Annotated in this window: 33 protein-coding genes; 22 read left to right on the forward strand and 11 right to left on the reverse strand. The window is 72.2% G+C overall.

What is annotated here, in order from left to right:
- Positions 1 to 27: 27 nt before the first annotated feature.
- Positions 28 to 1,209: a THUMP-like domain-containing protein gene (locus VT50_RS11595; protein ID WP_046090877.1), complete on the reverse strand. Its 1,182-nt coding sequence runs from the start codon at positions 1,207 to 1,209 to the stop codon at positions 28 to 30.
- Between the two features lie 44 nt (positions 1,210 to 1,253).
- Here VT50_RS11595 and VT50_RS11600 point away from each other — a divergent pair, with 44 nt between their 5' ends.
- From VT50_RS11600 to groL, 3 genes are all read left to right on the forward strand, one after another.
- Positions 1,254 to 2,336, forward strand: coding sequence for a polysaccharide deacetylase family protein (locus tag VT50_RS11600; RefSeq protein ID WP_046090878.1), 1,083 nt, complete (start codon positions 1,254 to 1,256; stop codon positions 2,334 to 2,336).
- A gap of 268 nt (positions 2,337 to 2,604) precedes the next feature.
- Entirely contained in the window at positions 2,605 to 2,913 is a 309-nt protein-coding gene (gene groES / locus VT50_RS11605; protein WP_014054228.1) for a co-chaperone GroES, read from the forward strand.
- Between the two features lie 94 nt (positions 2,914 to 3,007).
- Complete coding sequence (gene groL, locus VT50_RS11610) at positions 3,008 to 4,633, forward strand: chaperonin GroEL (protein ID WP_046090879.1); 1,626 nt, start codon at positions 3,008 to 3,010, stop codon at positions 4,631 to 4,633.
- Between the two features lie 96 nt (positions 4,634 to 4,729).
- On the opposite strand, the gene VT50_RS11615 is transcribed toward groL, so the two are convergent.
- Both VT50_RS11615 and VT50_RS11620 read right to left on the reverse strand, forming a co-directional pair.
- The gene (locus tag VT50_RS11615; protein ID WP_046090880.1) at positions 4,730 to 5,503 is read right to left on the reverse strand and encodes an SDR family NAD(P)-dependent oxidoreductase; all 774 of its coding nucleotides are present in this window, start codon (positions 5,501 to 5,503) and stop codon (positions 4,730 to 4,732) included.
- Positions 5,504 to 5,667: 164 nt separating this feature from the next.
- Positions 5,668 to 6,381 carry an MOSC domain-containing protein gene (locus tag VT50_RS11620; protein ID WP_046090881.1) on the reverse strand — a complete coding sequence of 238 codons (714 nt, stop codon included), beginning with the start codon at positions 6,379 to 6,381 and terminating at the stop codon, positions 5,668 to 5,670.
- A gap of 79 nt (positions 6,382 to 6,460) precedes the next feature.
- Here VT50_RS11620 and VT50_RS11625 point away from each other — a divergent pair, with 79 nt between their 5' ends.
- Entirely contained in the window at positions 6,461 to 7,399 is a 939-nt protein-coding gene (locus VT50_RS11625) for a LysR family transcriptional regulator (RefSeq protein WP_046090882.1), read from the forward strand.
- Positions 7,400 to 7,541: 142 nt separating this feature from the next.
- On the opposite strand, the gene VT50_RS11630 is transcribed toward VT50_RS11625, so the two are convergent.
- Positions 7,542 to 7,856, reverse strand: a complete 315-nt coding sequence (locus VT50_RS11630) for a WhiB family transcriptional regulator (RefSeq protein ID WP_037952995.1) — start codon at positions 7,854 to 7,856, stop codon at positions 7,542 to 7,544.
- Positions 7,857 to 8,264: 408 nt separating this feature from the next.
- On the opposite strand from VT50_RS11630, the gene VT50_RS11635 reads away from it, so the two are divergent.
- From VT50_RS11635 to VT50_RS11650, 4 genes are all read left to right on the forward strand, one after another.
- The gene (locus VT50_RS11635) at positions 8,265 to 8,876 is read left to right on the forward strand and encodes a response regulator transcription factor (protein ID WP_003948568.1); all 612 of its coding nucleotides are present in this window, start codon (positions 8,265 to 8,267) and stop codon (positions 8,874 to 8,876) included.
- Positions 8,877 to 9,166: 290 nt separating this feature from the next.
- Positions 9,167 to 9,778, forward strand: coding sequence for a sigma-70 family RNA polymerase sigma factor (locus VT50_RS11640; protein ID WP_240529131.1), 612 nt, complete (start codon positions 9,167 to 9,169; stop codon positions 9,776 to 9,778).
- Between the two features lie 205 nt (positions 9,779 to 9,983).
- Positions 9,984 to 11,486, forward strand: a complete 1,503-nt coding sequence (gene guaB / locus VT50_RS11645; protein WP_046090883.1) for an IMP dehydrogenase — start codon at positions 9,984 to 9,986, stop codon at positions 11,484 to 11,486.
- Positions 11,487 to 11,606: 120 nt separating this feature from the next.
- A complete protein-coding gene (locus VT50_RS11650; RefSeq protein WP_046090884.1) occupies positions 11,607 to 12,734 on the forward strand; it encodes a GuaB3 family IMP dehydrogenase-related protein in 1,128 nt (375 codons plus the stop codon).
- 81 nt (positions 12,735 to 12,815) lie between these two features.
- On the opposite strand, the gene VT50_RS11655 is transcribed toward VT50_RS11650, so the two are convergent.
- A complete protein-coding gene (locus tag VT50_RS11655; protein WP_046088063.1) occupies positions 12,816 to 13,505 on the reverse strand; it encodes a hypothetical protein in 690 nt (229 codons plus the stop codon).
- 209 nt (positions 13,506 to 13,714) lie between these two features.
- The gene (locus VT50_RS11660; RefSeq protein WP_046088064.1) at positions 13,715 to 14,158 is read right to left on the reverse strand and encodes a hypothetical protein; all 444 of its coding nucleotides are present in this window, start codon (positions 14,156 to 14,158) and stop codon (positions 13,715 to 13,717) included.
- A gap of 89 nt (positions 14,159 to 14,247) precedes the next feature.
- Between VT50_RS11660 and VT50_RS11665 the strand changes: the two genes are divergently transcribed.
- The 3 genes from VT50_RS11665 to VT50_RS11670 all read left to right on the forward strand — a co-directional run bounded on the left by VT50_RS11665 (position 14,248) and on the right by VT50_RS11670 (position 17,957).
- Positions 14,248 to 15,405 carry a rod shape-determining protein gene (locus VT50_RS11665; RefSeq protein WP_046088065.1) on the forward strand — a complete coding sequence of 386 codons (1,158 nt, stop codon included), beginning with the start codon at positions 14,248 to 14,250 and terminating at the stop codon, positions 15,403 to 15,405.
- A 95-nt stretch (positions 15,406 to 15,500) separates the two neighbouring features.
- Positions 15,501 to 15,650 carry a hypothetical protein gene (locus VT50_RS39280; protein ID WP_158083200.1) on the forward strand — a complete coding sequence of 50 codons (150 nt, stop codon included), beginning with the start codon at positions 15,501 to 15,503 and terminating at the stop codon, positions 15,648 to 15,650.
- Positions 15,651 to 15,665: 15 nt separating this feature from the next.
- Positions 15,666 to 17,957 carry a DUF6049 family protein gene (locus VT50_RS11670; RefSeq protein WP_240529132.1) on the forward strand — a complete coding sequence of 764 codons (2,292 nt, stop codon included), beginning with the start codon at positions 15,666 to 15,668 and terminating at the stop codon, positions 17,955 to 17,957.
- A 91-nt stretch (positions 17,958 to 18,048) separates the two neighbouring features.
- On the opposite strand, the gene VT50_RS11675 is transcribed toward VT50_RS11670, so the two are convergent.
- Positions 18,049 to 19,320: a nucleotide sugar dehydrogenase gene (locus VT50_RS11675; RefSeq protein ID WP_046088066.1), complete on the reverse strand. Its 1,272-nt coding sequence runs from the start codon at positions 19,318 to 19,320 to the stop codon at positions 18,049 to 18,051.
- Positions 19,321 to 19,550: 230 nt separating this feature from the next.
- Here VT50_RS11675 and VT50_RS11680 point away from each other — a divergent pair, with 230 nt between their 5' ends.
- Entirely contained in the window at positions 19,551 to 21,257 is a 1,707-nt protein-coding gene (locus tag VT50_RS11680) for a glycerol-3-phosphate dehydrogenase/oxidase (RefSeq protein ID WP_046088067.1), read from the forward strand.
- A gap of 67 nt (positions 21,258 to 21,324) precedes the next feature.
- On the opposite strand, the gene VT50_RS11685 is transcribed toward VT50_RS11680, so the two are convergent.
- Positions 21,325 to 22,494: a serine hydrolase domain-containing protein gene (locus tag VT50_RS11685; protein ID WP_240529133.1), complete on the reverse strand. Its 1,170-nt coding sequence runs from the start codon at positions 22,492 to 22,494 to the stop codon at positions 21,325 to 21,327.
- 200 nt (positions 22,495 to 22,694) lie between these two features.
- Between VT50_RS11685 and VT50_RS11690 the strand changes: the two genes are divergently transcribed.
- Positions 22,695 to 24,680 (forward strand): serine/threonine-protein kinase, encoded by a 1,986-nt coding sequence (locus tag VT50_RS11690; RefSeq protein ID WP_046088069.1) that lies wholly within the window; start codon positions 22,695 to 22,697, stop codon positions 24,678 to 24,680.
- A 157-nt stretch (positions 24,681 to 24,837) separates the two neighbouring features.
- On the forward strand, positions 24,838 to 27,876 hold the full coding sequence (locus tag VT50_RS11695) for a protein kinase domain-containing protein (protein ID WP_046088070.1): 3,039 nt from the start codon (positions 24,838 to 24,840) through the stop codon (positions 27,874 to 27,876).
- Between the two features lie 9 nt (positions 27,877 to 27,885).
- Here VT50_RS11695 and VT50_RS11700 read toward each other — a convergent pair whose 3' ends face one another.
- Positions 27,886 to 29,430 (reverse strand): AMP-binding protein, encoded by a 1,545-nt coding sequence (locus VT50_RS11700; protein ID WP_079343820.1) that lies wholly within the window; start codon positions 29,428 to 29,430, stop codon positions 27,886 to 27,888.
- 149 nt (positions 29,431 to 29,579) lie between these two features.
- On the opposite strand from VT50_RS11700, the gene VT50_RS11705 reads away from it, so the two are divergent.
- From VT50_RS11705 to VT50_RS11715, 3 genes are all read left to right on the forward strand, one after another.
- Complete coding sequence (locus VT50_RS11705; protein ID WP_046090790.1) at positions 29,580 to 30,743, forward strand: acyl-CoA dehydrogenase family protein; 1,164 nt, start codon at positions 29,580 to 29,582, stop codon at positions 30,741 to 30,743.
- 7 nt (positions 30,744 to 30,750) lie between these two features.
- Positions 30,751 to 31,812 carry an acyl-CoA dehydrogenase family protein gene (locus VT50_RS11710; RefSeq protein ID WP_079343821.1) on the forward strand — a complete coding sequence of 354 codons (1,062 nt, stop codon included), beginning with the start codon at positions 30,751 to 30,753 and terminating at the stop codon, positions 31,810 to 31,812.
- Positions 31,813 to 32,283: 471 nt separating this feature from the next.
- A complete protein-coding gene (locus VT50_RS11715; RefSeq protein ID WP_046086280.1) occupies positions 32,284 to 32,841 on the forward strand; it encodes an ATP-binding protein in 558 nt (185 codons plus the stop codon).
- A gap of 272 nt (positions 32,842 to 33,113) precedes the next feature.
- On the opposite strand, the gene VT50_RS11720 is transcribed toward VT50_RS11715, so the two are convergent.
- Positions 33,114 to 34,040, reverse strand: coding sequence for a cyclase family protein (locus VT50_RS11720; protein WP_046086281.1), 927 nt, complete (start codon positions 34,038 to 34,040; stop codon positions 33,114 to 33,116).
- Between the two features lie 110 nt (positions 34,041 to 34,150).
- Between VT50_RS11720 and VT50_RS11725 the strand changes: the two genes are divergently transcribed.
- From VT50_RS11725 to VT50_RS11740, 4 genes are read left to right on the forward strand one after another with little or no spacing between them, the layout of a single operon-like run.
- A complete protein-coding gene (locus VT50_RS11725; protein WP_046086282.1) occupies positions 34,151 to 35,062 on the forward strand; it encodes an SDR family oxidoreductase in 912 nt (303 codons plus the stop codon).
- Positions 35,063 to 35,120: 58 nt separating this feature from the next.
- Positions 35,121 to 36,545: an acyl-CoA dehydrogenase family protein gene (locus VT50_RS11730; RefSeq protein ID WP_046086283.1), complete on the forward strand. Its 1,425-nt coding sequence runs from the start codon at positions 35,121 to 35,123 to the stop codon at positions 36,543 to 36,545.
- Positions 36,542 to 38,008 (forward strand): aldehyde dehydrogenase family protein, encoded by a 1,467-nt coding sequence (locus tag VT50_RS11735; RefSeq protein WP_046086284.1) that lies wholly within the window; start codon positions 36,542 to 36,544, stop codon positions 38,006 to 38,008. The genes VT50_RS11730 and VT50_RS11735 overlap by 4 nt, the downstream gene beginning before the upstream one ends.
- 21 nt (positions 38,009 to 38,029) lie before the next feature.
- Entirely contained in the window at positions 38,030 to 39,079 is a 1,050-nt protein-coding gene (locus VT50_RS11740; protein ID WP_046086289.1) for a Zn-dependent alcohol dehydrogenase, read from the forward strand.
- 27 nt (positions 39,080 to 39,106) lie between these two features.
- On the opposite strand, the gene VT50_RS11745 is transcribed toward VT50_RS11740, so the two are convergent.
- Positions 39,107 to 40,072: a GlxA family transcriptional regulator gene (locus VT50_RS11745; RefSeq protein ID WP_046086285.1), complete on the reverse strand. Its 966-nt coding sequence runs from the start codon at positions 40,070 to 40,072 to the stop codon at positions 39,107 to 39,109.
- Positions 40,073 to 40,296: 224 nt separating this feature from the next.
- Between VT50_RS11745 and VT50_RS11750 the strand changes: the two genes are divergently transcribed.
- On the forward strand, positions 40,297 to 41,652 hold the full coding sequence (locus tag VT50_RS11750) for an MFS transporter (protein ID WP_046086290.1): 1,356 nt from the start codon (positions 40,297 to 40,299) through the stop codon (positions 41,650 to 41,652).
- Positions 41,653 to 41,681 lie beyond the last annotated feature (29 nt).

The following is a 41,681-nucleotide window of genomic DNA, read 5'->3' on the forward strand; positions in this document are numbered from 1 at the left end:
ACCACTGAGGACATCAGACTCACTCATCTAGGCCGGGTGCCCCAGCAGCATCGTGGGGGAGCCCGCCGAACGCGTCAGCACGATCGTGCAGGCATTCTCCCCTTCCAGCCGCAGCTTCTTGCGAAGCTGCTCCGGCTCGACCGCCGACCCCCGCTTCTTGATGGTCGCGACACCGACCTCCCGCTCCCGCAGCAGCGCCTTGAGCTTCTTCAGGTTGAACGGCAGCACATCGGTGATCTCGTACGCGGTGGCGTACGGCGTCGGGCGCAGCTCGTCCGTCGTGATGTAGGCGATCGTCGGGTCGATCAGGCGCCCGCCGACGCGGGCCGCCACATCGGCCACGAGATGGGCGCGGATGACGGCGCCGTCCGGCTCGTAGAGCCAGCGGCCGACCGGGCCGGGCTCGGGGTCGGGGAGGAGCGGGGTGCCGATGAGCGAGTGGCCGCTCGGCAGCAGGGTGGCGCGGCGCAGCCCGGGGCGGTCGGTGCCGAACCACAGGACGGCCTCCTTCACATGGCCGTGGTCCGAGATCCACTCGGCCTCCGCGTCCTCGGGAACCGCCTCGTGCGGCACCCCGGGGGCGATCTTGAGGGCGGCGCGCGGCGTGGTGCGGGCGGCCCCGATGGCCCAGGAGAGGGGCGGGGAGTAGGCCTCGGGGTCGAAGACGCGGCCCCGGCCGCCGCGCCGGGCCGGATCGACGAAGACCGCGTCGACGTCCCGGGTGGCGACGTCGGTGACATCGGCGCAGCGCACCTCGATGAGCTCGGCCAGTCCGAGCGCATCGGCGTTGGCGCGGGCGACGGCGCAGGTCAGCGGGTCGCGGTCGACGGCGAGTACGGAGATCCCGGTGCGGGCGAGCGCGATCGCGTCGCCGCCGACGCCGCAGCACAGGTCGGCCATGCGGCGGACGCCGAACCCGGCGAAGCGGGAGGCGCGGTACGCGGCCACGGAGGTGCGGGTGGACTGTTCGACGCCGTTCGGCGTGAAGTACATGCGCTGCGCGTCCTCGGGGCCGAATTTGGCCACCGCCCGCTGCCGCAGCGCGGCCTGGGTCAGGGCCGCCGAGACCAGCGCCGGGGGATGGTCGCGGCGCAGCCGCGTCGCGGTGGCGAGCTCCTTCGCCGGGTCGTAGTCGCGGAGCGCGGCGAGCAGCGCCTGCCCCTCGTCGCCGAGCAGTGCATCGAAGGCGTCAACGTCCACATGGCCCATTCTCCCCGCTCCCGCGAGCGCATCCGCCCCCGTACGGCGCGCATATGCACGCCCTCGGACCGAAGATCACTTATGTGATGATGATCAAGACTGGTTTTCCTCGCTGTCTGGTTTTCGTCGGCGCGGCGGCCGTGCTCACGGCCTGCGGATCCCTCGCCGCCGCCCCCGAGCCGCACACCGGCTCCCGCCACGGCGCTCCCATGCCCCCGGCCTCCCTCACCGCGCGGCTGGACGACCCGCCCTCGGTGTCCCGGTCGCCGTCCGGGCGGGAGCCAGGGCAGCGGCCACCGTCGTCCACCGGGCCGGAGGGCGACGGGTACGGCGGGGGCGCGGGAGGGGCCGGGGACGGCCGGGTCCAGGGCACGCCGCCCTCCGGCGACCCCTCCGCGTCCGCCCCGGCCGCCGGGCCGCCCGGCCCGGCCCCGGCGGGTGCGGACGACGCCTACCGCCGCTGGGGGCTGGACCGGCCGCTGGCGCGGCCCCCGGCCCCGCCCGGCGCCAAACCCGCGCTCGGACGGTCCAGCGCGCAGCAGTGGGGGCTGCCGCCGACCGTAAGGCGGGTGCCGACCGACCAGCGGGTGGTCTTCGTGACGATCGACGACGGGATCGAGAAGGACCCGCGCTTCGTGGAGCAGGCCCGCGAACTCGGACTGCCGTTCACCGGTTTCCTGACCGACAACGTGATCGGGACCCACTACGACTACTTCGACCAGTTGCGCCGGCTCGGCAACCCGATGGAGAACCACACCCTGACCCACCCCAGCCTGGCCGGTATGGCCTATGACGACCAGGTGCGGGAGATCTGCGGCCAGCGCGACAACCTGTGGAAGAACTTCGGTCAACAGCCGAGGCTCTTCCGTCCCCCGTACGGGGAGTACGACGACGCGACCCTGCGGGCGGCCGCCTTCTGCGGGGTGCGGACGGTGGTGCTGTGGCGCGCCGAGATGGAGACCCACGGTCTGGCGTACCGCTCCGGTGACCATCTGCTGCCGGGGGACATCGTGCTCGCGCACTTCCGGGGGCCGGAGCAGCTGGAGGGCCAGTCGATGACCGAGTGGATCGCGGCACTGGTGCGGTCGATCCAGGCCCAGGGCTTCACGATCGGGCGGCTGGAGGACTACGTATGAGGGCCCTCCGCCCGGAACGGCTCCGGAGCGCCACTCCGGGGCCGTTCCGGAGCGCCGCCCCGGACCGCCGCCCGGAGGCCGTCACCGCGTCGCTTGGCACTCTAGTTGACTGAGTGCTAACCGCGTCATAATGTCGAGGCTGGCACTCGGGACCGATGAGTGCCAGGAATACAGCGACGGGCAGGTCCGGCACCCGCGACGACGGATCCACCTGGTCGCCACCTCAGACAGTTGACCCCGTGAGATCTCCGAAGGGGGAGGTCGGATCGTGACGACCACCAGCTCCAAGGTTGCCATCAAGCCGCTCGAGGACCGCATCGTGGTCCAGCCGCTCGACGCCGAGCAGACCACGGCTTCGGGCCTGGTCATTCCGGACACCGCCAAGGAAAAGCCCCAGGAGGGCGTTGTCCTGGCCGTGGGCCCGGGCCGCTTCGAGGACGGCAAGCGCCTTCCGCTCGACGTCTCCGTCGGTGACGTCGTGCTCTACAGCAAGTATGGCGGCACCGAGGTGAAGTACAGCGGCGAGGAGTACCTCGTCCTCTCGGCTCGCGACGTTCTCGCGATCGTCGAGAAGTAATCACCGAAGTTTTGCCTATGAGCCGTGCCCCGGTGCCCGTGTCATCTGAAACCGGGGTCGGGGCACGGCTTGTTTGAGAGGACATACGCAACTCATGGCGAAGATCCTGAAGTTCGACGAGGACGCCCGTCGCGCCCTCGAGCGCGGCGTCAACAAGCTCGCGGACACCGTCAAGGTGACCATCGGCCCCCGTGGCCGCAATGTCGTCATCGACAAGAAGTTCGGTGCCCCCACCATCACCAACGACGGTGTCACGATCGCCCGTGAGGTCGAGGTCGAGGACCCGTACGAGAACCTTGGCGCCCAGCTCGTCAAGGAGGTGGCGACCAAGACCAACGACATCGCGGGTGACGGCACCACCACCGCCACCGTGCTGGCCCAGGCGCTGGTCCGCGAGGGCCTGAAGAACGTGGCCGCCGGTGCCTCCCCGGCCGCCCTGAAGAAGGGCATCGACGCGGCGGTCAAGGCCGTCTCGGACGACCTGCTGGCCACCGCACGCCCGATCGACGAGAAGTCCGACATCGCCGCCGTGGCCGGGCTGTCCGCCCAGGACAAGCAGGTCGGCGAGCTGATCGCCGAGGCGATGGACAAGGTCGGCAAGGACGGTGTCATCACCGTCGAGGAGTCCAACACCTTCGGTCTGGAGCTCGACTTCACCGAGGGCATGGCCTTCGACAAGGGCTACCTCTCGCCGTACATGGTCACCGACCAGGAGCGGATGGAGGCCGTCCTCGACGACCCGTACATCCTGATCCACCAGGGCAAGATCTCCTCCATCCAGGACCTGCTGCCGCTCCTGGAGAAGATCATCCAGGCCAACGCCAGCAAGCCGCTGCTGATCATCGCCGAGGACGTGGAGGGCGAGGCCCTTTCCACCCTCGTCGTCAACAAGATCCGCGGCACCTTCAACGCCGTCGCGGTGAAGGCCCCGGGCTTCGGTGACCGCCGTAAGGCCATGCTCGGCGACATCGCCACCCTTACGGGCGGCACCGTCATCGCCGAGGAGGTCGGCCTCAAGCTCGACCAGGTCGGCCTGGACGTGCTGGGCACCGCCCGCCGCGTGACCGTCACCAAGGACGACACCACGATCGTCGACGGCGGCGGCAAGGCGGACGAGGTCTCCGGCCGCATCGCCCAGATCAAGGCCGAGATCGAGTCCACGGACTCCGACTGGGACCGCGAGAAGCTGCAGGAGCGGCTTGCGAAGCTGGCCGGCGGCGTGTGCGTGATCCGCGTGGGCGCGGCCACCGAGGTCGAGCTCAAGGAGAAGAAGCACCGCCTGGAGGACGCCATCTCCGCGACCCGCGCCGCGGTCGAGGAGGGCATCGTCTCCGGTGGTGGCTCCGCGCTGGTCCACTCCGCCAAGGTGCTGGAGAACAGCCTGGGCCTGCAGGGCGACGAGGCCACCGGTGTCGCCGTGGTCCGCCGCGCCGCGGTCGAGCCGCTGCGCTGGATCGCCGAGAACGCCGGTCTCGAGGGCTACGTGATCACCTCGAAGGTCGCCGAGCTCGAGAAGGGCCACGGCTACAACGCGGCCACCGAGGAGTACGGCGACCTGGTGAAGGCCGGGGTCATCGACCCGGTCAAGGTCACCCGCTCCGCGTTGGAGAACGCGGCGTCGATCGCCTCGCTGCTGCTCACCACCGAGACCCTGGTGGTCGAGAAGCCCGCCGAGGAAGAGGCCGAGGCCGCGGGCCACGGCCACGGTCACGCGCACTGACGCACTGACCCCCGGCGCTCCGCCACAAGCAGCGCGAAGGCGCGGCCGTCCAACGGACGGCCGCGCCTTGGTGTGTTCCAGCACGCTCCCGTACGGCTACGCCTTGGCCGGGGGGCGACCGACCTTGGAGGAGAGGGAGGAGAGGGCCGAGCGCGGAGCCAGTTTCGCCAGGCTCGACATCGCCTTGTAGCGCGGATCCGGGATGGACAGCGACTTGCCCCGGGCGAAGTCCTTCAGCGCCGCCGTGACCAGCCGGTCCGGGTCCAGCCACATCCAGCCCGGCACGCTGTCGTCTTTGATCCCCGCCCGCGCGTGGAACTCCGTACGGACGAACCCCGGGCACAGCGCCATCAGCCGCACCCCCGAGCTGGCCAGGTCCTTCGCCGCGCCCTGGGTGAACTGCACGACCCACGCCTTGCTCGCCCCGTACGTCCCGCGCGGGAAGAAGGCCGCGATCGACGCCACATTGATCACCCCGCCGCGCCCCCGGTCGCGCATCGTTCCGACCCCCGCGCTGGTCAGCCGCAGCACCGCCTCGCAGTGCAGCTTCAGCATCCGCAGCTCATCGGTGATCGGCACCTCCAGATAGCGGGCGCGGTTGCCGAAACCGGCGTTGTTGACGAGCAGATCGACCGGGTGGGTACGGTCCTTCAGCCGGGCCTCGACCGCAGCGATCCCGTCGTCCTCGGACAGGTCCGCCACCAGCACGTCCGCCTCCACGCCGTGCCGGTCGTGCAGATCCGCCGCCTGCTCCCGCAGCCGCTTCTCATCGCGTGCGACGAGCACGAGATTGTGCCCGTCGGCGGCGAGCCGGCCCGCGAAGGCGGCGCCGATGCCCGCGGTGGTTCCGGTAATCAATGCAGTCGTCATACGCGCACGCTATCGGCCCCGGCGGGCCCCGGCGGACCGCCGAGCGGCAGCGCGAGCGATCTGCGCCGGAATGAGCGCTTCCGGCGCCACCGTCAGTCCGCTTCCTGGGTTCTGGCAGTCCACTTCCGGACTTCCGTCGGTCCGCTTCCCTCGGTCCGCTTCCGTCAGATCGCCTTCGCGGACCGGTACTTCAGGGCGGCATCCCGCGCCTCCGGATGCAGCGCGTCACCGGCCACCAGCACCCTCGGCAGCAGCTCCCGCTCCGTGGTCTCGGCGCGGAACAGGAACGCGACCGTCACCTCGTGGTCCGGCCGGTGCACGATCTCGACGTGGTCGCCCGAGCGGATCTCGCCGGGCTCGAGCACCCGCAGATACGCCCCGGGGACGGCGGCCTGGGTGAACCGCTTGACCCAGCCCCGCTCGCCCAGCCACCCGGCGAACGTGCGGCAGGGGATCCGCGGTGAGGAGACCTCGAGCAGCGGCCCGCTCCCCACCCGCCAGCGCTCGCCGACGAGCGCGCCGCTGACGTCGATACCGCTGGTGGTGAGGTTCTCGCCGAAGGCGCCGTTGGCCAGCTCACGGCCCAGCTCCCGCTCCCAGACGTCGAGGTCCTCCCGGGCGTAGGCGTAGACGGCCTGGTCGTTGCCGCCGTGGTGGCGTAGGTCGCAGACCGAGTCACCGGCCAGACCGCTTCCGGCCCGGCCCTTCGGCCCGGGTGCCGCGACCCTCACCGGGCGGTCGACGGGCTGCTTGTCGATACCGGTGCCGCCGGGCCAGTCGGTGTGGGCGCTCGGCATCGCGCGGCCGACGTTCACGGTGAGGACGGTTGAGGCGGTGGAGGGGACGTAAGGGGTGGAGGGACGTGGAGTATGCGGCATATCGGCACCGTAAGGCAGTGCCATCAAAGCGTCGACGTAATATCCCGGCCCGTACCCAAGGGCCCCTTATGCTCAAGGCATGATCGAGGCCCGCCATCTCAGGGTGCTGCGCGCGGTGGCCGCCACCGGCTCCTTCTCCGCCGCCGCCCGTGAGCTCGGCTGCACCCAGCCCGCCGTCAGCCAGCAGATGAGGGCCCTGGAGGGGGCCGCGGGCACCCCGCTGCTGATCCGCAGCGGACGGGAGATGCGGCTGACCGAGGCGGGCCGGGCGCTGGTGCGGCACGCCGGCGGGATCCTGGCCGGGCTGACCGCCGCCGAGGAGGAGGTCGCGGCGATCGCCGGGCTGCGCGCGGGCCGGGTGCGGCTGGTGTCCTTCCCCAGCGGCAGCTCGACCCTGGTGCCCATGGCGCTCGCCGAGATGCGCGCGGCGCACCCCGGGACGCGGGTCTCGCTCGTGGAGGCCGAGCCGCCGGGCTCGGTGGAGATGCTGCGCTCGGGCGACTGCGAGATCGCGCTGGCCTTCCGGTATCCGCAGGTGGCCGCGGAGACGGAGACGGAGACAGAAGCGGCGGCGGCTTCGGCGGGCGGCGGCGAGTGGGACGACCTGGTCCTGCGGCCGCTGCTGAGCGATCGGCTGGTGGGCGTGGTGCCGGAGGGGCACAAGCTGGCGGGCGCCGGGGCGGTGGGGATCGCCGAGCTGGCCGGGGAGCCGTGGATCGCGGGCTGTCCGCGCTGCCGGGGGCATCTGGTGGAGGTGTGCGAGTCCGAGGGCTTCACCCCGCGCATCGACTTCGCGACGGACGACTATCCGACGGTCATCGGCCTGGTCGGGGCCGGACTGGGGGTCGCGGTGCTGCCCGAGCTGGCGCTGGAGTCGGTGCGGACCAAGGGCGCCACGACGCTGGAGGTGGAACCGGCGGTGCGCCGGGAAGTGGTGGCGCTGACCCTGCCCGACCTCGCCCGCGTCCCGGCGGTGGCGGCAACGCTGGACCGGCTGGAGCGGGCGGCCCGCAGATGAGCGGCGCACGCACCATCCCACGGGCGTCCGCGCGGGCGCCGGGTGATGAGCGGTGAGCGGTGTGTAGCGGTGAGCGGTGAGTGGTGAGCGGTGAGTGGTGGCAGGAGGAACGTTTCTTCTCTTGGCCGGGGTCAGGCCGTGATCACGATCCCGGAGCCCCGGTGCTGGCGACCGCGCGGTGTCGCGCCCGCCCCATGAGTTCCTCGCGCTCGTCCTCGGTCAGCCCGCCCCACACTCCGTAGGGCTCGCGCACGGCAAGGGCGTGGGCCGCGCACTGCGCCCGTACCGGGCAGCGCATGCACACCTCTTTCGCCGACATCTCGCGTGCGCTGCGGGCAGCGCCGCGCTCCCCTTCCGGATGGAAGAAGAGCGAGCTGTCGACCCCGCGACACGCGGCCAGGAGCTGCCAGTCCCACAGGTCGGCATTCGGGCCGGGAAGACGGGAGAAATCTGCCATTGCCTTATCTCCTCGAAGCGATCGGCTGCGGACGCTGTGTCCTGGGTCGTACACCTACGGTGTAAGTAGATGTAAATATGACTCATTGCGAATCTAGCCACACAGACCGGCAAATTGGAAGCAAGGTCGCCAAATGCCACCGAAGGGACTGCCTCGGGGGGTGCCCTATGGGGGAGGCGCGAGGGACGCGACCGGTGCGACGAAGCTGCTCCGTATCCACGCCCTCACGTAGAGTGTCGAAGGTGGCCGCCGAACCCCGTAACTCTTTCGGGTGACCGTCGTTGAGAGTGCGGAGGCGGTTGATGGGTAAAGCTCTCGGACAGACATCCGGGGCTGTCAATCGCTCAGGTGACGATATGTACCAGCCTGGAGGCTCAAGGTGACGCGCATCAGCTGCGGAGGGCGGCCATGACATCCGTCCTCGTCTGCGACGACTCCCCGCTTGCCCGAGAGGCGCTGCGCCGCGCGGTGGCGACCGTGCCCGGCGTCGAGCGTGTGACGACGGCGGCCAACGGCGAGGAAGTCCTCCGCCGCTGGGGTGCCGACCGCTCGGATCTAATTCTGATGGACGTACGGATGCCCGGCCTCGGCGGGGTCGAGACCGTGCGGCGGCTGCTCTCCGCCGACCCCGGCGCCCGGATCATCATGCTCACGGTCGCCGAGGACCTGGACGGAGTGGCGCTGGCCGTGGCCGCGGGCGCCCGTGGCTATCTGCACAAGGACGCCTCGCGCGCCGAGCTGCGCGCCACCGTGACCCAGGCGCTCGCCGACCCCACCTGGCGGCTGGCCCCGCGCCGGCTGCGCTCGGCCGAGATGGGCGCCGCGCCCACGCTCACCGCGCGTGAGATCCAGGTGCTCGAGGGCATGAGCCACGGCCGGTCCAACGCGGAGATCGGCCGCGAGCTGTTCCTGTCCGAGGACACCGTCAAGACCCACGCACGCCGGTTGTTCAAGAAGCTCGGCGCGTCCGACCGGGCGCATGCGGTGGCTCTCGGGTTCCGCTGGGGTCTGGTCCGCTGATCCGGCCACGACCGTTCTGACGTGCTGCGCAGCGGGGGCGCTACGGTCCCCGCCCGTCGGGTGGCGGGCGGGGCGAAAGCGTGCGCCGCGAGCGCTGTGGTGGTGGCCTGTACCAGTTCCCCGCGCTATGCCGCATCCTTGAAGGCGTGGAGTTCCTCGGGGACGAGTCGGTCGGGCGTGAGGGGAGAGCGCAGGACGTGACGACAGCCGGCGCACCTGCTCATAACGGATCAGCGCATAACTATGGACGCGGTGCCACGGAGCCTCCGGGCCCGAGGCACCATGGATGGATGGTGCGCGACGACGAGAGCCCAGGAGCCCCCAAGGGAGCTCCCGGGAGCACGGGGACGATCGGTGCCCTCGTCGGGCGCGCAGCCGAGGGGGACGAGCGGGCCACCCACGATCTGCTGGCCCTGGTCCATCCGCTGGCCCTGCGCTACTGCCGTACGAGGCTGTCCCGACTTCCGGGCGATGCCCGCCACTTCGTGGACGACCTGGCGCAGGAGGTCTGTCTCGCGGTGCTGTGCGCGCTGCCGCGCTACCGCGACACCGGAAAGCCCTTCGAGGCGTTCGTCGTGGCCATCGCCTCGCACAAGGTCGCCGATCTGCAGCGGGCCGCCATGCGCCATCCGGGCTCCACGGCCGTCCCCTCGGACGAGATGCCGGAGCAGCCGGACGATTCGCTGGGGCCCGAGGAGCGGGCGCTGCTCAGCAGCGACGCGGAGTGGGCCAAGAAGCTGCTGGCCAACCTGCCGGAGAACCAGCGCGAGCTGGTGCTGCTGAGGGTCGCGGTCGGGCTGACGGCGGAGGAGACCGGGCAGATGCTCGGGATGTCGCCCGGGGCGGTGCGGGTCGCCCAGCACCGGGCGCTGAGCAGGCTGCGCGCGCTCGCCGAGCAGTGAGGCCCGCTGAGCGTGCGGCTCGCCGGACGGGAGGCCCGCCGGGTGGTGAGTCCGGGACCCGCCGGAGTTCGGACCGGCTCGTTACCTTGTTGTGCCTTCCGCATTTAGCAGCTCGCTGAGAAGTTATCCACAGGGCGGAATGAGGCACTCGGGGAGCCCGTTAGCATGGGAGTCCGCGCTGGGGCAAGACCATTGGAAGGGTGTCATGACTGACAACGTCGACGGAGTGCCTGAGAAGTTCGCCATGCTCGGGCTGACGTACGACGACGTGCTGCTGCTGCCGGGCGCCTCCGAGGTGCTGCCGAACGCGGTCGACACCTCGTCCAGGGTCTCCCGGAACGTCAGGGTGAACGTGCCGCTGCTGTCCGCCGCCATGGACAAGGTCACCGAGTCCCGGATGGCCATCGCCATGGCCCGGCAGGGCGGCGCGGGCGTGCTGCACCGCAATCTGTCCATCGAGGACCAGGCCAACCAGGTCGACCTGGTCAAGCGGTCGGAGTCCGGCATGGTCACCGACCCGATCACCGTCCGGCCGGACGCCACGCTGCACGAGGCGGACGCGCTGTGTGCGAAGTTCCGCATCAGCGGTGTGCCGGTCACGGACGCGGTGGGCAAGCTGCTCGGCATCGTCACCAACCGTGATATGGCCTTCGAGGTCGACCGGGGCCGTCAGGTCCGCGAGGTCATGACCCCGATGCCGCTGGTCACCGGCAAGGTCGGGATCTCCGGTGAGGACGCGATGCAGCTGCTGCGCCGCCACAAGATCGAGAAGCTGCCGCTGGTCGATGACGGGGGCGTGCTCAAGGGCCTGATCACGGTCAAGGACTTCGTGAAGGCCGAGCAGTATCCCCACGCGGCGAAGGACGCGGGCGGGCGGCTGGTCGTCGGTGCCGCCGTCGGCGTCGGCGAGGAGTCGTACGAGCGGGCGCAGGCGCTGGTCGAGGCCGGGGCCGACTTCCTGGTCGTCGACAGCGCGCACGGCCACAGCCGGGGCATCCTCGACATGATCGCCAAGGTCAAGTCCAATATCGCGGTCGATGTGGTGGGTGGCAACGTCGCCACCAGGGACGGCGCCCAGGCGCTGATCGACGCGGGGGTGGACGGGGTCAAGGTCGGCGTCGGCCCGGGCTCGATCTGTACCACGCGCGTGGTCGCGGGCATCGGCGTGCCGCAGGTGACGGCGATCTACGAGGCCGCCCGCGCCTGCCACGCCGCCGGGGTGCCGCTGATCGGCGACGGCGGTCTGCAGTACTCGGGCGATATCGCCAAGGCGATCGCCGCCGGTGCGGACACGGTGATGCTGGGCAGCCTGCTGGCCGGCTGCGAGGAGTCGCCGGGCGAGATGGTCTTCATCAACGGCAAGCAGTTCAAGTCCTACCGGGGCATGGGCTCCCTGGCCGCGATGCAGACGCGTGGCCAGGCCCGTTCGTACTCCAAGGACCGCTACTTCCAGGACAATGTGCTGTCCGAGGACAAGCTGGTCCCCGAGGGCATCGAGGGCCAGGTGCCCTACCGCGGCCCGCTGGCCTCGGTCGCGCACCAGCTGGTGGGCGGTCTGCGGGCGTCGATGGGCTATGTCGGCTCGGCCAATGTGACGGAGCTGAAGGAGAAGGGCCGCTTTGTGCGGATCACCGCGGCGGGCCTCAAGGAGAGCCACCCGCATGACATCCAGATGACCACCGAGGCGCCGAACTACTCCGGCCGTTGATCCGCGCCGTCCGCTGATCCGTGCCGTTCGCGCCGTTCGCGCCGATTCACCCGGGCGATCTCGCGACGGCGCGGGCAGGGATACTGGGACGGCTGTTCGTGAACAGGGAAAGGCACCCACGTGACTGAGATCGAGATCGGGCGCGGCAAGCGCGGCCGCAGGGCGTACGCGTTGGACGACATCGCCGTTGTGCCGAGTCGTCGCACCCGGGACCCGAAGGAGGTCTCGATCGCCTGGCAGATCGACGCCTACCGCTTCGAGCTGCCCTTCCTGGCCGCGCCGATGGACTCGGTGGTCTCGCCCCGCACCGCGATCCGCATCGGTGAGCTCGGCGGCCTCGGGGTGCTCAACCTCGAGGGGCTCTGGACCCGTTATGAGGACCCGGAGCCGCTGCTGGCGGAGATCGCCGAGCTGGACGAGCAGACCGCGACCACCCGGATGCAGGAGATCTACGCCGAGCCGATCAAGGAGGAGCTGATCGGCCAGCGCCTGAAGGAGGTGCGGGACACGGGCGTGGTGACCGCTGCCGCCCTGTCCCCGCAGCGCACGGCGCAGTTCTCCAAGGCCGTGGTGGACGCGGGGGTCGACATCTTCGTGATCCGCGGCACCACGGTCTCCGCCGAGCATGTCTCCGGCGCCGCCGAGCCGCTCAACCTCAAGCAGTTCATCTATGAGCTGGACGTCCCGGTGATCGTGGGCGGCTGCGCCACCTACACGGCCGCGCTGCACCTGATGCGCACCGGTGCGGCCGGTGTGCTGGTGGGCTTCGGCGGTGGCGCCGCTCACACCACCCGCAATGTGCTGGGCATCCAGGTGCCGATGGCCACGGCGGTCGCCGATGTCGCCGCCGCCCGCCGGGACTACATGGACGAGTCCGGCGGCCGCTATGTGCATGTGATCGCCGACGGCGGCGTCGGCTGGAGCGGCGATCTGCCGAAGGCCGTCGCCTGCGGCGCGGACGCGGTGATGATGGGTTCCCCGCTGGCCCGGGCCACGGATGCGCCGGGCCGCGGTCACCACTGGGGCATGGAGGCGGTGCACGACGAGGTGCCGCGCGGCAAGCGGATGAACCTGGGCACGGTGGGCTCCACCGAGGAGATCCTTCTCGGCCCCTCACACACCACCGACGGTTCGATGAACTTCTTCGGTGCGCTGCGCCGTGCCATGGCCACGACGGGCTACTCGGAGTTGAAGGAGTTCCAGCGGGTCGAGGTCACGGTCGCGCCGTCGGCCCGCGACAAGCGCTGACCGCGTCTCAGCAGTTCGGCGAGGGGAAGGCCCCGACCGCGATGCGGTCGGGGCCTTCCCCTCGCCGTATTGCCCGTGGGCTCAGCGGTTGCTGATCCGGTAGGCCGTGCTGACCGCGGCGATCGGTGCGAGCGCTATGAAGATGTAGGTCAGCGCGTCGGAGTCTTCCTTCCACGCGTCCCAAAGATCGCTGAAGTGGTCGAAGAAGATCTCGTTCGTGGAGAGCACCTGGCTGCTGGCGCCGCCGCCCAACTTTTCGGCCGCGTTGCTCACCACATCGTGGAGGATCATGGCGTAGCCGTAGAGCTCGCCGAGGAACACCGCGGCCAGGGCCAGTATCGCGCCGACCACCCACAGCCCCGTGTTGCGACCGCCCAGCTTGGCGATCGCCAGGCCGATGAGCGCGCCGACGAGCACACCGGCGTACGCGAACTGCGTGACCTCCGGCGGGGTCTTGTCGGTGTCCGCCAACGCGCTCAGCAGGAACGCGTAGAGGAACGCGCCGACGATCGTGGCCACGAGGGCGGCGCCCACGGCCAGCAGCGGGTTGCCCTGGCGTCCGGCCGGCGGCGCGGGCGGCGGGAAGCCGCCGCCGTACTGCTGCTGGGGCTGCTGGGGCTGCTGCGGCTGGCCCTGCGGGTAGCCGTAGCCGGGCTGCTGCGGGGAGCCGTACCCACCTGCCTGCTGGGGAGGGCCGGGCTGCTGCGGATAGCCGCCAGGCTGTTGCGGGTACCCGCCTGGCTGCTGTGGCTGCTGCCAGTTCTGGCTCATGGAAATTCCCCCGGGGATGAAGGTGTTGACACCGCGCTCCGGGGGCAGCTCGGCTGATGAGCGGCTGCGGGCTGGGAACGCGGAAGGAAACTTTCGAGCCACAAAACTAACAGGCAGGGGCGACAATCAGACAAGTCGTGTCTGAGGTCCGTGACATGGCTGGGACCGGACGGAGACACGTTGGCCCGGCATATGGGGATTCGTCGGCGCTATTCGGCGATGCGCTTCGCGACGAGGTAGCTCTCCGCTCCCGCCACGGCGTAGAAGGTGATGTCGTTGCGCCCCAGGACGCGATCGCGCCAGTAGTCCGTCACCGGCCCGAAGTGCCCGATCAGGGTGTCCGTGGTGGGCCATGAGCTCTCGTCCCCCATCAGCACCGCGACGCCGATCAGTTGCGCCAGCGAGACGCTGACCACGGCCAGCGGTATGGCGATGAGCGCCAGCAGCGGTGCCCGGCCACCCAGCTTGCCGAGCGCGGCGCCGGTCAACAGCCCGATGCACAGCGCCCAGTAGCCGACCTCCTGGCCGCGGTGGCCAATTTTGCCCTGGATGAATCCGAAGACCAGGGCTCCGAGCAGGGCCGCCGCGATGCCCGCCGCGAGCCCACGGGCCGGTCGTGGGGCCTGAGCTGCGGAGAAAGCGTACGCGATCATGTCCGCAAGGTAGCAGTGGCATGGCCGCACGGTGGTGCGAATGACATCAGTGCCGGGACAGAATCCGGCATAAGCAATAATGTCAACTTATGGCGCAGAACAAGTCGTTCAATGGGCGTGACATGGGTATCGACCTCGGCACCGCCAACACACTGGTGTACGTACGGGGCAGGGGCATCGTGCTCAACGAGCCGTCGGTTGTGGCCGTGAACACGGTCGACGGCAGCGTGCTGTCGGTGGGAGCGGCGGCCAAGGAGACCATGGGGCGGACGCCGACGAACATCGTCGCCGTGCGGCCGCTGCGCGATGGCGTGATCGCCGATTTCGAGATCGCCGAGCGCATGCTGCGGTACTTCATCAAGAAGGTCATGGGCAGTCGTCGGCTCGGCCGCCCCCGGGTGGTGGTCTGTGTGCCCTCCGGGATCACCGGCGTCGAGCGGCGCGCGGTGATGGAGGCCGCCACCCAGGCCGGGGCGCGTCAGGTGCATCTGGTCGAGGAGCCCATCGCGGCGGCGATCGGCGCGGGGCTGCCGGTGAGCGAGCCCACCGGCTGCATGGTCGTCGACATCGGCGGCGGTACGACGGAGGTCGCCGTGGTCTCGCTGGGCGGCATCGTCACCGCGCGGTCGGTGCGCACCGCGGGCGATGCGATGGACGTCGCGATCACCTCCTATGTGAAGAAGCAGTACGCGCTGGCGATCGGGGAGCGGACCGCCGAGGAGATCAAGGTCTCCATCGGGTCCGCCTCGCCCACCGGGCCGCTGTCCCTGCCGCGGGTCTCGGAGTCCGTCCGGCGGCCCGAGCGGAATGTCGAGGTGTTCATCCCGGGCCAGAGCGAGGACAACGAGGACACCCAGGCGCTGCTGCCGCCGGACCGCTGCACCATCCGCGGCCGGGACCAGGCGACCGGGCTGCCCAGGGTGCTCGAACTGACCTCGGACGAGGTGCGGCACGCCCTCTCCGAGCCGGTGGACAGCATCGTCGCGGCGGTGCGGGCCACGCTCGACGAGACCCCGCCGGAACTGGCGGGCGACATCATGGACCGCGGCATCGTGCTGACCGGCGGCGGAGCCCTGCTGCGCGGCCTGGACGTACGGCTGGGGCGCGAGCTGAACATCCCGGTGCTGGTGGCCGACGACCCGCTGGACTGCGTGGCCATCGGCACCGGCCGCTGTGTGGAGGACTTCGCCTCGCTCCGCACCGCGATGGACGCACGGCCCCGTCGGCCGGAGGCCGTACGGGTGTGACAGCCGAGCGCTCCGCCGGGAGTGGTGCCCTGATCCGTCGTCGATCGTCCTGCGGCGCCGTCGTGGCTGGTCGCGCCCATGCGGCGGAGCCGTACATGGACACCGACCCGCGCCCCTCGGGGCACCGTTCGCAGCGCGGCCGCATTTCCGCGATCTGCTGGGGACGTCTCGGGGCGGTCCGGCGGGTCTCACCGGGGCGGCGGCCCTGGGCGTGCGGCATCGCCCCCGGCGTGGTGGGCTGGTGACACCGCGTCGGTCCCGTGCGGCGCGGGCGGACGGCAGGCGCGGGCGTCGAGGTGGTGGTCGTGGGGCGCGGCAGGACGTACCGGCGGGCGGTCGTCGCGACCGTCACCACGGTCCTGGTCGCGATCGCTTCCCTCCTGCCGACGCCCGTCGTCGCGGCGCACGGCCGCCGGGCCGACGGCGCCGTCGCGGCGGAGGGCCGCGGGGCTCACGGCGGCACCACGGAGAAGGGCCGTGGGGCTGATGGCGTCCCCACGTCCCGCGCCCCCTCCCGGCGGTACCCCGTGTCCGTCGAGCTGACCTCCCTCGCTCCCGCCGTGATCCGGCAGGGCGGGGAGTTGAGGATCAGTGGGCGGATCACCAATGCCTCCGGGCGGCGGATGGGGGCCGCGCGGGTCGGGGTGCGGATCGGGGCCGCCGGGGCGATCGACACCCGGGGCGGGCTCGCCACGGTGGCCCGTCGTACGCCCCTGACCCGGGCCGACGGCCCCGAGGTGGCCGGCCGCACGGCGCGTCTCGCCGCGCTTCCGGCAGGCGCCGAGCGCGGCTTCCGGCTCAGCGTGCCCGTTCCCGACCTGAAGCTGGACGGCGCCGGGACGTACGCGCTCACCGTGCACGTCGTACGCGCGGACGGCGCCCGCGCGGGGACCGTGCTCGGGCTGACCCGCACCCATTTGTCCGCGTATCCCGACGCCACGCGGCTGGAGCCGCTGCGCACCACCGCGCTGTGGCCGGTCCTGGACATCCCGCGGATGGAGGCGCTGACCCTGCGCACCCAGGACAGCGTGCTGCCGGTCTTCCGTGACGACCAGCTGGCCGCCGCCCTCGGGCCGGGCGGGCGGCTGCGGCGGCTGGTGGAGATGGGCAAGGGGCAGCCGGTCACCTGGGTGCTCGATCCGGATCTGATCGTCCAGGCGCGGGCCATGGCCGCCGGTTACCGGGTGGCCCGTACACCGGGCGACACCGATCCGCGGCACGCGACCGAGGGGAAGGGCGGCGGGGCGGCGGCGGGCTGGCTGGCCGCGCTCCGGGCGGCGGTCCGGGGCCGGGAGGTGATCGCGCTGCCGTACGCCGACCCGGATCTGGCCTCGCTCGCCCGCGGCGGCGGCACCCCGCTCACCGGGCTGCTGCGCCGGGCCTCGCGCACCGGCCGGAGCGAGGTGGACCGGGCATTGGGCGTCCACGCGCGCGCCGGTGTGGGCTGGCCCGCGGGCGGCGAGCTGGACGACGGGATCGCCCGGTACGCCAAGGGGCTGGGCCTGGACACCGTGCTCGCCTCGGGCGCCGCGGTGGCCTCCGCCGGTGAGCTGGTCTCCGAAGGGGCCACCGACGACGGCGCCGTCTCGCTCGAAGGCGGCACGACGGCGCTGCGCTATGACGCGGCGATCGCGTCCCAGCTCTTCGCGGGCCCCCCGGCCGCGGGCGCCGCCGGTGCGCCCGCCCGGCTGCTGCTGCGCCAGCGGCTGCTCGCCGAGACCCTTACGGCCGCGCGGGAGCTGCCGTCAGCCCGCCGCGAGCTGGTGGTGGTGCCGCCGCGCCGGATGCCGCTCGCGGTCGGCCGGGTGCTGCTCACGGTGGTGGCCGAGGGCCGTAAGGCGGGCTGGCTGGAGCCGGTCGGGTTCGCCGCCGCGCTGCACAAGCCCACGGCGGGGCGGCTGCGGGGCTTCGACGGCTATCCGCCCGCACGCCACGCCTCAGAGCTGCCGCCGTCCCGGCTCGCGGCGGTGGTCCGGGACCGGCGGCGGATGCGCGCCCTGGCCAAGGTGCTGTCGGAGCCGCGGGCCACCGCCGCGTCCGTACAGGCCGCACTGGCCCGCTCCGTGGCGACCGCCTGGCGCGCCGACCCGGCGGGCGCGGCGTCGTACCAGCGCGGGGTGTCCCGCTATCTGACCGCCTCGATCGCATCGGTGAGGCTGGTGCCGAAGTCCACGGTGGTGGTGACCGGGGGCTCGGCCACCATCCCGGTCACCGTGGCCAACGGCCTCCAGCAGGACCTCACCGGGGTGGAGCTCAGGGTCCTCTCCGGCCGCCCCGAGCGGCTGAAGGCCCGGGACCGCGCGATGCGGGTCCAGGCGTCGCGGGCGGTGAGCCGTACGGTGCGGATTCGGGTGGAGGCGTACGCGAACGGTCCGGTGTCGCTGACCGCCCAGCTCTACACCACCGCCGACGGCAGGCCCTGGGGCGCGCCGATGACGTTCACGGCCGATGTGCGGTCGGTGCCGTCCGGAGCGGTGATCTTCGTGCTGGGCGGGACGGCGCTGATCGTGCTGGCGGTCGCGTTCCGGCTGCGGCGCACGCGGAGCCGGTGACGGCGGGGTGCCGGGCGATGGCGGCACCAAGCGGTGGTGGGGCGAGGCGCTGAGCGGTGGCGGCCCGGCCCGGACCCGGGCCGGGCGGCTCTCACAGCCGGTGCGCGGTCCCCGCCGGTCCCGCGCCCCGGGTGTCCAGCAGCAGCTGGGCCTTCACCGAGAGCCCCTGGAGGTCATAGGTGCGGTGCGGCTGCAGCAGCACGGTCAGATCGGCGTCGGCCGCCGCCTCGTACACCGAATCGGCGCGCTCCACCTCGCGCCCCAGCACCCGCCAGCGCGTGACGTACGGATCGTGGTAGCTGAGCCGGGCGCCCAGCTCGATCAGCCGGGAGGCGATCTCCCGCGCGGGCGAGCCCACCGCGTCGGCGACGTCGGCCTTATAGCCGACGCCGAGCAGCAGGACGTGCGCCCCGCGCGCCGACTTCCCGTACTCGTTGAGCAGGGCCGTGCAGCGGCGGGTGACATAGCCCGGCATCCGCCCGTTGACCTGCTGCGCGAGCTCCACCATGCGCAGCGGGATGCCGAGTCCGCGCTGTGGGTCGGCCATGCGGCCGTGGTCGACCGGCACGCCGTGGCCGCCGACACCGGGGCCGGGGCGGAAGGACTGGAAGCCGAACGGCTTGGTCTCGGCGCAGCGCACCACGTCCCACACGTCGACGCCGAGGTCATGGCAGTACACCGCCATCTCGTTGACCAGGGCGATGTTGACGTGCCGGTAGTTGGTCTCCAGGACCTTGACCGTCTCGGCCTCGCGCGTGCCCCGGGCCCGGACGACCTTCTCGGTGAAGCGCCCGTAGAAGGCGGCGGCGGCCTCGGTGCAGGCGGGGGTGAGGCCGCCGATCACCTTGGGGGTGTTGGCGGGGCCGTGGGCCCGGTTGCCCGGGTCGTGGCGGCAGGGGGAGTAGGCGAGGTGGAAGTCGCGCCCGGCCCGCAGCCCGGATCCCTCCTCCAGGAGCGGCCGGAGGAATTCCTCGGTGGTGCCGGGGTACACGGTCGATTCCAGCAGAACGGTGGTGTGCGGGCGCAGCCTCGCCGCGAGCGTGCGGGCCGCCTCGCCGACCGCCGACAGATCCAGTCTGCGGTCGTCCCCGAGCGGGGTCGGGGCGCAGATCACAGCGGTGCGGACGCGGCCGAGCTCGGCGGGGTCGGTGGTGATCCGGAAGCCCTGGGAGGCCATCCGGCGCAGTTCGGCGGCGGAGAGCAGGCCCTCGCCCGAGCCGGCGGGCGGCCGTCCGGCCCGGAGGTCGTGGGCCACGCGCGGATCGGGGTCGTAGCCGACGGTGCGGACGCCGGCGGCGGTGGCCGCCCGGGCGAGAGGAATACCGAGATGACCGAGTCCGATGACGGCGAGATCTGCGGGCATGACGTCGTGTCGTCCTTCCCGGGACGATGTCGGATGGCGCAAACCCCCCACATACAGACTAAGCGGAAATATGACTCGTATTCAGTATTGGTGAGGGGTGTTGACACGGTGTCGCGTCGATGGCCGGAGCAGCGGCATGGCATGGAGGGGAGAAAGCCAGGAAAATCGGCAGAGCGGCGTGGCGTCGATCACAAGGTCGATCACAAGGTCGATCGCAACGGGAGGCAGCGGTGAAGACACCGGCACTGGGACCGGCCGAGCGCGGCGAGGCGCTGGCCCGGATGGCGGACCGTGAGCTCGATGTGCTGGTCGTGGGCGGTGGAGTGGTCGGCGCGGGCACCGCGCTGGACGCCGCGACGCGGGGCCTGGAGACCGGTCTGGTGGAGTCGCGGGACTGGGCCTCCGGCACCTCCAGCCGGTCCAGCAAGCTGATCCACGGCGGACTGCGCTATCTGGAGATGCTCGACTTCGCGCTGGTGCGCGAGGCGCTGAAGGAGCGCGGGCTGCTGCTGGAGCGGATCGCACCGCACCTGGTCAAGCCGGTGCCGTTCCTGTACCCGCTGAAACACCGGGTCTGGGAGCGGTTCTACGCGGGCTCGGGCGTCGCGCTCTACGACACCATGTCGATCTCCTCCGGGCACGGCCGCGGGCTGCCCGCCCACCGCCATCTGAGCCGCGGGCGTGCGCTGCGCGTGGCCCCCTGCCTCAAGAAGGACGCGCTGGTCGGAGCGTTGCAGTACTACGACGCCCAGATGGACGACGCCCGCTATGTCACCACCCTCGTGCGCACGGCGGCGGAGTACGGCGCGCAGGTGGCCAACCGTGCGCGGGTGGTCGCCTTCCTGCGGGAGGGCGAGCGGGTGGTCGGCGCCCGGGTGCACGACCTGGAGCAGGGCGGCGAGTTCGAGGTCCGCGCCCGGCAGGTGGTCAACGCCACCGGCGTGTGGACCGACGAGACCCAGGCGCTGATCGGGGAGCGCGGCCAGTTCCACGTCCGGGCCTCCAAGGGCATCCACCTGGTGGTCCCCAAGGACCGCATCCACTCCACGACCGGGCTGATCCTGCGCACCGAGAAGAGCGTGCTGTTCGTGATCCCCTGGGGCAGGCACTGGATCATCGGCACCACGGACACCGACTGGGACCTGGACAAGGCCCATCCGGCCGCCTCCAGCGCCGATATCGACTATCTGCTCGAACACGTCAACGAAGTCCTCGCGGTGCCGCTGACCCGCGACGACGTGGAGGGCGTCTACGCCGGGCTGCGCCCGCTGCTGGCCGGGGAGTCGGACGCCACCAGCAAGCTCTCCCGCGAGCACACGGTCGCCCATCCGGTGCCGGGCCTGGTGGTGGTCGCGGGCGGCAAGTACACCACGTACCGGGTGATGGCCAAGGACGCCGTGGACGAGGCGGTGCACGGCCTCGACCGCCGGGTCGGGCCCTGTGTCACCGAGGAGATCCCGCTGGTCGGCGCCGTCGGCTACAAGGCGCTGTGGAACGCCAGGGAGCGGATCGGACGGCAGTACGGGCTGCACGCGGCGCGGATCGAGCACCTGCTCAACCGCTACGGCTCGGCGGCGCAGGAGGTGTTGGACCTGATCGCGGGCGACGCGTCCCTGGGGAAGCCGCTCACCGGGGCGGAGGACTATCTCCGCGCCGAGGCCAGCTACGCCGCCTCGCACGAGGGGGCCCGCCATCTGGACGACGTCCTCACCCGCCGCACCCGCATCTCGATCGAGACCTTCGACCGCGGTACGCGCTGCGCCCGTGAGGTGGCCGAGCTGATGGGGCCGGTGCTGGGCTGGGCCGAGGACCAGCTCGAACGGGAGGTGCAGCACTACGAGAAGCGGGTGGAGGCGGAGCGCGAGTCGCAGCGCCAGCTGGACGATCTGACGGCGGACGCGGCCCGGCTGGGCGCGCCGGACATCATTCCGCTGTAGGAGGAGCTGTGGGAGAACCGGTGGAAGGCGCCTCTGTGGGAGGCGCCATAGGAGGAGGCCGCGTGTCCTACCGGCGGGGACGGCCAGGGCAGAACTCGGCGTCGAGCAGGGTCGTTCCGGCGGTCAGATCCGATCCGGCGGTGCTGTTGAGCCGGTAGGCGAGGCTGTGGCGGCCGTCGGTGGTGGTCACGGCCAGCACCCAGGAGCCGTTGATGTCGCCGTTGTGGCCCCACAGCGTCACCCCGCACCCCAGCCGCACCGGGAACAGCCCCATGCCGTACCGGCCGTCCGAGGCGGAGGTGTTCCGCATCTGCCGCAGCTCGGCCCGGGGCACGACCGAGCCGCGCAGCAGCCCGGGGAGGAGGCGGACCAGATCGTCGAGCGTGGAGATCAGCTCCCCCGCGGCCCCGGCCGTGGAGGGGTTGAGGTCGGTGACATCGCGTCGGGCGCCGCCGTCCCCGGCCCCGCCGTCCCGCGCGTACGCGCGGCCGTGCGGGTCCGGGAGGGTGGTGCGGGCGCCGGGGAAGGAGGTGCCGTGCAGCCGCAGCGGGACGAGTACGTCGCGCCGGGCCTCGGCCGCGTAGGAGCGGCCGGTGATCCGCTGGATGACCATCCCGAGCAGCACGTAGTTGGTGTTGGAGTAGCGCCAGGCGGCCCCCGGTGCGAAGTACGGGCGGTGCGCGGTGGCGGTCCGCACCAGGGAGGCGGGGGTGCGGGTGAGGTCGGCGGCGGACAGCTGACGGGCCAGCACCGGGTCGGCGGTGTAGTCGAAAAGACCGCTGGTCTGGTTCAGGAGCTGACGGATCGTGATGGTACGGCCGTCGTTGCCCCGGCCGCGCACCAGCCCCGGGAGGTGCTTCGCCACCGTGTCGCCGAGGCCGAGCCGCCCCTGGGCGGCAAGGCGCAGCGTCACCGCCGCGATGACGGTCTTGGTGAGGCTGCCCGCCCGGAAGTGGTCGTTCCGGTGGATCCGGCGTCCGGTGCGGACGTCCGCGACCCCCGAGGCGATGAACCGCGTGCCGCCGCCCTCCCGGCGGACGAGCACCGCGGCCCCCGGCGCGTCGCCCTGGGCCGCCAAACGCCGTACGGCGGCGCGCAGGACGCCATCAGGCCCGCCCTCGGCGCCCGGCCCCGCGCTCGCCTGCGGGTCCGCGTCCCGGCCCGGTTCCGTGGCCGCTGCGCCGCAGCCGGACAGGACGAGCGCGAGGGCGGCTGTGAGCGCCACGGCGGTCGGCATCCGGCTCCGCCTGTGCCATCGTATGGCGGAGATGGGCATGACACGGACCTCCGTTTCCTGCGTACTTCCAGATGGTCGCAGGTACCGCGGTGGCCGCCACGCCGCGCCCCGGACCCGGGGCGGTTCCGGGTCCGCGGATGAGGGACAATGGACGCTCTCCCAGGGTGGGTTCAGGGTGGGTAGATTCGCAGAGGGGTCGCATGTCGGAGGCTGAGAAGACGCAGGGTTCGACTGGGCGCCTCCTCGCCGGGCGGTACCGGCTCGGGGAGATCCTCGGTCAGGGCGGCATGGGCACGGTCTGGCGTGCGAGCGACCAGACCCTCGGCCGTACGGTCGCGGTCAAGGAGCTGCGCTTCCCGTCCAGCGTGGAGGAGGACGAGAAGAGACGGCTCATCACCCGCACGCTGCGCGAGGCGAAGGCGATCGCCCGGATCCGCAGCAGCGGCGCCGTCACCGTCTACGACGTGGTCGACGAGGACGACCGCCCGTGGATCGTCATGGAGCTCATCGAGGGCCGCTCACTGGCCGACGTCGTCCGCGACGACGGCCCGCTGGCCCCCAAGCGCGCCGCCGAGGTCGGGCTCGCCGTCCTCGATGTGCTGCGCGCCGCCCACCAGGCGGGCATCCTGCACCGCGATGTGAAGCCCTCCAACGTGCTGATCTCGGACGACGGCCGGGTCGTCCTCACCGACTTCGGCATCGCCCAGGTCGAGGGCGACCCGTCGGTGACCTCGACCGGCATGCTCGTCGGCGCGCCCTCCTACATCTCCCCGGAGCGGGCCCGCGGCCAGAAGCCCGGCCCCCCGGCCGACCTGTGGTCGCTGGGCGGACTGCTGTACGCGGCGGTGGAGGGCGTGCCGCCGTACGACAAGAGCACGGCCATAGCGACTCTTACGGCCGTCATGACCGAGCCGGTGGAGCCGCCGAAGAACGCGGGCCCGCTGGAGGAGGTCATCTACGGCCTGCTCACCAAGGACCCGGACCGGCGGCTCGACGACGCCGGGGCGCGGGGGCTGCTTGAGCACGTGGTGAACGGGCCGGAGATTCCCAAGGTCCCCGCCGACGCCACGCGCACGATGAGCCTGCCGCCCGCCCCGTCGAAGGAGGACGAGGCCGCCGCCGGGGCCAAGGAGACGGCCGTCGCGGAGCGCAGGCGCGGTGCGCTGAAGTCGGTGCGCAACGCGGCGGCGGCCGCGGCCGCGAAGAAGGGCCGGGACAAGGGCGTGGCGGAGCCGGAGTCGGGCGCGAAGGCAGGCGCGGCGGAGGCAGGGGCCGCGAAGTCCGGCGCCGCGGGGTCCCGCTCGGACGCCGCGACGCCCGAGGCCGCGCCCGCCGCGGGGCCCTCCCTGCCGCCGCGCGCGTCCATCACCGATGTGGTCTCCAAGCGCACGCTGATCATTATCGCGGTGGTCGTGGTGGTCGCCATCGTGGCCACCGTGCTCGCCGTCGTCCTGAACGACGGAGGGGACGGCGGCGACAGCGCCAAGGGCTCCTCCGGCGGCGACAAGTCCGCCTCCGCCGGGGCCTCGGGCGGCTCCAAGGAGGACCAGGGCAAGGACACCGACAAGACCGGCCAGTCGGGGGGCGAGTCGCCGAAGGCGGGGGCTTCCGGTGGCAAGCAGAGCGGTCAGCCCGATGCCTCCGAGAATCCGGACGACAACTCGGGCAAGGGCGGCGGCGGAAGCGGCGACAACAGCGGTAAGGGCAAGGGCGACGGCGGTAAGGGCGGCGTGCCTGATGGCTACGGGACCGTCAAGAGCTCCGACTTCCCGTTCAGCATGGCCATGCCGGAGGGCTGGTCGGTCCATTCCGGGAGCTATTCCGGAAGCCGTAAGTACTACGGCGGGTCCAGCATTCCGCGTATTCAGATCGACTTCACCAGTGCGCCGAGGTCCGATGCGGAGGCGGACTGGCGCAAGGGCGAGGAGAACGCCCGCCGCACCATGTCCGGCTACAAGGGCCTCGGCATCAAGTCGGTGGACTGGCGGGGCTATCCGACCGTCGCGGACTGGGAGTTCGAGCGCGACCAGGACGGCAAGCGGGTCCGGGTGCTCAACCGCGGCTTCAAGGTGGACGGCAGCCATGGCTTCGCCATACTGATCACCTGCGAGGCGAGCAAATGGGACGACAAGGAGTGCGCCACCCTGCGCCAGACCGCCTTCGACACGTTCAAGATTACGGACTGAGCACTCCTGTCGGCGAAGCGTCGTTCGGGCACGTATCGTGAGAGGCCCTAGACTGTGCGCAGCCGCAGGAACTCGCCAAAACGACCATATTTGAAGGGTTTCAGGCTGCTCCGGCCGCTGATGAGGGCGGCGTTGGTCGCGCGCTTGGGGAGGCGTCGTGGAGGAGTACGCGGGCCGGGTGCTGGCCGACCGCTATCGCCTGCCCCTGCCGCCCGCCGACGAGTACGAACTCATCGAGACCCGCGCCTTCGACACCTACAGCGGACAGGAAGTCCATCTGCGGCAGATACCGCTGCCGGAGGTCGTCGAGGCCGAAGTGGTCGAGGACGACGCCCGGTGGGGCGGCGGGCCATCGGGGCGGAACGGCACGTTCGCCGGTGCCGGGCGTACGGCACGGGGCGGCGGTGACCCGGCGGTCCGACGCGCCATCGCGGCGGCGACGTCCGCCGCGCAGATCCCCGACCATCCCCGGCTCGGCCAGGTCTTCCACGTCTTCGCGGAGGCCGGAAGCCTGTGGATCGTCAGCGAAATGGTCTCCGGCCGCCCGCTGGCCGCGCTGCTCGCGGAGGGCACGCTGTCCCCGCACCGCGCCGCCGAGGTCGCCAACGACATCCTGACGGCGCTGCGCGCCCTGCACGCCCACGGCTGGGTCCACCGCAACATCACCGCCCGTACGGTGCTGTTGTGCGATGACGGGCGCGCGATGCTCACGGGTCTGGCGGCGGGTGCGGCGGAGGAGGCGCTGTGCGGCTACGACCCCGTTCCGGCGCCCGCGGCCTCGCCTTCGCCGGACACCGAGTCCGCGGAGTTCACCGTGTCCGCGGAGTTCACCGAGCCTGCCGAGTTCACCGTGTCCGCTGAGCCCGCTGAGTCCGCCGAGTCCGCCGAGCTCGCTGAGTTCGCCGAGTTCGCCACTGAGGAGGGGCCGTCGGCTGACGTCCCGGCCTCCCCGCCGCCGGGCCCGGCGGGTTACGGCGACCACCCGGGCCCGGACGCGCGGGGCCCGGCCGAGCGCGGGGGCGAAGGGGGCGCGGCCATCCCCGGGGCCCGTACGGCCGGGGGCGGCGAGGCGCGGCCGCACGGCGGCCCGCGCTATCACGACCAGGGCGCCGCGGGAGGTTTCCCGCCGCCGGGCCGCCCTTACGGTGGCCATGAACCCGCGGGCACGGCACGCCCCGACGCACCCGAGGGTGCGGCACGGCCCGACACCGACGACGCCCGTGAGCACGGCGGCCAGGGCGCCGCGCCGGGCCTCCCCGAGCCACGGTCGCCTTACGGTGACCAGGGGGTGACGGAGGCGAGTTCGGGTCCGAGGGGTTCGGCGGGCCCGGGCGCGGGTGCCGGTGGTCCTGTGAGGTCGCGCCCAGGCGGTCCGGTGTACCGGGATCAGGTGACGTTCGGCCCGGGGGCCGGTGGGCCCATGGCGCCTTACGGGGACCAGACGGCCGCCGCTGGGCTGCCCGCGCCCCGCCGGGCTGGGCAGCCGGGAGACGACCGGGAGGGCGAACGGGGCGCAGTCGGCGCCGATGCGCAGAGCGCGGCCGCCAGGGCGGCGCGGGCCAGCGCCATCGCCGCCTACGCGGCGGGCGCGCGAGCCGCCGCGCGGGCCAACGTCGACGCGGCCACCCGCTCCTCGCACGCCGCCGAGTCCGCCCCGACGCCCGCGCCCGCACCCGAGCCCGGCCCGGAGCCGGTGACCGGCGGTGCCCGCTGGTCCGGTCGGCCGGAGGCCGCGGAGAGCGCCGAACCGTTCGCCTCCGAAGGCCCGTTCACCCCCCAAGGCCCGTCCGCTTCCCAAGGTCCGTCCGCCCGCGAAGGCGGCTGGGACTCCGGCGGAGCCACCGGCGGCGGCCCCGCCACCGCGCTCGCCGCCGAACGCGCCCGCCAGGCCCGTATCGTCGTGGTCGGCGCCGTCACCGAGCGATGGGCGCCCGAGCAGGCGGGCCCGGTCCATGAGAACTGGCGGCTGGCGCCCCCGGTCGGCCCCGCCGCGGACCTGTGGGCGCTCGGCGCGCTGCTGTTCCGCGCGGTGCAGGGCCATGCCCCGTATCCGGAGGAGAGCGCCGCCGAGCTGGTGCAGATGGTCTGTGCGGAGGCGCCGGCGTACGCGGAGGAGTGCGGTCCGCTGCGCCCCGTCGTCGAGTCGCTGATGCGTCAGGACCCCACCGAGCGCCCGGACTTCGAGGAGCTGCGCGGCTGGCTGCGGTCCCTGATCCGGTCGGCGCCCGAACCGGACGTCGGCATCAGCACGGTCACGGTGCCCTCGCTCGGCTCCGGTGGCGCCTCCGACCCCCGGCGGCTGCCGGTCGTCCGCAGGCGGGGCTGGCTGGTGCGCAGGGGCCGCGGGCGCCGCCCGGCCGCGGCGGCAGACGCGCCGGCGGGCCATGCGCGGCACCGGCGGGACAAGCGCGAGAGGCGCGAGGGGAGAGAGCCCCGGGAGTCCCGGCAGGCTGCTCCGGCGCCCGCCCAGCGCAAGCCGCGCAGCCTGGGGCGGCTGCTCCTGCTCCTGGTCCTGCTGGGGCTGGCGGCCGCGGTGCTCTACGCGATGATGTTCATGCCGCGCTCCAAGGACGACGGCGGCCAGGGGCGTACGGGCTCGGCGGGTACGCCCAGCGCGGCGCCGCACGACCCGGCGGAGGGCGACAAGGGCGACGGCGACAAGGGCGGTGACAAGGGGGAGGCCGGAAAGTCGGCCGACCCCGGCGACCAGGAGCCACAGTCCACCGCCCCGGCCGGGCTGGCGAAGGGCTTCGCGGTCCGTAAGGACCCCAAGGGCTTCAAGGTCGCCGTGCACGAGGACTGGACCCGCCGGGGCGAGAACGGCCGCGGCCAGATCCGCTATATCGGGGGCGACTTCGAGCTGGTGGTCGTGGCCGGGCGGGACAAGACGTCCGAGTTCGGCGGCGACCCGATGGCGTACCAGCAGGACCGCGAGGCCGAACTGTCCGCCTTCCGCGGGTCCTCCTGGGCCTCGTCCTCCGGGCTGCGGCGGATCGACGTCGGCCGTACGGCGATGGCGGAGGGCGCGTTCACCTGGCGCGACAGCAGTGGGCGGAATGTGTACGCGCGCAACCTGGCGATGCTGATCGACGGCCGCTACCACGTGGTCCTGGTCATCGGCCCGTCCGATGAGCGCCGGGCGGTCAACCGGTACTTCGACCAGGCCACGGCCACGTACAGCACCAGCACCGGCTAGGCCCCGGCCCTAGGTTCCCTCCGCGAACCGCTCCCGCAGCCGGTACTTCAGCACCTTCCGCAGCGTCTCGTTCCGGGGCAGGGCGTCCACCACCTCGAGCCGTTCCGGCAGTTTGTGCACCGACAGCCCGGCCTCCCGCAGATACGCCACGGCCTGCCCGAGCGTCAGCGCCGCCGCCCCGGGCGGCTGCTCCACGACGGCGCACACCAGCTCGCCCCGGTCCGGGTCGGGCAGGCCGATCACCGCCACATCGCCCACATCCGGGTGTCGGTACAGCAGTTGCTCGATCTCCTTGGCCGAGATGTTCTCGCCCTTACGGATGATGATGTCCTTGACGCGGCCGGTCAGCACCAGATGGCCGCTCTCCGTAAGGTGGCCGAGATCGCCGGTAAGGAAGAAGCCGTCCGCGTCGAACGCCTTACGGTTCTCGCCCTCGTCCAGATATCCGGCACAGACCGCCTCGCCGCGCAGCCGCACCTGACCGTCCACCACCCGGATCTCCATCTCCGGCGGCGGTCGGCCCTCGGTGGTGGCGAGGTTCTCGGCCGTGTCGTCCGGCGACCCCATGGTGATCATGGGGACTTCGGTCATCCCGTAGCCATGGGTGAGCGTGCAGCCGAGCTCCCGTACGACCTCGTGGTAGAGCTCGGGCGGTTTGGGTGCGCCGCCGCCCGCGAGGAGCCGCAGGGTGGGGATGAGCGGGCGGGCGGGGTCCTTGCGCTGCTCGGCCAGGAACATCGCGTAGAAGGCGGTGCTGCCGCCCGCGGCCGTCACCCCGTGCCGCCGGTACGCGGGCAGCGACTCCGGCAGCGAGAAGTGCTCGAGCAGCACCGCAGGGAAGCCGTAGAGCAGCAGCATCACGGTGTAGTCGGGCCCCGCGACATGGGCGTACGGGAAGGCCATGGACCCGACGTCGTCCGGGCCCAGCCGCAGCGCGTGGGCGAGGCAGCCACCGGCCGCGATGAGGCTGCGGTCGGTGTGCAGCACCCCCTTGGGGTCGGAGGTGGTGCCCGAGGTCCAGTAGATCCAGCGGACGGCCCGTCCGTCGGTGGGCGGCGGCGGCAGCCGCAGCGCCGTGGGATCGGCCACCGGCAGCGTGTCGTACGCCTCGAAGACCACCGGCGGTTCGGGGAGTTCGGAGGCCAGGCGGCGCGCCATCGTGGTGTGGTCGAAGCCGCGCCACCGGCCGGGCACGGCGAAGAACCGCGCCCCGGACGCGCGGAGTGCGAACCGCACCTCGCGGTCGCGGTAGTACGGGATGAGCGGGGTCTGCACGGCGCCGAGGCGGGCGAGCGCCATGGTCAGCACGACCGTCTCGAGCCGGGTGGGCAGCTGCCAGGCGACCCGGCTGCCGGGGCGTATCCCCAGCCGGTACAGCCCGGCGGCGGTGCGCTCGGCGCGGGTGCGCAGGGCGCCGAAGGTCAGCCGCCGGTCGTGGCGGGCGGAGGCGGGGGCCTGGATGAGGGCGGGGGCGTCGGGGGTGAGGGCGGCGCGGCGCTCGAGCAGTTCCCACAGCGTCGCCGAACCGCCGAGCTCATGCGCGATATCGGTCATCCCCGGCCTCCCGCGGTGCAGGTAGCTGACGATCCGTCAGATAATGCTGGCAGCGTAAGGGCGGGCTCCTTGTCGGTCCAGGGGGCGCGGACTAGCCTGCGGAAGCCCGCCCTATCTGACGGGTCATCAGAAACGGAGGTCGGCGGCCGATGGATCTCACGTACACGGAGGACGAGGAGGACTTCCGGCACCGGCTGCGCGGCTGGCTCGCCGAGGTCCTGCCCGGGCTGCCGGACCGCCCGCACCCGGCCGACTGGCCCGGCCGCCGCGCCTATGACTGCGGCTGGCAGCGTATGCTCCATGACGCGGGCTACGCCGGACTGCACTGGCCCGAGGACGCGGGCGGCCGGGGCGCGACGCCCACCCAGCATCTGATCTTCCTGGAGGAGACCGAGCGGGCCGGTGCGCCCTATGTGGGCGCGGGGTTCGTCGGACTGCTGCACGCGGGCCCCACCATCGCCGCCGAGGGCACCCCCGAGCAGCGGGCCCGCTGGCTGCCGCCGATCCTGCGCGGGGACGAGGTCTGGTGCCAGGGGTTCTCCGAACCGGACGCGGGCTCCGACCTGGCGTCGCTGCGCACCCGGGCGGTACGGGACGGCGATGCGTATGTCATCAGCGGAAGCAAGATCTGGACCTCGCACGCCGAGATCGCCGACTGGTGCGAACTATTGGTGCGCACCGCACCGGTAAACACCGGCACGCCGAAGCACCGGGGCATCACCTGGCTTGCGATGCCGATGGACGCGCCCGGGGTGACGGTGCGGCCGCTGCGGACCCTGGCCGGGACGGCGGAGTTCGCCGAGGTGTTCCTGGATGAGGTACGGGTGCCGGTCACCCACCGGGTCGGCGAGGAGAACGACGGCTGGCGGGTGACCATGGTGACCCTCTCCTTCGAGCGCGGTACGGCCTTCGTGGGCGAAGTGGTCGCCTGTAGGCGAGTGCTGGAGGCGCTGGCCAGGACGGCACGGGCCAACGGGCGCTGGGACGACGCGGTGCTACGGCGCCGGTTGGGGCGGCTCGCTGCGGAGTGCGCGGCGCTGTGGCGGCTCACCCAGTGGAATGTGAGCGAGGCGCAGCGCACCGGCGGGGTGCCGGGCGTCGGCGGCTCGGTGTTCAAACTGCGCTTCTCGCAGGTGCGGCAGGAGCTGTACGACGCCGCCGCCGAGGTGCTGGGGCCGGACGCGCTGGACGCCGGTCAGGAGTGGGTCGCCGACCGGCTCTCCTCGCTCTCGTACACCATCGCGGCGGGGACCTCGCAGATCCAGCGCAACATCGTGGCCGAGCGGATCCTCGGCCTGCCGAAGGGGCGGTGAGCGGGGCGTGGACTTCCAGCTCACGGACGACCAGCGGGCGCTGCGGACGGGGATGCGCGAACTGCTCGACCGGCACTTCCCGCGGGCCCGGCTGCGGGCCGTGGTGGACGCGGACGCGGCGCGGCGCGGCGGGGCGCCGGCGGGGGGCGCCGGGGCGCCGGAACGGGTTGGGGGGCTGGACCGGGTTGGGGGGCTGGACCGAGGGCTGTGGCGGGAGCTGGGCGCGGCGGGCCTCTTCGCGCTGCGGGTGCCGGAGTCGGCGGGCGGGGTGGGGCTGGGGCTGCCGGAGGTGGTGCTGGCCTGCGAGGAGGCGGGCCGGGCACTGCTGCCGGGGCCGCTGGTCGCGACGGAGTTGGCGGCGGGGCTTTCGGGGTCTTTGGCGGTGGGTGCGGCCCAGGGCGAGACGGTGGTGACGGCGCTGCACGAGGGCGGGACTCCGGTCGAGCATCTTGGCTCCGCCGATGTGGTGCTGGTGCTGGGACCGACGGCGGTCGAGGTGATTCCGGCGGAGGAGGCGGCGCTCTCCGCGGAGCCGATGCGCTCCGTCGACCCGGCCACCCCACTGCACCGGATGACCCCGGGCCCAACCCGGCGGGGCCAGGCGGAGGGGCCGGGCCGTTCGGGGCTCGCCGCCCGGCTGTGGCGCGAGGCGGCGCTGCTGACCGCGGCCCAACAGCTGGGCAGCGCCTCCCGTACGGTCGAGCTCGCGGTGGACCATGCCAAGCGGCGCACCCAGTTCGGCCGACCGATCGGCGCCTTCCAGGCCGTACAGCATCTCTGTGCCCAGATGCTGGTGCGCGCCGAATCAGCCAGAAGTGTGGTGTACGCCGCGGCGGTCACAGAAGACCCGGGTGACATCGCGGCGGCCACGTTGCTCGCCGACGAGGCCGCTGTCCACAATGCCCGCGATTGTCTACAAGTTCATGGCGGGATGGGCTTCACCTGGGAGGCCGATGTCCATCTCCATCTCAAGCGGGCCTGGGTGCGGGCAGGTCAGTGGCAGTCCACGGCGGCGGCGGAGGAGGAACTGGCGGCCGGGCTCGTGTCGACCGTTGAAACATGTTTGTAGCCGGGCTCGATGGATACGCCTGAATTGTTGGGATGTCGCATTCTCTGGGGAGATCCCCAGAGCTTCCGAGGTGACCGAGCGTTGATACCAGGTTGTTTCCTAGGCGTGACTCGTCACAGGGTGGAGTCGGGCCCGGGCTCGGGTACTCTCCGTGGGGTGCGAGCGCTTATGGGGTGCGAGAAGCCCGGCGTTGCCCAAGGGGCGATTCCGGGCATGACAACGTGCCCCGCTCGCCCGGGGTGTGCGACGCCCCAGCCTCGATGTTCGAGTCCTCAGGACGCGTGTCGCACAGTATGCCCCACGCATACTCCTTGGCGCTGGAATATGACCGAAGCGCTTGTTGGGGTGACTGTACGTCAACCATGCTGTCGCGCACGGGGGTACCTCCCAGTGGTAGCTGGGGGAGTGTCACGGTCCGTGACCTCTTGGAGGTACAAGGCGATGTGTCTGCCGGTTCGGATGGTGTGAGCGGTGCAGGTGCTTCAGGTGCAGATGGAGGTCAGGCCCGATCCGGCGGAGGTGAGCCGGGCCCGTCGATGGGCCCGTTCACGGCTTGTCGGATCCGGTATCGAAGCCGATGAGCCAGTCGCCGAGACATTGATTCTGCTCATTTCCGAACTCGTCACCAACGCCGTGGTGCACACCGGCTGTCCGGCCGTGCTGAGAATGCTCTTCCCCGCCCAGTCGCCGGGCGGCGGGAGCGGTGGTGGTGCCGGGGGCGGGGTGCCGGGGCCGTTCACGAGCCGGGGCGCCGGTGTGGGGACGGTCCGGGTGGAGGTCGCCGACGCCAGCGACCGCGCTCCGCGTCAGCGCTGTGCCGATGAGGGGGACACCCATGGGCGCGGTCTGGAACTGGTCGACGGTCTCGCCGATCGCTGGGGCTGGCAGCCGGAGGGCTCCGGGAAGCGGATCTGGTGTGAAATCGACCGCGCGAAGGGCGAGGAGCCGCTCTCCAGGACGCGAGCGGCCTCTCATGCGCCGCCACACTTGGGGCGAATCAGACAAAGTCCAGACCAGGTGTTGACGTGACGTGTTCGGGTGATCACTCTAGGATCAGCGATTCGTCGCGAGGGGACGCCGAGGGCTGTGGTGTCTCTGTGGACCGTGTGTGCACAGGGACGTTCCTTGGCGAGTGCGGGTCGCGCCCCCGCTGCTGAAACAGGGCTCAGCGCCGGGAGCCGGGTGGCGGTGTGCGGTGCCGTGCTCGGGGCGCGCATGAGCGCACCGCCACCCGAAAGAGACCGGCCCGCCGTTCCCTCCATGGGCATCGGAGACGTCAAGGCGCCGGCGGCGTACGGCCGTCAGAGGATCGCGACGGGTGCCACGGGCGCGCCCGTGCCACCGGCGAACGGCTCCGGCGGGGCCGACAGCAGAAAGGCGTAACGCCCCTCCTCGGCGCAGACTTCGGAGAGTTCCTCCAGATTCCAGTTCTGGCCCTGGAGCATCCCCATCTCGACCAGGTCGAGGGCGTGGACCGGCATCCAGAGGCCCTCGATCTCCGGTGGGAAGACCTCGAAGGTCAGGGTGTCATTGGCGACCGCCGCCACATCGCGGGCGTGGAACCACTCGGGCGTGCGCAGGGACAGGCCCGGTGAGGGAAGCGCGTACGCCTCCTTCTCACCCGCCAGATAGCGCTGGATCTGCCCGGTGCGGACGAGCGCGATATCGCCGGAGCGCACCCTGGTCCCGGCCAGTTCCTCGGCGGCGTCGAGGTCTTCGGGGGTGACCACATGTCCCTCGGGCAGCCGCTCGGCGCCCCGGGCCCGGGCCACATCGAGCAGCACCCCGCGCGAGACGAGGGGTCCCGCCTTGTCGATACCGCTGAAGGCGGCGCGGTCCTGCGCGGTGATGGAGCCGGCGGGGCGGCCGTTGTAGATCCTGCCGGAGTGCGAGACATGGGCCAGCCCGTCCCAGTGGGTACCGGCCTGGAGCCCCATCGTCACGGCGTCGTCGCTGATCGCCACCGTATCCGGGCCGAACATCTCGAAGTTCACCGCGACCATCGTGTGCAGCGGATTGATCCGCCCGGGGATCAGTCCGGTCTGGATGCCGTCCTGCCGCAGCCGCACCGCGAGCGGCACGCGGCGGCCGGTCCGTATGGTCGCGGCGGCCTCACGGACCACGGCGTCGGTGATCAGGTTGAGCGTGCCGATCTCGTCCGCCGTCCCCCAGCGGCCCCAGTTGTTGACCCGCTTGGCGATCTCGTGGAACTCGGCTGGCAGCGGCATGGCGTCTCCTTCGGCGTTCCCGGTCGACGTTTGTGTGCGGGGGCTTGTACTCGGGCCGCGTCTGCTCAAAAATCTAACGGACCGTCAGAAACTCCGGGAGGGGACGTGCCGTGGACAACTTCTTGGACGGCAAGGTGGTCGCCGTCACCGGGGCGGGGCGCGGTATCGGACGAGCGGTGGCCCTCGCCTGCGCGGCCGAGGGGGCACAGGTCGTCGTCAATGACTACGGGGTCTCGATCGAGGGCGGCGAACCGAGCAGCGAGATCGCCGAGGCCGTGGTCAAGGAGATCGCGGCGGCGGGCGGCGAGGCGGTGGCGGTCGCCGACGACGTCTCGGCCATGGCCGGGGGCCAGCGGATCGTGGACACCGCGCTGGAGCGGTACGGACGGCTGGACGGGGTGGTCTGCGTCGCCGGGATCCTGCGCGAGCGGATGCTCTTCAACATGTCCGAGGAGGAGTGGGATCCGGTCGTCGCCACCCATCTCAAGGGCACCTTCACGGTCTTCCGGGCGGCGTCGGCGGTGATGCGCCGCCAGCGCTCCGGCACTCTGATCGGCTTCACCAGCGGCAACCACCAGGGCAGCGTCGCCCAGGCCAACTACGCCTCCGCCAAGGGCGGAATCATCTCCCTGGTGCGCAGCGCCGCGCTGGGGCTCCACAAGTACGGCGTCACGGCGAACTGTGTCGCCCCGGTCGCCCGCACCCGGATGTCCGCCAACGTACCGATGGAGCTCAAGGAGATCGGCGAACCGGAGGACGTGGCGGCCCTGGTCGTCTATCTGCTGAGCGAACGCGCCCAGGCGGAGCGGATCACCGGGCAGGTCTACACGATCGCGGGCCCCAAGATCGCGGTCTGGGCCCAGCCCCGTGAACTGCGCGCCGGATACGCCGAGGGCGCCTGGACCCCGGAGAAGATCGCCGACTTCCTTCCGGGCACGGTCGGCACCGACCCCATGCCGATGCTGGCCCAGCTGGAGGCCATGGCCCGGGCCGCCGCCGACGGTCAGCGCCCCAACGCCTGACCCAGGCAACGGCGGGGCGTACCGGCAACACCCACCAGGGCCGACGAGGGGAGAGGCTGTGGACTTCGCTTTCGGATCGGAGGACGAGCTGTTCCGCGCCGAGGCGCACGACTGGCTGGCCGAGCACTTCACCGGGCCGTTCGCCGCCCTCAAGCAGCAGACCGGCGGCCACCCCGGCGAGGCGCACGGCGACATGGCCGTCCGCCGCGGCTGGGAACGCGACCTCGGCACGGGCGGCTGGATCGGCCTGGGCTGGGACCGTACCCACGGGGCGTACGGCAACCGCGCCGCCACGCTGACCCAACAGGTCGTCTGGGCCGAGGAGTACGCCCGCGCCGGGGCGCCCGGCCGACTGGGCCATATCGGCGAGAACCTCCTCGGGCCCACCCTGCTCGCCCACGGCGACTCCGCCCAGCGCACCCGCTTTCTGCCGCCGATCGCCCGTGGCGAGGAGGTGTGGTGCCAGGGCTACAGCGAACCGGACGCCGGTTCGGACCTCGCCGGGCTGCGGACCCGCGCCGTCCACGACCCGGGCGAGGGCACCTATCGCATCACGGGGCAGAAGATCTGGACCTCCCTCGCCCATGAGGCCGACTGGTGCTTTGTGCTGGCGCGCACCGAAGAGGGCTCACAGCGCCATCATGGACTCTCCTTTCTGCTGGTGCCCATGGACCAGCCGGGACGGATCGAGGTGCGGCCGATCCGGCAGCTGACCGGGACCGCGGAGTTCAACGAGGTGTTCTTCGACGGGGCCGTGGCCCGCGCCGAACACCTCGTCGGCGGCGCGGGCCACGGCTGGCGCGTGGCCATGAGCCTGCTGGCGGTGGAGCGCGGGGTCTCCACCCTGGTCCAGCAGATCGGCTTCGCCCAGGAGCTGAGCCGGGTGGTGCGGCTGGCGCTGGAGACCGGCGCCGCAGAGGAGCCGGTCCTGCGTGACCGGCTCATACGGCAGTGGGCCGAGCTCAAGGCCATGCGCTGGAACGCCCTGCGCACCCTGGGCAGCGCACAGCGCCCCGCCCCGAACTCCGCCCGGCCGACCCGGGACCCCGCCCCGCGGAAGGCCGCCCCCCATGGCCTCCCCCCGGGGAGCGCGGGCCCCCAGACGCCGCCCGTTTCACCCGGCCCCGTTTCACCCGACTCCGGCTCGCCGCCCGACTCCGGCTTGCCCGACTCCGGCCCGTTCCACTCCGGTCCGGGGGATCCCGGGTACTCCGGCCCGCAGGATCCCGGTGCGCCCAGCGTCGCCAAGCTGCTGTGGGGCGGCTGGCATCAGCGGCTCGGCGAGCTGGCCGTGCAGGTGAGAGGCGCCGCAGCCGCACTCGGCCCGGCGCGCTGGACCGCCGGCCGGCCGTACGAACTCGACGCCTTCCAGCGCCTCTTCCTCTTCTCCCGCGCCGACACCATCTACGGCGGCTCGGACGAGATCCAGCGCACCATCATCGCCGAGCGCGTACTTCACCTCCCCAAGGAATCACGCCGATGACAAGGACCTACGCGCACTGGATCGACGGCTCGTGGCGGGCTCCCGGGAACGGGCACTACCCCGTCATCAACCCCGCCACCGAGGAAACCGTCGGCCATGCCCCCGAGGCCGATCCGGCCGATGTGGACGCCGCGGTGCGGGCCGCCCGGGCCGCGTACGACGGCTGGTCGCGCACCGCCCCAAAGGAGCGCGCCGCCGTACTCGACCGGGCCGCCGATCTGCTCGCCGAGCACACCCCGGACCTGGTGCCCCTCGTCCAGGCGGAGACCGGGGCGACGCTACGCGTCACCTCGTCCCTCCAGGTACCCCCGGCGATCGACCGCTTCCGCCGCTATGCGCGCGGCGCCCTCGAACCGGACACCGTGCCGTTGGCCCCGCTGCCCCTGGCCGCCACCCCGCTGGCGCCGGGCGGGCTGGTCGGAGCGGCAGCGGTCCGCCGTCCCCTGGGTGTCGTCTGCTGCATCACCTCCCATAACTTCCCTCTCACGAATCTCGCGGGCAAGGTGGCCCCGGCCCTGGCCATGGGCAATACCGTCGTGGCCAAACCCGCGCCGCAGGATCCGCTGTGCTGTTTTGAGCTCGGCCCGCTGCTGAAGGAAGCCGGGCTCCCGGACGGTGCCTTCAATGTCGTCACCGGCTCGCGCGCGGCCGTCGGCCAGGCGCTGGTCGCGCACCCCGGTGTCGACATGGTCAGCTTCACCGGATCCACCGCCGTGGGGAAGAAGATCGCCGAGTCCGCGGGGCGGTCGATGAAGCGCACCCTGATGGAACTGGGGGGCAAGGGCGCGGCCATCGTCCTGGGGGACGCCGACGAGCGAGTGATCGCGTCGGCGGTCGGGGCGGTCGGTTCGACCTTCTCCTTTCACAGCGGGCAGATCTGCACGGCGCCGACCCGTGTGCTCGTACATCGATCGCTGTACGAGAAGGTCATTGCCGCACTCACACACTACGCAGAGTCACTGAAGATCGGGGAGCCTGTGGATAACTCCACGATCGTCGGTCCGTTGATCTCCGCCGCGCAGCGCGATCGCGTGGAGGCGTATGTCTCCGGCGCCCGTGAGCAGGGCGCCCGGATCGTCGTGGGCGGCGAACGCCCCGCGCTCAAGCCCGGCTTCTACGTGGCCCCCACGCTCATCGCCGACGCCGACCCCGCCATGACCGTTGCCCGCGAGGAGCTGTTCGGCCCGGTCGTCGTCGCCCTGCCCTTCGATGACGAGGACGAGGCGGTGCGGATCGCCGACGCCACCCCCTACGGCCTCCACGACTACGTCTTCAGCGTCGACGCGGGCCGCGCCTGGACCCTCGCCGCCCGTCTGCGCAGCGGAAACGTCGGCATCAACACCGCCCAGCGGCACCCCGAGACACCGTTCGGCGGCTTCAAGGAAAGCGGAGTCGGCCGCGACGGCGGCTCGTTCGGCCTGCACGCGTACAGCGAACTCCAGTCGCTGGTCTGGGTCGCCTGAGGCACCGGAAGGGTGATGAGGATGAGAGGCGTCATCTTCGACGGCACCTCACCGCGCGTGGTCGAGGACTTGGAGGTGCGCGACACCGGCCCCGGCGAGGTGCTGGTGCGCATCGCCGCCGCCGGGCTGTGCCACAGCGACCTCTCGGTCGTCGACGGCACCATCCCCTTCCCCCTCCCCGTGGTCCTCGGCCACGAGGGCGCGGGCGTGGTCGAGGAGGTCGGACCGGGCGTCACCCATGTCGCACCCGGTGACCATGTGGCGCTCTCCACCCTCGCCAACTGCGGGACCTGCGCCGACTGCGCCCGGGGCCGCCCCACCATGTGCCGTGCGGCGATCGGCAGGCCGACCCGGCCGTTCCGCCGCGGCGACGAGCGGCTGTACAACTTCGCCTCGAACTCCGCCTTCGCCGAGCGCACCCTCGTCACCGCCGTCCAGGTGGTGCCGATTCCCGGGGACATTCCGCTCGTTCCCGCCGCCCTCATCGGCTGTGCCGTCCTCACCGGCGTCGGCGCCGTGCTCAACCGCGCCAAGGTGGACCGCGGAGAGTCGGTCGTCGTCATCGGCAGCGGCGGCATCGGGCTCAATGTGCTGCAAGGGGCCCGGATCGCCGGGGCGTCCCCCATCGTCGCCGTGGACACCAACCCCGCCAAGGAGCCGCTGGCGCGGCGCTTCGGCGCCACCCACTTCGTCCCCTCCGCCGACGCCGTACGGGAGATCCTGCCGACCGGCGCGGATCACGCCTTCGAATGCGTCGGCTCGACCCGGCTCATCCGCCAGGCCGTCGAACTCCTCGACCGGCACGGCCAGGCGGTGCTGCTCGGCGTGGTGCCCGCCGACGCCGAGGCGGCCTTCCGCGTCTCCTCGATGTTCCTGGACAAGTCCATCCTTGGTTGCCGCTACGGCTCCTCACGGCCACAGGCCGACATCGCGCTGTACGCCGATCTCTACCGGCAGGGACGGCTGCTGCTGGACGAACTCGTCAGCAGGACCTACCCGTTGGAGGACTTCGCCAAGGCCGCCGACGACGTCCACCACGGCCGGGTGGCGCGGGCCGTGCTCACCTTCTGAACGCTGCCGTAAGGGGCTGAGCGGCCTTCACGTACGGGCCTCGGCGCCGGGAGCCGTACCGGCCTCGGCGCCCGCGCGGAACGTGCGGCGGTAGGCGGTGGGGGCGACGCCCACAGCCGCCTGGAAGTGCTGGCGCAGGGACGCGGGGGAGCCGAAACCGGCCTCGCGCGTCACCTGGTCCACCGACAGATCGGTGCCCTCCAGGAGGTGGCGGGCCCGCTCGACCCGCTGCTGGGTCAGCCACTGGCCCGGGCTGACGCCGACCTCCTCGCGGAAGCGGCGGGTGAACGTCCGTACGCTCATCGACTCCTGGGCGGCCAGCTCCCGCAGCGAGATGGGCCGGTCCAGTCGGCCGAGGGCCCAGGCGCGGGCCGCCGTCGTGGTGGCCTGCTGGGGCTCGGGTACCGGGCGCGGGATGTACTGGGCCTGGCCGCCGTCGCGATGGGGCGGCACCAGGCTGCGCCGGGCCACGTCGTTGGCGACGGCCGCGCCGTGGTCGCGCCGCACCAGATGCAGACACAGGTCGATCCCCGAGGCGACACCGGCCGAGGTGAGCACATCGCCGTCGTCCACGAACAGCACGTTCGGGTCGACCCTGACGGTCGGGAAGAGGCGCTGGAATTGATCGACGCTGGACCAATGGGTGGTGGCCGGGCGCCCGTCGAGAAGCCCCGCGGCGGCGAGCACGAACGAGCCGGTGCAGATGGACACCCAGCGCACACCCGGCCGGGCATGGGCGAGCGCGGCGCCGAGCGGCTCGGTCATCCGGCCCTCCTGGCGGACCGGGCCGAGTTCGTACGAGGCGGGCACCACGATGGTGTCGGCCTCGGCGAGGGCTTCGGGGCCCGCCTCCACGGCGATCGGGAAGTCGGCATCCGTGGGCACCAGACCGGGCTCGGGGGTGCAGGTGACCACCTCGTACAGCCGCCGGCGGCCGGCGGAGCGGGCCTTGCCAAAGATCCGGTACGGAATGCCCAGCTCGAAGGGGATCACGCCGGGGAGGGCGAGGACGACGACGCGATGGCGCTCGTCGGTGGTCCCGGGCGGGGACGGGGATGGGGATAGGGCTGGGGGCTGCGGCTGGGGCTGGGGCTTGGGTGGGGACACTTCCGGCCTCCCGTCGTTCGGATACGGCCCGGAGGGGCATGGCCCGATCCTAGCGAATGCTGTCCCTCGGGCCACTCGTCCATGCCGACCCGCTCCCCGATGCTGGTCCGGTGACGCAGACGACCGAGCTCTCCGAAGCCCCCGAACAGGACGAACACCCGGAACAGCCCGTCCGGCCCGCACGGCGGACCCTCCTACGCCTACCGCACCGCGCCTGGTCGGTCGCCGCCATCGCCTTTGTGACGATCATCGGCGCGGCCGGATTCGCCTCCCTGCCCGGGCTGCTCATCGATCCGCTCCACCAGGAGTTCGGCTGGTCGCGCGGCACGATCGGGTTCGCGGTCTCCGTCAACCTCGCCCTCTATGGGCTCACCGCTCCCTTCGCCGCCGCCCTGATGGACCGCTTCGGCATCCGCAAGGTCATCGCGGTGGCGCTCGTCGTCATCGCGGCCGGTGGCGGCCTTACGGTCTTCATGAGCGAGCCCTGGCAGCTCATCCTGTGCTGGGGGGTGCTGATCGGCCTCGGCAGCGGCTCCATGGCACTGGCCTTCGCCGCGACCGTGACCAACCGGTGGTTCGAGGCCCGGCGCGGGCTGGTCACCGGCATCCTTACGGCGGGCGGGGCCTCCGGGCAGCTGATCTTCCTCCCGCTGCTCTCCTGGATCGTCGAACGGCACGCATGGCGGCCCGCCGCGATCACCGTCTCGGTCGCCGCGCTGGCGATCGTCCCCCTCGTCTGGCTGCTGCTGCGCGACTACCCCTCGGACGTGGCCCTCGCCCCGTACGGCGCCGACGGGCCGCCCGCCCCACGGCCCGCACCCCGGCGCGGCGCGGCCCGGCGGGCCGTCAAGGCTCTCGCCTCGGCCTCGCGCACCGGCTCCTTCTGGCTGCTCGCGGGCGCCTTCGCGATCTGCGGCGCCTCCACGAACGGTCTCGTCAAGACCCACTTCGTGCCCGCCGCTCACGACCACGGCATGCCGGTGACGGCCGCCGCGAGCCTGCTCGCCGTCATCGGGGTCTTCGACATCGTGGGGACGGTGGCCTCCGGCTGGTTCACCGACCGCTTTGACGCGCGACGGCTGCTGGCCGCGTACTACGCGCTGCGCGGGCTCTCCCTGATGTTCCTGCCGATCCTGCTGGACGACGTGGTCCATCCGCCGATGCTGTTCTTCATCGTCTTCTACGGTCTCGACTGGGTCGCCACCGTGCCGCCGACGATGGCGCTGTGCCGCGAGCACTACGGGGAGGACAGCGCGATCGTCTTCGGCTGGGTGCTCGCCGCCCACCAGGTGGGGGCCGGGGTCGTGGCCTTCGTCGGCGGCGCGGCGCGGGACGCCTTCGGCTCGTACGACCTGGTCTGGTACGGCGCGGGGGCGTTGTGCGCGATCGCCGCGCTGATGTCGCTGGTCGTCCAGCGTGTCCCGGGTGCGAAGTCCGTGTCGGCGTCGGGCTCGGCGTCGGCCTAGTGAGCTGGTCCGGAGATGCGTGAGCAGTA

The organism is Streptomyces antioxidans (assembly GCF_000968685.2).
Taxonomy (GTDB): Bacteria; Actinomycetota; Actinomycetes; order Streptomycetales; family Streptomycetaceae; genus Streptomyces; species Streptomyces antioxidans.

Excerpts from the sequence above, each read along its gene's own strand:
- VT50_RS11615 (WP_046090880.1), bottom strand. The coding sequence starts at position 5,503 with ATGACGACTGCATTGATTACCGGAACCACCGCGGGCATCGGCGCCGCC.
- VT50_RS11600 (WP_046090878.1), top strand. The coding sequence starts at position 1,254 with ATGCACGCCCTCGGACCGAAGATCACTTATGTGATGATGATCAAGACT.
- VT50_RS11640 (WP_240529131.1), top strand. The coding sequence starts at position 9,167 with ATGGTGCGCGACGACGAGAGCCCAGGAGCCCCCAAGGGAGCTCCCGGG.
- VT50_RS11740 (WP_046086289.1), top strand. The coding sequence starts at position 38,030 with ATGAGAGGCGTCATCTTCGACGGCACCTCACCGCGCGTGGTCGAGGAC.
- VT50_RS11620 (WP_046090881.1), bottom strand. The coding sequence starts at position 6,381 with ATGCCGCATACTCCACGTCCCTCCACCCCTTACGTCCCCTCCACCGCC.
- VT50_RS11665 (WP_046088065.1), top strand. The coding sequence starts at position 14,248 with ATGGCGCAGAACAAGTCGTTCAATGGGCGTGACATGGGTATCGACCTC.
- VT50_RS11660 (WP_046088064.1), bottom strand. The coding sequence starts at position 14,158 with ATGATCGCGTACGCTTTCTCCGCAGCTCAGGCCCCACGACCGGCCCGT.
- VT50_RS11735 (WP_046086284.1), top strand. The coding sequence starts at position 36,542 with ATGACAAGGACCTACGCGCACTGGATCGACGGCTCGTGGCGGGCTCCC.
- guaB (WP_046090883.1), top strand. The coding sequence starts at position 9,984 with ATGACTGACAACGTCGACGGAGTGCCTGAGAAGTTCGCCATGCTCGGG.
- VT50_RS11720 (WP_046086281.1), bottom strand. The coding sequence starts at position 34,040 with ATGCCGCTGCCAGCCGAGTTCCACGAGATCGCCAAGCGGGTCAACAAC.
- VT50_RS11705 (WP_046090790.1), top strand. The coding sequence starts at position 29,580 with ATGGATCTCACGTACACGGAGGACGAGGAGGACTTCCGGCACCGGCTG.
- VT50_RS39280 (WP_158083200.1), top strand. The coding sequence starts at position 15,501 with ATGGACACCGACCCGCGCCCCTCGGGGCACCGTTCGCAGCGCGGCCGC.
- VT50_RS11635 (WP_003948568.1), top strand. The coding sequence starts at position 8,265 with ATGACATCCGTCCTCGTCTGCGACGACTCCCCGCTTGCCCGAGAGGCG.
- VT50_RS11625 (WP_046090882.1), top strand. The coding sequence starts at position 6,461 with ATGATCGAGGCCCGCCATCTCAGGGTGCTGCGCGCGGTGGCCGCCACC.
- VT50_RS11630 (WP_037952995.1), bottom strand. The coding sequence starts at position 7,856 with ATGGCAGATTTCTCCCGTCTTCCCGGCCCGAATGCCGACCTGTGGGAC.
- groL (WP_046090879.1), top strand. The coding sequence starts at position 3,008 with ATGGCGAAGATCCTGAAGTTCGACGAGGACGCCCGTCGCGCCCTCGAG.
- VT50_RS11595 (WP_046090877.1), bottom strand. The coding sequence starts at position 1,209 with ATGGGCCATGTGGACGTTGACGCCTTCGATGCACTGCTCGGCGACGAG.
- VT50_RS11685 (WP_240529133.1), bottom strand. The coding sequence starts at position 22,494 with ATGCCGACCGCCGTGGCGCTCACAGCCGCCCTCGCGCTCGTCCTGTCC.
- VT50_RS11690 (WP_046088069.1), top strand. The coding sequence starts at position 22,695 with ATGTCGGAGGCTGAGAAGACGCAGGGTTCGACTGGGCGCCTCCTCGCC.
- VT50_RS11655 (WP_046088063.1), bottom strand. The coding sequence starts at position 13,505 with ATGAGCCAGAACTGGCAGCAGCCACAGCAGCCAGGCGGGTACCCGCAA.
- VT50_RS11700 (WP_079343820.1), bottom strand. The coding sequence starts at position 29,430 with ATGACCGATATCGCGCATGAGCTCGGCGGTTCGGCGACGCTGTGGGAA.
- VT50_RS11675 (WP_046088066.1), bottom strand. The coding sequence starts at position 19,320 with ATGCCCGCAGATCTCGCCGTCATCGGACTCGGTCATCTCGGTATTCCT.